Here is a 56,826-nt window from a genome sequence, read left to right as displayed (position 1 = left end):
TTCTGCCCCCTGCGTTGTTTTTCTCTTCTTTTCTCTGCTCTGTTGCGGCGTCATTCCACACAATTAGCAGAAGAGCCGATCATTTTTCAGAGTTACGTCATAGATAACTTCTCGACATGTTGCGTGCCGACCGATAATATTCAGGAACCGATTGAACACACCGGGCATGGTAGGAGATTTCTCCTCCATGCTCCATGTTTTTCTGCCCTCTGCGTTGTTTTTCTCTTCTTCTCTCTGCTCTGTTGCGGCGCCATTTCACGCAATGAGCAGAAGAGCCCCGAAAGAGCCGTCAAGTCCCCTGCATGCGAATCATAAAAAGCACCTCACCCCGCGAGGGATGAGGTGCTTGAAATCGATGAATGAGCCTTAGAAGCAAAAACTCAGCGAGGAGTTTAGGCCTTGCGGCGCCTGCGGGAGCAGAGAGCGGCAAGTGCCAGCAGACTCAGAGTAGCTGTTGTCGGCTCGGGGACGGTCAAGACGTTGTAGTTAACACCAATCGTCCGTACGCCGTCTTCCGTGACATCATAAATGGACAATTCAACCGAGCTGTCTCCCGTGGCGTCGAAGCCGGTAAAATCAATCCTAGGTGTAGAATGGAAAGTCGTGAAGGCTAACAGTTTGATGATTCCGCTCCCAGTAAGGTCGGTGGTATCAAGCGATCCGGTCAAATAAACCGTGTGCTCATTTCCCCACCACTGGCGTACTTCGGTAGCATCAAAATAAGCGTGATCCGCTGCCGTGACCTTGTTGTAATTCACCGTCAAATCATTCTGAAGACCAAAATCGCCATTGGTCGAGGTCGAGGAAAACTGCAACGCAGATCCGCTCTCAAGCGTTATGAATGGCACGCTAAAATTCGCATGACCCCCATCCGTTGCATTGCAAATCAGGGTGCTACCTGAACCAAGCGCAATACTCTTGGTGGCACCCCAGTAATCACAGGCTTCCCACCTGATTGTACCTGCGTCGGCACCTATGATGGCATTATCAGAACCACTCTGCGGATAATAGGCGTTGGGTCTTCCGCCAACATTCCAGTTGTTGGGCTTTGACCACGTTTGACCATCAGCATTTCCCGACCAAACATAGTCCGTATCCGCCTGAGCCGTCATGCACAAAGACAGGCTCGCGAGAGTGAGCAAGAGAGTTTTTTTCATAGATGTCCGTTAACTTTTAAATTTCCGATGGGCACATGCCATCGGTGACATGCTAGCGCATACCCCTCCTCGTGTCAAGTCGAATAGTACTCGTCTTTTATCAGAGCGGGAACTTTTCTTTTCGACGAAGGCGGATCGCTGCGGAGTCGATATCACCGCGCTCCGGCCCATCGTGGGCTACACGAATTCCGGCGGTATTCTGACCGGCGGCTTCTTCCGCGATGAAGAGTTGAAGGCCTGCAAGCATGGGGATGCCTATTACCAAGCCGATTGGAATCTCTACAAGTGCCGATTCACTCGCCGGAAAGCGGAGCAGCTGATTCCCCTCTCTCCGGAGCAGAGAGAGAAAAGGGCTATGAGCTGACTCTTTTGTACGGCGAAGTCCTCTCCACGGCGATTCTGTCGTGCGGTGCGCCGCTCTGTTCAGGAGAGGAACGAGATGAACGACCCTTTTTTACAAGGGAGTGAGGTCAAAGCAGTCGAGGTCGGGGGTCCATGTATAACTGCTGCCGATGCGGATTTTGTTGAAGCCGGGCATGAGGGTGACAGTGAGGTCGACCGTGGTGATGTCCTTAGCCGGTGCTGAGGCGAGGTTTCGGAGTACGTCGACGCACTTGCCGTTGACGTATACCTCGTAGCAGCGGTCGTTGATCTGGTGCTGCAATTTGGGAGTGGGAACGTAACGGATGGTCATCCTGTACTTGCCGCCCTTCTTGCTGTAGACGTTATCCCACTGGGCGTAGTTATCCTCGTGACCGCCGAGGTTGGTGACAACCATGTTGCAGGAGGCGCCGTCGCGGCGGGTGTAGGCGACGGCACGAGGGCGCTTCTTGAGGTTGTCGAAGCGATGGAGGTAGGCGTGCTCAGCCTCGTAGCGTGTTTGCTCGATGCGCTTGGTACCGTCCAGTCTCAGAATCATGGAGCCGTGCGGGGGCACCTCATGTTCCACCTTATCGGTGACAGTGCCGAGGTCCTTCCGGGCGATGAGGTCGCGCACTTTGGTCTTGCCTTCAAAGCCGAGGAGGTTGAGGTCGACGCTGAAGCGAACCTTCTTGTCGGAGGGGTTGTAGAAAGCGACGGCACGGCTGTTGCCCTGCCTTTGCAGGATGTCTTTGACAAGGGTGAAGCCGCCGTCTTTCTCCTGCACAACGTAGGCTTGCAGGCCGAGGGGGTCTTGGTTGAGGGCGATGAGTTCTTTGTTGGTGAGCAGTTTGAGGGTGCGCTCCGGAATCTTGGTGAGATCGCAGCCGATGAGCAGAGGGGAGCTCATGATGCACCACATGCCAAAATGGGTGTTCTCTTCATCCGGGGAGAGACCGCGGCCCATCTCCAGCATGTCCATGTCGTTGTAGTGACCGTCACCGGCGTAGGCGGAGAGGTAGAGGTTGTGATCGAGGCAGCTGCGGACGCCGCCCCAGTCGGGGGTGATATCCGGGCTGATGCGCCAAGAGTGGGCAAGACCTTTCACCCACGTGCCCGGGTAGGCCCAGCGGCAGATGGAGACGGAGATGTGACGCTTGGGTGAGGCTGTGCGGATGGCTCCGACGATGGTCGTGTAGCGCTCTTCCTCATCCAGATCCAGCATCTGACCGGCGCCGCAGTAGTCGATTTTGATAAAGTCGAAACCGAGTTCGTTGAAGAAAAAGTCGGCATCCTGATGTTCGAACCCGTAAAGGCCGACGCCGACGCCGTTTTTGTCGTTATCCCAAATAGAGCCGCAGGTGTTGCGACCGGCGTCAGAGTAGATGCCGGCGTTCAGACCTCTGCTATGGATGTAGTCAACGATGCCTTTCAGGCCGTTGGGGAAGCGCTCCGGGTGGGTGTGCAGACGCCCCTTCTCGTCTCGCCACCCGAAGAAGCCGTCGTCGATATTGATGAAGTTGTAGCCGGCATCCTTGAGCCCGGTGGAGACCATGGCGTCGGCCTGTATTTTGATGAGCTCTTCATTGATATTGACACGGTAGGTGTTCCAAGAGCTCCAGCCCATGATGGGGGGATCGATCTTCTCCTGCTGCGTCGAGGCAGCTGAGCTGAACATGCCCGAAAGACATGCAGCCAAGCAAGTGATGAGTACGCTTATCTTCATGTTCGCGAAAATGGTATTGAGACGGCTTTGCGGGGCTGCGGCAAGCTCGACTTATTGTCAACTTAGCAGATCGGCTGCACTCCTTCAAGGATTTTGTACGGCTCTTGACATCTCAACAGGCAGGATTTTATACAATCCCGATGTTTCCGTATATTCGCATCCGAATATACGGATTGCGGACGGCGACGACAGGCGCATCGGAAGCTTCTCGCTGCTGAGGGATAAGGTGTTTTGCATTGATAAAATGACGCTTTGGTTAGCAGACCCCCATTTGCGGATTTACGATTTGGAAAAGCACTTCACGGAAGAAGAAAAACGAATCATTCTTCAACACGCCGAAGACAAGAGATGATATGCCGCGGCCCGCGGGTGGACGGCGTCCGCGCTGTTTTTCCGGGCGGCGGCGGGGTCTGCCGAGGCTCTTCTCTCAGCCGTTCTCAGCGCAGGCTTTCCCGCGTCTGAGGGAAGCGCGCTGACGCCTTCGCTTTTTCAGCCGAAAGGGGCTTGCAAGCCGCTGCTCTGCATGCTATAAGATATGCGAACACCCGGGCGTGCTCCGCGGGCGCGGTGCGCTGCTCTGCGGGGCGAGCAAGGGTGCCGATCGCTACGCATGGGGAGACGGGCACGGTGCCGTGTTCACGCTTTTCCGTCCGCCTCGGCAAGGCTACTTCAGTCAACGTTCTCAGGCTTATGAAATCTTCGTTCTCTTTCTCGGGGCTCATCGCAGCGGCGCTGCTTGTTCAGTCGGGGGCGGCGGCAGAGGGCTCGCTTCTCGAGTCTTCCGATGCGGCACCTGCGGCTCAGGCGGGTGTTTCTGCCTGCGCGGCGCAGGGGCCGGGCAGCGGTAAGGCTGCGGCACCCAATCCCCGCCCCGATCCCCGCCCCGATCCCCGCGCCTCGGTCGGCGTGCGGCGCTTGAGTGCGGGGCACATCCTGGGCTGCTGCGGCACCGGCGATATCACGGATCGCGCGGCGGCGGAGTCAGGTTCTTCCGGCGCTGCCGAACTCGCGGCGAGCGATGTCTTTGCGACGCCGCTGCACGAGGCCGCCTTTCGCGGCCGTGTCGATGAGGTTCGGCGCTTGCTGGAGGCCGGAGCCGACCCCCATGCCCGGAGCTTCACGGGTGAGACGCCGCTTCATCTGGCGGCGCTGGCCGGACGAACCGATATCGTGCGCCTGCTGCTCGACAGGGGGGCGGATCCCCGGGCCGACAGCAGCCGCGGCACGCCGCTGCACCGAGCTGCGGAGGGGGGAGCGGCGGAGGTCGTCGAGCTGCTGCCGGAGGCCGGGGCAAGCGTGCAGGCTCTCGCGATAGGGGATGAGACACCGCTGCACACGGCGGCTCGCATGGGGCAGGCGGAAGCGGCCCGCCTGCTGCTGGAACACGGGGCGGATCCGAATGCCGGCAATGCCGGAGGCAACACCCCGCTGCACCTCGCCGCCGAGTTCCGCTCCCCGGCCACGGCCGCCGTGCTGCTCGAGCACGGCGCTGCGGTGAACGCCCGCAATCGCGCCGGGGAGACGCCGCTGCTTCGGGTGCGGGATGAGGAGACCGCCCGCCTGCTGCTGGCGTACGGTGCCGATCCTACGCTGTGCTCCGCCCAAGGCGACACGCCGCTGCACCAAGCTGCCCGCGCCGGGCTCCTCGAGCCGGCACGCGTGCTCATCGAGCGCGGCGCGAAGGTGAATCAGAAGGATGACTACGGGCAGACGCCTCTTCACTGTGCCGCGGAGAATGCCTGCGGAGCCGAAAGCTGTCGGCTTGCGGCCTTGCTGCTGGAGCATGGCGCGGATGTGAACGCCCGCGCGACGTATCGGGACCCGGGCCGCACCGCTCTGGAATGCGCCGTGCTCGGCGGCCAAACCGAGCTGGTGCGCCTGCTGCTGGAGCACGGGGCGGATGCGGCTGAAAGCGAGCCGAAGCGGGATTCTCTGTTGCTGATGGCGGTGCTGGGCGAAGCGGGAGATCCGGCTCCGGGAAGCCCCGAGCTGGTGCGCCTGCTGTTGGAGCACGGCGCCCGCGTCAACCCGGCGGAATCCGGCATACTGCTCTGTTGGAGCCGCTCGTCGGAGACCATGCGCCTGCTCATCGAACACGGAGCCGAGGTCGGCGGGCGCGGTGAGTTCGGCGGCGGGACGCTGCACGATGCCGTCGACCGCCATCGCCCGGATCGCGTTCGCCTGCTGCTGGAGCACGGGGCGGATCCGAACGTGCGAGACTGTTGCCGCAATACACCCCTGCACGCAGCCGCCGCTTACAAGGACAGCGAGCTTGCCGAGATGCTGCTCGCCGCGGGGGCTGACGCGAACGCCCGCAACGAGGAAGGCGATACCCCGCTGAGTCTCGCCGAGAGAGCCGGCGCCGCAGATACCGCGGCTCTGCTGCGGGCTCGCGGTGCCAAGGAGACGGCCGCAGCACCGCGGCGAACGCCGAACGAAGCGGAGGACGATGGCGCGAACGAAGCGGAGGTCGGCTGCGGCTTCGCTCGGGGCGAGGCCGACGCGACCGCAGAGGGAGAGGAGCCCGAGGAAGACGTGGGCGAGGTGATCGAAGCGTATCCGGGGGCTAGGGAGTTGTATGGCACGGACAGCCATGCGCACCTGAAACAGGCGGTGAGCGTGAGAGTCTGCTGGCAACTGAGTCGCGAGGACACTTGGACTCCGCTGCCGTCTGCCTGCGTCTGCCTGGAGGGCAGCGAAGCCCGATTCTTCATCGACTCGCTCCTGCGCCATGCTGTGTATCACGCTGAGTCCTACTGCCGCATTATCCCGGTGGATGAGGCTGATGACTATTACTGCGATGATGCTTGTTCCGACCAATTCCCGACCCTGATCTTCTACGACGCGGCGGGGCGCCCGGTCTGCCGGCTGGACTGGAAAGACTTTTACCCGCCGCTCGAGGGGAAATACCCGAATCTCTTTGCCCTGCCGCCGAGCGTTTTCTCTGCGCTGGATGCCCTCATCGTCCGCCGCCTACCGACCGCCGCCCGACCGAGCGCCGCAGCATCCGGCACCAGCATACCCCATGAAGAAGCCCTTCCGTAAGGCCTTCTCCGTCAGGTGAAGTTTTCATCGTTATTTTGGGAATCGAGCTCTGTAGGGGATGCCAGCCGGAGGAGGGGGCGGGCCGGGGGTCGGGAAAGCTCTTGACGGGTTCGGAGCCATATGTTATGTTTCCTCGGGTACGAGAAGGTGATGGCTCAACGCAGAAAGGTTTTCGGCTCGGCTGCCGCGAAGGTGCTGTTTCGCCATTTTGATCGCGAGACGCTGCGCCTTGCCGCGGATTTCTGGCGCACGATCGAGCAACGGCGCCGCCTCTATGTGCCCGAAGAGGAGGAGGAGCAGACGCCCTTTGTCCGGGAGTTGGAAGAGAGGATCCATGAAGCCTTTGCCGGTGTCACCTGCCATCGCGAGGTGCGCGTGCTGATCGGGGGCGAGGCCGAGGATGAGTATTTGCCGGCGAATGCTCAGGCTCTTCTGGCTCCGCTGGAGGAGCGCGACGATTGGCGGAATATTCCCGATGATCTGCTCGCTGCCTGTTCCTGCTCCCTGAGTTATGCCGGGCCGCACGCGTACCGTTTTCTGCTGCCGCGCTTTATGATCGGCGCACTCCACGGCGTTGTGCCTTTTTACCCCGGTCATGAGCCGGACAGCGATCTCATCCTGCATATGCGCTCGCAGTGCACGTACCTCGATGAGGCTCAGCAGGCCTGTCTGAGTGATTACCTGAATTGGGAAGTGGGGGATACGGAGGTCTCCGAGCGCGATCGTTTTCTGCCCTGGGAGCTGGATGAGTACGCCGCGACCTATGCGTCCTCTCTCTCCTATGCCGAATACGGGCAGCTGCTCCTCCGCCGCTTCCGTGAGCGGACGGGCGGCCGTGCGTCATGAGGCCACGGGGATGCGCGGCGCGAGAAGCGCTGCGGGGGTTTGCCGGTCGGCGGGTGCGAGGCGAGCGAGTGCGAGGCGGGCGTCGGCTTTTCTCTTGACTCTTGCCTGTGAGAGGATATCATAGGCTCGAGCCCGAGGCCCCATGAAACGCGTCTGTTTTTTTCTTCTCTTCGTGTTCGCGAGTCTTGCGACGTCCTGTCAGTCTCATTCCGGCCTTGCGGATGAGGAGGCGGGGGCGGAGCTCTACAAGCGCGCCGCCTTCCGCACTTGGTTGTTGTTTGACTCCATCGACTCTCGCTACACGCCCTACCGCTTGAGCCCGGCGACGAATGTGAGAACGCACGGGCGCCCGACGGGGAAGAAGCTCAGCGCCCGTCCGGGGGAGTGGCCTATTTTCGATGAAACGATGTACACGCCGCTGACGCCCTGCGACTACGCGCCGGATATCAACCCCTTTCTGGAGCGCTTGGATTTGAGGCGGATAGCCGCGCTCTGCTGCCGAGGGATGAAGGGCCACATCTACTTCATCCCCGGGAAAAGGGAGACGCCTGCCTTCCCTTCCATGGTGGGCGGGTTCGTCTCGGGCTTTGCGCCCTATTTGCCCGCCTCCTTCCTGTCGGACGGTGAGATCCGGCTGGCGCCGTTGATGGATAATCTGTGGTTGTTATACCAGCTTGAGCAGCAGGGCTGGGTTGAGGCGGGCGGCGCTCCCGAGGCTCCGTGGCGGTGGACGGAGAAGGCGCGGGCGCTGCCTCCGCCTGCGCGAGGGGTTCGCAGCCTGCAAGGGATGCCCGAGGAGTTGAGGGGCTATTTTGCGGTTCTGACGCTGATCGAGGGAGGCGACGCACGGGGCAAGCTGCCGCCCATCGCCTACAGTCTGGTCGAGACGGAGGAGGAGGTTTCGGAGCAAGTGACGGAGCTTCGCGACGGGGAAGGCTATGTGCCGGGCGTTGGTCGGTATACGGTGAGCTGTGATGAGGAGGGGCTTACCACGCCCCATCGGGATGAGAAGCGGGTTTGGAAACAGTACATCAGGTCTTTCCCCGGCTATGCGACGCTGAAGGCTCGGGAGCGGGGGCTGCGGATCATGATCACCCCGCCCGACCGAGATCGGCCGCCCGCGTACGCGAAACGGGTTCGGGAGGCGGGAGGCGCCCCCTATCTCTTTGATTTTTATGCCGCGCCGGACGAGCTGGAAGAGCTCAAACTCTCGGGCAAGGCGCGGCGACGCCCCGTTTTGATTTTTTCAGGGGACTGATTTGAGGCCAAGGGAGCTGCCGTCTTCGCTTTTCGGGCGCTTCGTTCGCCCGCGGTTTCGCGTCGCGTGGCCGGAGCGGGCGGGGGAAGGCGCTTGTGCTGACGACGGGCAGCGGCGCACCCTTCTGAGCGATGCTGCTCACCGGGCAAGGGGCGGCGCGGCGGCGCTGCCGGATCGACAGCGCTGCCGGATCGATGCACGGGTTTACAGGCCGGTGAGTTTTTCCTGTTCTTCGGGATAACGGGCTCCGACGATGGGGATGGCTTCCAGCCGAGCACGCATTTCGCGCAGCTCCTCGGGCGTGAACGTGAGATCGGCTGCAGCGGCGTTTTCTCGGATGCGCTCGATGCGCTTGGAGCCCGGGATGGGGACGATCCAAGCTTTTTGCGCCAGCAGCCAGGCCAAGGCTATTTGCGCCGGAGTCGCCCGTTTGCGCTCCGCCCATTGCTGTACGCATTCGACCAAGGCGACGTTGTGCTGCATGTTCTGCCGGGAGAATCGCGGGATGGTGCTGCGAAAGTCGTCGTTGCTGAAGGTGGTGCTGCGGTTGAAGCGCCCGGTGAGCATGGCCTTGCCCAAGGGGCTGAAGGGGACGAAGCCGATGCCGAGCTCTTCGAGCGTCGGCAGCAGGTCTTGTTCCGGCTTGCGGTACCAGAGCGAATATTCACTCTGGACGGCGGTGACCGGGCAGACGGCGTGAGCTCGCCGCACGGTGGCGGCGGAGGCTTCGGAGAGTCCCCAGTGGAGGACTTTGCCTTCGCGAATGAGTTCGGCAAGGGCGGCAGCCACTTCTTCGATGGGGGTGTGGGGATCGACCCGATGCTGGTAATAGAGGTCGATGTGATCCGTGCGCAGTCTCTTGAGGGAGCCTTCGACGGCGCGGCGGATGACGGCAGGCTTGCCGGAGAGTTCGACGGGACGCTCGCTGCCTTCAAAGTTCACGCGGCTCATGTCGTAGCCGAACTTGGTGGCGATGACGACTTCGTCGCGCAGGGGTTCCAGTGCTTCGCCGACGAGTTCTTCGTTGCGAAACATGCTGTAGACTTCGGCGGTGTCAAAGAAGGTAATGCCGGCTTCTACAGCCCGGCGGATGGTGGCGATGGCGTCGCGTTTCTCCGGATAGGGCGGGTAGCTCTGGGTGAAGCCCATGCAGCCCAAGCCGAGGGCGGAGACGCGAAGGCCGCTTCGGCCAAGGAGGCGTTGTTTCATGTTATCGGGTGCGGGGTTTGATGGTTAAGTCGGGGATGAGGGCGGTGGAGTCGATGAGTTCGAGTTTTTGCACCATGTTGAGGGTGCCTTGTTTGTATTTGCGGAAGTGCGGGGTTTGGAGGTGGGAGCGGTAGGCGGCGGTGTCTGCGTAGATTTCGAGGATGGTGACTCGGTGCGGGTGCTCTTTTTCCGCGGTGGCGTAGAGGGTCAGCACGCCGGGTTCGAGCCGCATTGAGGCTTCGATTTCCTCGCGCAGCAGGGCATTGTAGGCGTCGAGTTGCTGAGGGTCGACTTCGATGCGCGAGAGGCGTACGAGGGGGGTGGCCGCGGCGGCGTTCTGCGGCGCGGCGCTGCTCGGGGGCGGCTCTTCGGTGTTTTCGATGACTTTGAGGGCCTTCATGACGGGCGGGAAACCGACGTAGGGCAGGCATTGGAGGGCGACGTCTGCGAGGGTTTCACGGCTGATGCCCAGTTTCATGCAGGCTCGTGTGTGCGGCGGCAGTTGCGCGTCGGCATTCATGGCGATCAGGAGGCTGTAGAGCAGCAGCTCGCGCTGCCGAAGCGTCAGCCCGCCCCGCGTGTAAAAGTCCCCGAAGCAGTACTCGGTGAGAAAGCGGGCGACCTGCTGCCCTGCACCGCCGGGTACGCCTGCGAGATTCCGGGCGATTTCGTTCCCGTAGAGGGGTGTCTGGATGGCGAGGCCGCGCTCATAGCGATTCTCTCTTGTCGTGGTGCCCTGTGATTCGAGAGGCAGCTCGATGCCGCGGGAGCGGAAGACCTCATTGAGGGCCTCGACGGCGGGCAGGACGCGCGGGTAGCCGAGGAAGGGGGTGCACTGGTAGAGGGCTTCCCGAAGCTGTATGGGGGAGGCTCCGGCGCGCAGGGCGGCTTCGGCGTGTTGGCGGAGCTGCGGTGTCTGCTGAAGGTAGAGGAGTTGGATGCAGGCGATGAGTTCGCGGGTGGCCGTGTCAAGCTTTCCGGCGGCGGCGATGTCGCCGTCGGTGAAGCTCCGGATGATGGTCATGAGCTCGGGGTCGGTGAGGCTGAGCGACGAGGGCAGATTCCCGAAGAGCTCTCGGCTAGGCCGCGGGCTTTGCTCACCGAGGGAGAGGGCGTCCGCCTCGGCGGCCTCTGCGGACACGGCGGACACGGCGGACACGGCGGCCTCCTGTTGTGACAGCGACGGCTGAGGCGCTGCTGCCGAAAGGGCTAGGGCGAGGAGGAGGGAGGGGATTTTCACGGAGGAAGGGGTGGGGTTCATGGTGGGGTGCTGTGTCTTGTTTGTTGAGAGGGAGAGTCCGGGGGCGCTTCGGCGCTTGAACAGGCCGAAACGCGTCAGCGGCGGCAGGGGAAGTAGCGCCCGTAGGTGAGGATGCGCCAGATCCACTCGAGGGGGCCGTAGCGGAAGGCGCTCAACCAGAGGCTGCTGAGGATGATTTGAGCGATGAAGATGAGGAGGGCGATGAGTTCGACGCCGACCAGCGGCAGGGAGGCGCCGAGGCCGAGGCCGATGCCGTAGTAGAGCAGGACGCCGATGAGGGATTGCATGAGGTAGTTGGTGAGGGCCATGCGCCCGGGAGCGGCGAGCAGGCGGAAGGGGGCGGCGCTGCCGTGGCGCAGGTAGGCGAGGCAGATGAGGCCCACGTAGGCGAAGGCGAGGGGGTAGACGCTGAGGGTGTAGATGAGGCTGTGCGCGGCGATGCCCCAAGGCCGGCCGTTCATGGAGCTCCAGGCGAAGAGCGGGGAGAGGAGGAGGCCGACGCTGCCGCCGATGAGGGTGAGGCGGCGCAGGGCTCGGCGGTGCTCGCCGAGGCGGGCGTAGAGGCGGTGGCGGCCGATGAGGAAGCCGAGCAGGAAGAGGCCGAGGACTTTGAAGTAGCGGTTGCCGTCGATGAATTCTTGGGCGCGCACGGCGGCGCCTTGGATGAGGAAGTCGAAGATGCCCGCATAGCTGTCGGCGTCGCGCAGCCAGGTGGCGAAGTTGTCGGGGGTGATGCCGCTGTGGGCGCAGGCTTGCTGCTGCAGCTGCACGAAGAAGGCGGCGGGATGCAGCCCCGCGTATTCGCAGGCGGCGTCGATGCCGACGGGCAGCAGGAGGAGGGCTAGGGCGCTGCCGAGTAGGACGCGGTCCGGGAGTTTGCGGAAGAAGGGCAGCAGCATGCCCATGAGGGCGTAGAGCAGCAGGATGTCGCCGCTCCAGATGAAGGTGAGGTGCAGCAGGCCCATGAGGGCCAGCAGAAGCATGCGCCGCATGAAGAGGGGCAGGACGCGCCCGCCTTTGCGGGTGGTGTTTTGCAGGATGATGGAGAAGCCGATGCCGAAGAGCAGCGAGAAGATGGTGTAGAATTTGCCGTCGATGAGGCTGTGGACGATGAAGTTGAGGGCGTGGTCCCAGCCGCTGACGGGCAGTGCGGCGGCGGCCTCCTCGGGCAGGAAGCGGTAGAGGGAGAGCTCGGGATAGTTGGCCAGGGCGATGCCGAGGATGGCGAAGCCGCGCAGGCTGTCCAGAATCACGTAGCGCTCGCCGGCTTGGGTGGGCAGGAGGGGCGCGGTTCGGGCGGGGCTTGCCGACGGCGGCTCGGGTGCCGCAGGGGGGTCGGGGACGACGGGGGAGGGGTCGGCCTCGGCTTTGCTCAGCGGGGTGAGGTGGGTGTTTGGCGGGGTGTCTGCCGGGGAGGAGCGGTGGGAGCGGGTCATGTTCGGGAGCGGGGATGGTGGAGTTCAACGAGGAGGACGCCGATCAGGATGACGATCAGCCCGAGGATTTGGAGGAGGCTGACGTCTTCGTGGCCGAGGGTGACGCCCAGCAGGATGGCGACAACGGGGTTGACGTAGGCGTGGGTGGCGACTTCGGCGGCGGGGCGCACGCTGAGCAGCCAGATGTAGGCGGTGTAGGCCAGCAGGGAGCCGGCGAAGATGAGGTAGAGCAGGCTGAGGTGGGCGGTGGGGCTGAGGGCGGCCGGGCAGAGGCTTTCTCCGCCGGCGGCAGCGCCGAGCCAGAACATGCCGGCGGCGAAGATCATTTGCCAGCCGGCTCCGGCGAAGCTGTTGCGGGTTTCGGTGCCGGGGCTGCTGTATTTGGCGTAGAGTGTACCGAGAGCCCACGAGATGCAGCCGGCGATGAGCAGCAGGATGCCGCGGCTGCCCTGCCCTGCGGCGAGGCTGTCGGCAAGGAGTTGTTCGGCGTAGAGGGCGGCGACGCCGATGAAGCCGATGAGGATGCCGGCGACGGCTCGGGGGCGGTAGCCGCTGCGGCGGCGCTCGGGCAGATCGAGCAGCATGATCCAGATGGCGGTGGAGGAGGCGAGGATGGCGACGAGGCTGCTGGTGATGTAGCGCTGGGCGAGCATGATGACGGCCATGTCGACGAAGAGGAGGACGACGCCGCTGACGGCGGAGCAGCGCAGCAGCTGCGGGGCGAAGATGCGCTCGCCGCGCAGCGCACAGATGAGCAGCAGCACGGCCCCGGCGATGCTGAAGCGCCAAGCTCCGAGCAGGAAGGGGGGAATTTCACGCAGCGCGACGCCGATGACGTAGTAGGTCGACCCCCAGACGACGTAGATCAGGAAGTAGGCCAACAGGATGGCAGCCAGGCGTGCGGGGGCGGAGGGCATGGGCAAGACGGAGGGCGAGCACGGGAAGCGGAACGGACGAGGCGGCAGCGGCAGCGGCGCAGGACGGCAACAGCGCAGGACGGCAGCGGCGGGGTGAAAGCGGCGGGGGCGGCGTCAGAGGGAGGCGACGAAGCGGCGGAAGCGCTCCAGCGCGTCGCGGAGGAGGCGGCGCGGGCAGGCGATGTTCCAGCGCAAGTAGCCGTAGCCCTCCGCGCCGTAAAGCTCTCCGCCGTTGAGGCGAAGTCCGGTGGCGTTAAACAGGCGATCGGCGAGGGAGGGCTCGGCGTCGGCTCTGCCGGGGTCACCCGCGGGGCCGGGCAGCAGGCTGCGGCAATCGACCCAGACGAGGTAGCTGCCTTCGAGGCGGGTGACGGGGAGGCCGGGCAGGTGGCGGCTGAAGAAGTCGCAGAGCTCGCGATAGTTTCCCTGAAGGTAGATCATCAGGCGTTTGAGCCACTCTTCTCCGTGCGTGTAGGCGGCGGTGGAGGCGGCGACGCCGAAGGGGTTGACGTCGCAGACTTCATGGATGTTGATGGCTTTGTCGATGCGCCGACGGGTTTCGGGCTCGGGGCAGACGATGAAGGCGAGCTGTAGCCCGGCGATGTTGAAGGCTTTGCCGGCCGACAGGAGGGTGATGCAGCTGCCTTGGTTGCCGGGCAGAGAGGCGCAGGGGGTGTAGCGGTAGCCCGGCAGGACGAGATCGCCGTGGATTTCGTCGGAGACGAGGGCGAGGCGGTGGCGGCGGCAGATGTCGCTGAGGCGCTCGAGTTCATCGGGTGTCCAGACGCGGCCGACGGGGTTGTGGGGGTTGCAGAGCAGCATGACGGTCGTGCGGGGATCGGCGGCGCGTTGCTCCAGATCCTCGAAGTCCATGACGTAGTGATCTCCCTCGGGGCGCAGGGGGCTTGTGATGGCGCGGCAGCCCATGTTGCGGATGGAGGAGAAGAAGCAGTTGTAGACGGGGGTCTGCACCAGAACGCCGTCGCCGGGGCGCGTGAGGGCGCGCAGCACGGCGGAAATCGCGGGGACGACGCCGCTTGTGTGCAGGATGTGCTCGGCGGGGAAGCTCCAGTTGTGCCGCCGCGCACACCAGTTGATGAGGGCCTGATCGCAGGCGGCGGGGACGCTCACGTAGCCGAAGATGCCGTGCTGCACGCGCTGCCGGAGCGCGTCGATGATGGGCGGGGCGGTGCGGAAGTCCATGTCGGCTACCCAGAGGGGAAGGATGTCGTCTCGGGAGTCGCTGTTCCATTTGGCGGAGTCGGTGCCGCGCCGCATGACGGGCTCATCGAAGAGGGGGTCGGGAGAGGCCGGCAGCGGGCCGTCGGTTTGAGGAGTGGGGTTCATGCTGTACATGGGGGGGACGGGAGGAAAGGAAGGGAGGATGGGGCGGCGGCTCGCAGGGGGGAGCGCGGCGCGGCCCTCAGCGCTCGGTTGCGATGCGGCAGGCACCCGGGTTCTTGGCGTGCTCATCGAGGATGATCTCGCCGATGCTCTCGGCGTGAATGCTGCCGCCGGCGGGATTCTTGACGCTGGTCACGTGCCCGCGGATGTCGGCCTGCAGCTTGCTGTACTCGAAGGCGAGGTCGCAATCCTCGGCCAGGCTGCAGTTCTCCAGAACGAGATTTTCAGCGTAGCAGAGGGGCTGGGTTCCGGCGATGCGGCAGTTGACGAGGCGCAGGTTGCGGGAGTGCCAGCCGAGGTATTCGCCGTCGAGCAGGGAGTCGTAGACCGTGACGTTTTCCGAGTTCCAGAAGGCGTCTTTGGAGTGAATCTCGGCGTTGCGGATTTCCACGTCCCGGCAGTATTGGAAGGAGTAGTTGCCCAGCTGGCGGTAGCGGTCGATGCGAATGCGGCTGCTGTGCAGGAAGATGTAGTCGCCCTTGCAGACGTCGACGTCGCGCAGCTCCGCACCTCGGCAGAACCAGAGCGTTTCAGCGGCGTTGGGAAGGCGCACGCGCTCCAGATACAAATCGTCCATCTCGCGAAACATCTTGGGCGCTTCGACCAAGGTGTCTGTCATGCGCAGCTGACGCGAGTACCAGAGGGCGGCGCGGGCGCCTTCGGTAAACAGGCAGTTGTCGATCGTAAAATTGTGCACGTGCCAGAAGGGGTACTTGCCCTCAAAGCGGCAGTGTTCGGCGATGATGTCGCTGCATTCTTTGAGAGCCGATTCTCCGGCGTGAATGGTGACGTCTTGCAGGTGCAGGTTGTGCGAGGCGAAGAGGGGGCGCTCACCCCCGAACTCGGTATGTTGCAGAAAGGTCATGCTCTTGTTCATGGTGTTATTCATCGTGTTATCAGTGTGCGGGTGTTTCGGGTTGAAGGCTGATCGGGCAGCGGCGGCCCTCCGATGCTCGTATTGTACGCCAAAGCAGCAGGGAATCAAATACTTGCTCAGCATACTTCACCATGCCTTCCGAGCATGACGGGCGGCAAAAGCTCTCTCGGATAGGCGACTCACACGCTTTCTTGAGGTTGTTTTCAGCCAAGAAGGGGGAGGCCCGCAAGTCCGGAAGCGTCAGGCCGAGGCGGAGGGGGAGCGCGGCGCCGATTCGTGACGAACGGACGCCGGACGTCCGGCGGGTGCCGGAGCGAGAGGCCCTCAATAGCCGTGTCTCCGAAGCAACGCTCCTGCAAACGGCGCGAGAGCTCAAAAGTGGTTCCGAAATCGGGTGTGCACTTGCCCATTCTGTCCGCATGTGATATAAGAGGCAGGCGGGTTCGCGTGATTTTCGGGCACGGAGCTCCGGCAAAGAAGAGCAGAGGAAGCGAAGACGAAAGCGCAAAAGACACATGCAAGCCATTATCTTAGCAGCGGGAATGGGGAAGCGCCTGGGTGAGCTCACGGCGGAGAATACGAAATGCATGGTGAAGGTCAATGGCGTGCCCCTCATTGATCGTTTGCTTTCTCAGCTGGACGCCATCGAGTCCCCCGAGCGCCTGAACCGCATCGTCATCGTGATCGGCTACAAGGGAGAGAACCTGCGCCGCCACATTGCGACACGAAACGTGCGAACGCCCATTGAGTACATCGAAAATAGCGTTTACGCGAGCACCAACAACATCTACTCCCTCTATCTGGCGCGTCAGCAACTCATGCAGGATGATACGCTGCTGCTTGAATCGGATTTGATTGTCGAGGATAGCGTCATTCGGAGACTTTTGGATCATCCGTACCCCAGTCTGGCGCTCGTCTCCAAGTTTGAGAGCTGGATGGACGGGACGGTCGTCACCCTCGACGAAGATTACAACATCAAGAGATTCATCCCCGGGAGCAAGTTCTCGTACGAAGAGTCGGAGGCCTATTACAAAACCGTCAACATCTACAAGTTCAGCCGAGAGTTCTCCCGCACGCATTATGTTCCCTTCCTGGAGGCCTACAGCAAGGCGCTGGGAAACAACGAATACTACGAACAGGTTCTTCGCGTCATCGCCCTGCTCGACAAGCCCGAAATACGTGCCCTGCCGCTCGAGCATGAGGCATGGTATGAAATTGACGACATTCAGGATCTCGACATCGCCGAATCCATGTTCTGCGAGGCATCCGAGAAACGCCTGCGCATGGAGAGTCGCTACGGCGGCTACTGGCGCTACCCCCGCATCTTGGACTTCTGCTACCTCGTCAACCCGTTTTTCCCGAATCACCGCCTCATGTCGGAGCTAAAGGCCAACTTCGAGGTGCTGGTGCGCAACTACCCGTCGGGAATGCGAGTGAACAGCCTGCTGGCCGCCAAATACTTCGGCCTGCGCACGGACTACATCTGCGTGGGCAACGGCGCGGCCGAGCTGATCAAAGCGCTCATGGAGCAACTCAGCGGCAGCTTGGGTGTCGTGCTCCCCACCTTTGAGGAGTACCCCAACCGTCTCTCCCCCGAGCGACTCGTCTGCTATGAAAGCGTCGATCGCGATTTTGCGTACGGCGCCCGAGAACTCATGGACTTTTTCGACGATAAGGGCATCTCCACCCTCCTGCTCGTCAATCCCGACAATCCCGGCGGCAACTTCATCCCGCTGCCCGAGCTGGAGACCCTCTGCCGCTGGGCTCAGCGAAAGGGGATTCGGCTCATCATTGATGAGTCCTTCGTCGACTTCGCCGAGGGGACGCCCCACAACACCCTGTTGACGAATCGCCTTCTGGAGGAGAATCCTCATCTCCTTGTCGTCAAGAGCATCTCGAAGTCATACGGCGTGCCCGGGTTGCGCCTCGGAGTTCTGGCCGGTTCGGATCGCGAGCTGATAGCCCGGCTGAAGAAAGACGTCGCCATCTGGAACATCAACTCACTGGCGGAGTTCTACATGCAGATTTTCGGAAAGTACGAGACTTCCTACCGGCAAGCCTGCCGTCTCTTCAGGGAAGAGCGGGATCGCTTCATGGCGAGCCTGCGGCAGATTCCCTTCCTCCGCGTGCTGCCCAGCCAGGCCAATTTCTTCATGTGTGAGGTGCTGCCGCCCTACGGTTCTCTTGAGCTGACGGAACGCCTGCTCAGCGAGTATGACATCCTCATCAAGGATTGCAGCCGCAAGAAAGCCATGAAGGGCCGACAGTTCATCAGGCTGGCTGTCCGCTCACGCGAGGACAATGAGCGCTTGGTACAGGCATTGAATGAATTGCAAAAACAGAGATGAGTGAACGGTGCGACATCGGGGTCTGCGGCGGCGGCCGCTGCAATCAAATAGCTTGAAACCTTTATCGCCAGCTCGGTGCTCAACGCATTCGTGCACCGGACACGGCAGCTGCTCAGGCTCTAAGCTCCCGAAACCCTCTGACGACGAAAGGGAGGTCTGATGACCTCCCCCCACTCAAGAGTTTGTTCAGTCAAAGAATCTGACCGTGTATTGGTGGGTTTGTATTTTGTCTTCGGGCGGAATGGCTCTCCAGTCGCCGTACAGGCGCGTGAGATAGGCGTCGGTGTTTCCGGGAACGCTGAGCATGCAGTCCTCGAACTTCATTCGCGTCAGCGGCCAAACGTCTTCTTTGTATCGTCGAGACGTAAATTCACATCCGAACACCATTCGGTAATATCTCTTGGGGGGCAAGAGTCTTGAAAGCCCCCTGAAAGTCGGTGCAAGCAAGCGAGTGAAGACGCCATTGAAGATCGGCACCAGCGGCGCGAGCAGGCGCCATACGGGTCTGCCGCTCAGCGGTGCCTTGACCAAAGCTTTATAGTATGCTGAACTCACGAGATGAAAAAGTCCGGTGAAGCGATCGCTCACGGGAAAGATATCCACATTGAGTCCCTTGTATTTGTAAAGGTTATGCATTTGGCGATCGGGATGAATCCCCTCGGACTTCAGGTCTCGCAGAATGACCCAGTTGTTGTAGATGTGAGGATCGGTCTCCGGGCATTGAAGAACGAACTCGTCACTGAGCTTCTGCGTGAGCATGATGCGCTTGAACTTCAGCATGTCTTCGTAGGGCATGCAGATGTCGGTATCGTCATCCCAAGGGATGAAGCCTTCGTGGCGGGCAGCTCCCAGCAGGGTGCCGGAGTCCAGCCAGTAGTTGATGCCGTTTTCGGTGCACACCCGATCGATGAACTTGAGCATCTCGAGCATCCTGAGCTGCATGCGTCGCAGCTCCGAGCCTTCAGGGTTCCAACGCTGTTTCATTTGTTCTTGATTGTCGGGCATGTGGCGGAACTGATCCGGGATTATTGTCGGCCGAGTGTTTCGTACAAGTGGTGAGCAAAAACGATATCATGAAGGGCAATGCCGATATTGTAGCTCAGGATACGCTCCTCTTCGCTTTCTCGTCCGGGAATCTTGCCCAACAAAACAGCAGGGAGCTCACCGAAATGTTTAAATTGGGAGAAATGCTGAAATCCTCGGACATGAGCCGTATCATCCGCAAACACCTTATCAAAGAAGAGATCGCAGTTCTGAAAGCCTCGCGTGTGGACAGGAACAACCAAGCACCCCTGTCTGAAATCATCATCCTCGGCTATCAGAGAATCCGTATACGTTATACATGAAATAATAACGTCAGAGGAACGCACCAAGCTCCTGTAATTGTCTTCGATAACGACATGCCATTTCGGGCAACGCTCTCGATATTCATTCTGAATCTCCTCTGCTTGCATTTTGTGCCGAAGCACATGCAAGCAGAGAGGTTGGTGAGAGAAGAGTTCGGCCAAGCAGGCAAGAGTCGCCCGGCCCGTTTGCCCCAACCCCATGATGGCTATATCTTTGAAGTCCGGCCGAGAAAGCTGTTGTACGGCCAGAGCCGCTACAGCGCCGGTGCGTATGGCCGTCAGTGCGGTGGCATCCATCAAGGCGAGAAGCTCACCTGTGTCCTCTCTGTAGAGCAAAAGATCCCCCGCAATGGAGGGTGTGCGCCCGGGGTATCTCGTGACAACCTTGACGCCAAAAACATTCAGCGACGGAATCATGCACGGCATGGTATTCATAAAATACCCGCCGTCATACGTTATGCTGATTTTGTGGGGGAGTCGGGCATTGTACTTCAATGAAAAGGCCTCTCTAACCCACCGCAGGGCATTGGATGGCGTGAGGAGCCCGGAATCAAGGATTTGTTGTTTTGAAAGAATGATCATGTTGAACAATGACGCGTGCGCCCGCAAAAAACACGTGTGTTTATATCATATGCCACATGTTCGTCAAGCCTCAATTTTCCTCAAAGAGTGTTTTGGAATCTGTTCCCATTTTCCCGGAGCCAAAAAGATCGGCGGATGACAAAGGAGGAGACTCGCCCGATGCATGGCGGAAGAGGGGAGCAAGCCCGGCGCAGCGGCCGACGAGCGCGGTGCATCGGCAGATCTCACCGCCTCGGTAGGCTCCTTCCCCGTCAGGCGGGGATTGACGGCGCGGCGGCTTTGCTGTAAGATCAGCTTCGGCACCCGGCTACCTCCGGGCTGATGCAGACGATGACCGACAAAGCGAAGCGTGAGTTCACCGCAAGGTCGATAGGGATAGGGCTGTGTGAGCTGAGATTTGAACACGCGGACACGCACTGTTGCTTCGCCGTGACCAAGAGCCCCGTGCTGTTGAATATCACGGGGCTCGTGTTCTACCCCTTCCTGTATTGAAGGCTGGGGCGGACGTCGGGCGGCATGGCTGTTTCTGCTCCTTATATCGGCTCGGGCGATCAGGGGCGGATTCAAGCTCTTGCCGATCGCCTCGAACGCGAGGTGTTGAGGATCTGCAAGGGGCTGGCGTTGCGTTACAGTCTTGTCGTGGGGAGAAAGAGATCGCGCCTGATCCTGCCCTGCTTGGCGGACCTGAAGGAGATGGGTTGCGGCGATGATGTCTCTTCCGATCTGATGGCCGCGCTGCGAGCCTGCCTGCGGGATGAGCGGCATGTTTCTTCCGACTGATCGATCGCTTTGTCCGTGGCGTCTCCCGGCACGCTCTATGTCTGCAACTTTCTGAAAATAAATATTTGACCTTCGTCGGCCCGCATGCTAAAAAAATACTCGCGGTGCTCGCGCATGCCCGGCCGGGGCAACAGCGCGGCGCGGGTAGCTGCGGCAAGGCGCGGCTCCGTTCCGCACCGGATGAACCGACAGACACAACTTCTCGCACAATGAAAAAAGCCATTCTCTGCGCCCTAGTGCTGGCCCTGGCCGCCTGTGATCAGAGCGAGTCGACCGAAATTCAAATCCCGCCGACTCTTTCATCCGCCCCCTGCGCGGCGGATGTGATGACGGTGGACATGCTTGAAAAACTCCTCACGGATGCCTTCGCCAAGGTGGATTGGGGCGGCGTGGAAGCGTTCAAGGGAAAAGGCTTCGTGGAAGGCGGCTATAATATCTATCCTCTGAGCCTGCTTCTGACCAACTTGGATGTCCCCGCAGACGGCATCGCTGAGGCGGCGACGGTGTTGTGGCTCAGCGAACACGAGGATACGCTCGAGCTCTGCTGGTGGAAAAGCGATTGTTCGCTGTCTCGTATGATGATTCTTGCCTTGGTTCTGGGCAGTCGATACGGGGAACAATTACATACGACGGCCTGCCCGGAGTTCCCGACCGCCCCCTTCAATGAAGAGTATCGACAAGTGCGGCAACGAGAAATCGACTGGGTCATGAGTCATCATAAGGAGATTCACACATTGCTCAAGAGCTTGACCGAGTCTAAATAAGCGATTCGCCGGGCGGACAACTCCCTCGCGCCTGCAACGGCGGCTCGTCCGCTGCGGTGCCTGTGGGTGCGTCGGGAGATTTTGGCTGCGCTTGCAAAAAAATCAGACAGAGGGGCTTGCCGGACGTTATCAATGTCAGTGAGGGGCGCCGCATAAGGCGCTCTTGAGTCCATGTTTGCGAATTTTGATGCGATGATGAAAGGGGGAAGTGCTCCACGGATGATGAGGGCTTGCTGCCTGCTGCCGGCAGCGATGGCGTTTCTCTTGTGTGAGTCGTCCTGTGCGTCGGCGGACCGCGTGGGTTCCGCGGGCGCGGGTTCGGATGGGATTGAGGCTTCGGCTATTGCTCTCTATGAGAAGTACGGGGCTCGCTACGGGGCGGATTCGCACCTTGTCGATGTTCGTTTGGTGCGGGGGAAGGAGCTCCCGCAGCGTTTCCGGCAGCGGCTGGAGCAGAAGGCGAAGTTCGCGGAGGAGCGGCGGTATTGGCTCGTCAGCATCAGCTATCGCTACAATCCCGAGAGGCCGGTTCTCGGCGGGGGAATGGACGCCGTTTATGATGCCGAGACGCAGGACTTGCTGATTTGCGAAAGGTGGAGATGAGTTTCCCGCCGGCGCCCCGTCGGCATCTCACCGACGCAGGCGGGGGGCGGCGGCGAAGCGGGTTGTTTACGGGGGGCATTGGGAGCGCCCGGGCGGCGTGCGGACGGTGCGGGGGCGGGGAGACAGGCGCGGGCGAGGAGCAAGGCCCGGGCGAGGGGCTGTGCGGGGACGGGGGGCGCAGCGACGGAAGCCTCCCGCCACGGATACGTTTTTCACTGCCTCATCGCATGCGGGTGGCGCAGCTGCCGCCGGCACGAGGACGGTGTGGGTGCGCGGCGCGCGCTTCCGGGTGTCCGCAGCTGCCTCCGAGGTCTGTTGCGGGGCGGCCGATGTTCCGAGTTCCGTTGCATGGAGCAGTCTTTCGATTGGTTCTTGCGGGGTCATAATTGAGCGGTGATCACGTCTCCGAGCCTTCGGCGCGGGAGACGGCGCCTTCTATGTTGCAAAACGCATGCCAATTTTTCGACAAAAGAGCGAGAAGAAACGATGAATAGCGCAAGAGCCCGATATTCAAGCTTTTATTCAGACGGCGCAGACGTCGGCGGCTCACAGCCAAGGAGGACGGCCGGATAAAAATAATACTCTGCGGATAAAAATGTTCTCGACATGGGGTCAAAACGCTGCTATTTCTCTTGGGCAGAGCTCCCTCCGATGAACGAAAACAAAAGTTTGGTCATTGCCGGTCACGGGTATATTGATTGCCTGATGGCGGCCGTCCTGACGGCGCTTCGCGAATGTCTGAATCGCCGAGAAGTCGAGATGCTGATGTGCGCTCAGGCTTCGCTCGCCGACTTGCTCCGAGAGACGGCGACGGGCGATGCTGTTCCCGGCCGGGTGTTCATCGTGGGGGTCGGGCTTTCCGCCAACCGCGGGGCGCTGGTGGATTCTTTGCAGGCCCTGCGCCATGCCGGTTGCACCTGCACTTGGCTCAGCAATCAGGAGGCGGCTCAACCGCAGCAGTTGGACGGATTGCTGGAGCCTGTCCTTGCCTTGGACGCTGCTCTGACGGATTTGGCCGCGGAGCGCTTTGCTCCTTGGGGTGTGTATGAGGCGAGCGTGAGGGCGCTGCGCGACTGCGGTGATTCGGAGGCTCTGACTCTCTTTTACCGCACGGCGGGCTTTGTGAACCGAGTCATGCCCCGCGAGCACGGGGCGGAGGTGCTCCGGCTCTTTCTCGACGGGCTGCGTGCCCGCAAGCTGCCGGATTTCTCCCCGGCGTTGAAACAGTACATCCGGGCTTACGAGCTGATGGGGCACCGAGAACTCAAGGGCAATGAGCCTCCCGTCTACCGCCTCAAGCAGCTCATTCGCCGCGTTGCTCCGGCGGACGATCTGCGCATCATGATTCTGGGGGAGACGGGCACCGGCAAGGAGAGTGTGGCGAACCTCATTCACCTGAATTCCGAGCGCTGGACGCAGCGCTTTCTGGCCTACAACTGCGCGAGCTCGAACAGCGAGTTGCAGGAATCCGCCTTCCGGGGGTACTGCAAGGGTGCGTTCACCGGGGCCTCGGCCTACCATGCCGGCTTGTTTGAGCAGGCCAACGGCGGCACGCTGTTCCTCGATGAGGTGGGGGATTTGTCGCCCGAGTCGCAGGGGGTGCTGCTGCGTATTCTTGAGGAAAAGAAGGTCATGCCCATGGGCGGAGACAAGGAAGTTCCCGTGGATGTCCGCCTCATCACGGCCACCAACAAGGATCTTTGGCAGATGGCGGACGAAGGGACGTTCCGCGAAGACTTGCTCTACCGCCTGCAGGAGTTTACGCTCCGCACGCCTGCTTTGCGCGAGATTCCCGGCGACATTCCCGCTATTGCCGATTCCATGTGGCGGCAGTTGAATCAAGGCGAGGCACTGCCGGAGGCCGCGCAAGGCCCTCTTCGCTCTCATGACTGGCCGGGCAATTCGCGCGAGCTGCTCAACTTTCTCAAGTTCGCCCGCACGATGGGAGCCGGGAAGGAGGAAGGCTGGTCCGCGCTCTTGGAGCAACACTGTGCCCATCGGCGCCGTTTGCACAGGGGGGAGGAGAAGACGCCCGTGCGGCTCGACGAGCTCATCGCTCTTCACTGCAGGCGCATTGTGGCGCAGTGCGGCGGCAACATCACCCGCGCGGCGGAGATGCTCGGCATCCAGCGTCCGACACTCCGCCGCCATCTGGCGCGAGAGCTGACGAAGCAGCCTCAGCATCCCTGAGTGCAGCGCGCCCGACGCTCGGCCTCGGGGGAGGTTGCGGCCTCGGGGGAGGCGCGCCGCCGGGAGGGGGATGGCGGGGCGGGTTCGGTCTTGACATTTCAAGCGGCCGGCTGATATGATGTCGCCGTGCTTGTCAATTCATTTTCAACCAAGGTGTGCGGGTGGCTCTTCGCCGCGGCGGCCTGCGTTTGGCTTTGCGTGGCCGCCTGATTTTGGTACGCTCGCGCCGAGCGTCAGTCTTCATGGGAGAAGGCGACGGCTACGGTGACGGCGATCTGCGAGGAGAAGGGCCAAAACGGCGTCATCAAGTATTCGAGCCTGACTTTCGTCGATCCGGGTACCGGGAAAAGCGTGACGGTGCGGAGTCAGGTGGGCGCCTCGGAAAAGCCCGTCTATCCCGTGGGGGATGAGGTGGAGGTCATTTTCCCCAGCGGGCAGCCGGAGGAGGCCTGCGAAAATACCTTCGTCGTCCATTATCTGTTGCCTGCTATGTTGACCTTTGGCGCACTGATGTTCGGCGTCGTGTCTTTCGCGACGATGCGCTACAGCAAGAAGCTTGAGAAAAAAGAGCAGCTCCATGCCTGAGGGGCGCCTCGAGGGCGCGGAGCTTTGCTGAGCAGGGAGCCCTGCGCCCGGAGAGCCGAGCGCGGGGCGCGGAAAAGCCGCAAAAAAGCCGCAAAAAAGCCGTAAAAGAACCGCGCGAGAGCCGCAGGCTGGTGGTCGCGCGCGCTGACGTGCTCGGACTTGGTGAAGAACGAGGCGGCCCGGAAGAGCAACATGGCTCCGGCGACTCGCAGTTCAGTGACGACGAAGGGGGTGACGAGGCTGCCCGCCATGACCATTTTGGAGATGGGCGACATGAGCCCCCACATGGTATTGGCTCCGAGCATAGAAGCGTGACCGTTCCAACAGATTCTTTCCATGTCTCCGATTTTGTGCGGGGAGCCAAAGTAGCACGTTTTGCGAAGCTGTCAAGGCTTTTTCCGCCTCGCGCGGGGGAACCGCCGCAGGGGAACCGCCGCAGGGGAACCGCCGCAGGGGAACCGCCGCAGGGGAACCGCCGCAGGGGAACCGCCGCAGGGGAACCGCCGCGGGGGAACCGCCGCAGGGGAACCGCCGCAGGGGAACCGCCGCGGGGGGCTGTCCGCGGGCGTCCCTCCCGCTCCCGTGCCGAGAGCATGGCTGCGGGCACGGGGCCAGCGGCTCGGCAGCTCTCGCCCCGATTGCAGCAAAGGGGCTCCGAGGGGCGGCGGAGCGGCCTGATGCATCTTGCAGTTGCACCGAAACGCAAGACGGGTATTCGTTAGGATGAGGACTTGCCTTTGCTGTCGCAAAAAACGTTTTCCGCCCGCTTGACATGCCCCGCGCTATCGCCTAAAATACGAGCGGTTCCGCAGCGAAGCGACTCTGTTGCCTTGCTTGGGCCGAAACACGTCCACCGAGCTCTACGCCCCTTTTCACCACACACAGTTGCATCACATGAAAAGTCAAGATTTTCGATTCCGCGCGGGACTTCGTTCTCTGCCCGGGCTTTCCCGGCGGGTTCTTCCGGCCTTGTCTCTCTTGCTCTGTTCGCTTTGGGGCGGTGTGTCTCTCGCCTCCGCAGCGGAGCAAGAAGAGGCGGCGGCGGAGCAAGGGGCTTTGCCGGGGGTGCCCGTCATTGTGATAGGTGCGCCCGATGCGTCCTTGCCGCCCTTGGATGTCTCGCGCCCGATCGCTTCCGCCGCTCTCGCGCCGGGTACGGAGCTGCGCCTGCTGAGGCTGGAATGCCGAGCTGATGAGGTCTATGGCCGCTGGAAGGGGCTCGATGATGTCTATGACATCACGGCTCGTCTGGCTCTGGTGAATGGCTCCGAGCGGCCGATTGAGGTCGCTTACGAGGAGACGGTGCTGGGTTCCGGCTCGCCGGCACCGGTGGTGAGGCGCGCCGAGAGCGGGGAGCCGCTGCCCGAGGAGCCTTCGCCTACGGGAGGGCAGTGCCGCCCGATGGAGCTGAGGCTTGCTCCGGGTGCGGCGTTCACTAAGCTGTGGATGCGCACGATGGTGCTGCGCTTGCCCGATCTGAGCGAGCCCTGCGTTATCGAGCTGAGCGGGTCGGTGCGCCTTGACGGCAAGGTTTATGGCTACGCTTTCCGGCACGAGTTTGTGCCGGAGGAGATTTTGGTTGAGCCCGCGCCTCCGCTGCTGTCGCCGCAGGAGGAGGCGCTGCACAGGGCGGCCGAAGAGGGCGATGCGGCTGAGCTCAGGCGCTTGCTGGAGGCCGGAACCGCGATGAAGGCGGACGGGTCGGGCGAGACGCCGCTGGCTGCGGCGGCGCGACGGGGGCAGGCTGAGTGTGTGCGGCTGCTGCTTGCGGCAGGCGCGAAGGACGAGGCTGCGCCCGAGGCTCTGTCTGCCGGGCACGCGGCGGCGATGAACGGCCACCGGGAGGTGCTGCGCCTGCTGCTCGAGGCGGGTGTTGCCCGGCCGGATTTGTTCTCGGCAGTATACGATGAGGGCAGCGAGACGATGCGCCGTCTTCTGGCAGAGGGGGCTGATGTGAATGTGAGGGAGGGGCTCCGGGGGTGGACGCCGCTGCACTTGGCGGCGCGGCAGGGGCGGGCTGATTTGGTTGAGTTGCTCGCCGAGGCCGGGGCCGATGTCCATGCGGAGGATCCGGCCGGGCAGACGCCGCTGCTGCCGGCCTGCGGATGCGGGCAGCGCGAGGCTGCCGCCGCGCTGATTCACCGAGGGGCCGAGGTGAATACGGCGGATGAGCAGGGGGCGAGTCCGCTCCTGCTCGCCGTCTGCAACGGCGATGCGGCTTTGGCGGCTTTGCTGATTGAGGCGGGGGCTGATGTGAATTTCCGCCCGGAGGAGGAGGCTTTTGACGTGATCTCTCCGCTGCATGTCGCGGCCGCGCTGGGTTCTCCCGAGCTGGTGGAGCTGCTGCTCCGGGCCGGGGCGGATGTCCGTGCGACTTACCTCGCCGATACGCCGCTGCATCTGGCGGTGGTCTGCGGCTGCGAGGCTGAGGCTGAGGCTGTGCTCGAGAGTATCGCGGCTCTAATGCCGGACTTGCCGCCGGGGGAGGATGTCCGCGTGCGCTTCCCGCGGCCGGATGCGGCGAGCCGCCTCAGGGTGGTGCGGGCTCTGCTGAACGCCGGGGCGGATCCGAATGCGCTCGGCGGCATCGACGGGGATGAGACGCCTCTTGACTGGGCAAAGGCGGCCGAGGCGGCCGGGCAATCGGGCATGGGGGATGTCCTTCGTCTCCTCCGCCGAGCAGGGGGCAAGGACTGAGCTCTTTCTCCCCTCCCCCGCTCGGGCTGTCCGGGCGGGCTCTGCGGACGGGCTGTCCGGGCGGGCTTTGCGGTTGCGCTTGGGCGGGGCAAGGGGCGGCGCGGCTTTTCGCGCGGCGTTTTCCCTTGCTTCATGCTTTCGCCTTGACAGGGCTCACCCGGCCGGGTTAGACTGCTGAATCTTCGGTGTGATGCCGAGCTTAAACGATTAACTGATACAGACGATGAAGAAGGGTCTTTTCACCATGCTGATGGCTGCCTGCTGCGCTCTGACGCTCAGTTCCTGCAGCCCGACTTTCGATAAGGATAAGCCGCAGGAGAGTGTGCAGGAGATGCTCAAGGATCTCCCCGCTGACAAGCAGCACGAGTTCCATAAGGCGATGTTTAAGATCGGCTTCAGTGTCGGCTTAACCAACGCGGCTCTGGGGGCTTCGTTCGATTCAATATCCGCCGAGGTGCTCGAGGTGCTCGACGGCAAGACGGTCGACGAGATTATTGAGTACGCTCAGGGGCTCTGAGGCGCATCAGTACTTGCAATGTTCAGGAGCCGGGGACGCGCGCGGGCGTTCCCGGCGCGTTGTGTTGCGCGAGGGGAAGGGGCGAGAGGGCGGCTCCGGCAGCGCGGCTCGGAGGCGGTTCAGCGTGTGCGCTTCCAAGGGCCGTCGCCGACGGAGAGGACTTCGACGCGGACGCGGTCGAGGCCTTTGCGGTGGAAGTCGAGGCGATGCGCGACTTCGCTGCTGACGTCGATGAGGCGGTTGTTGATGAAGGGGCCGCGGTCGGCGACGCGGGCTTTGCAGCTGCGGCCGTTGCTCAGGTTGGTGATGCGAACGACGCAGGGCAGCGGCAGGGTGCGGTGGGCGGCGTAGAGGCAGCCTTCGTAGAGTTTCTGCCCGATGGCGCCGCGGCGCCCGTCGGCTTCGTAGTGCGAGGCGATGCCTTCGGCGCGGTAGTGCAGGGCTTGGTCGACGCTCATGGGGACGTAGTGCACGCCTTTGACGGTGTAGGGGGCCATTTTGTAGCCGGGGTAGTCGGCGGCGAGTTGCTGCTGCTGGCAGGAGCTGAGCAGTTGGCTGCAGGCGGCGAGGCCGAGGGCGAGGGCGAGGATGGCGGGGCGGCGGAGGTGGCTGTGTTTCATGGTGCGGTGGGGAGGGGGAAATCGGAAAATCGGGAAAACGGGAGGTGCGGGGAGAGTGGGGGAATGAGGGAGACGGGGTTGCGTCAGTGGTGGCAGCTGCTGCATTCGGTGGAGGCGTTTTCGCGCCGATGGCAGTCGAGGCAGCTGCGCATGCTGTGGTCTTGCGCGGCGCCGGGGCGGGTATGGCATTCTTCGCAGCTGATGCCGGCACGGGCGTGTGCGCCGTGGTGGAAGTGGACGTAGCCCGGCAGGGACTGCACGCGCACCCAGCGCAGGGCTTCGCCGTGGTAGACGGGCGATTCGGGGTTGGCGGCGGCATGCAGGGGCAGCAGGCGGGGGTCGTCGGGGAGGATGTGGCGGTGGCAGTCCATGCAGCTTTCGGCGCTCGGCATGCCGGCTCCGGCGTCGCGCTCGGCGCCGCGATGGCAGGCGAGGCAGGGGATGTTGGCTTTGTCGGGGTCGCTGTGGGTGGCGTGGTCAAAGGGCATGGGCTGCGCGGGTTCGTAGCTCGGTGCGCGGAAGGCGTAGTAGTAGACGGCGATGAGGGCCGCGACGGGAACGACGAGCAGGGGCAGCCAGGCGAGCAGGGCTCGGCGTGGTGAGGGGGGCGGGGCGTCGGTTTGCGGCGCGGCGGCTCCCTGCCCTGAGGCCTCCTGCTCTGCGGCTCTCGCTGCGGCGGCTCGCTGCTCGGCGGCCTCCTGCTCGGCTGCGGGGGCTGCGGGCGGCGGCTCGGGGGCGCGGCGGCGTGTTTCTGGCTCGGGCGAGGTCATGCGTCGGGGTCTTCGGCGATGTCTTCACCCATGTCTTCGGGGTCGACGGCTTCGTCTTCGTCGGAGGCGCTTTCAGGGTCTTCGGCTTGGTCTTCGTCGACGATGACGGCGGCCCCGGTGTTGATGATGCGCGTGCCGCCGGGCACGGGGTCGGTGTGCTCGCGGTGCATGGTGCAGAGGCTTCGCGGCTGGTTGATGTCGACCAAGTTATCGGTGTAGGCGGTGCCCTCGTACTCGCAGCCCGAGTGAGCGAGCATGCCCGAGACGCGGCAGAGGCGCAGCCCCATGCTGCGCGGCGCAGCCGGGGTGCCGCGGATTTCTCCCATGGCGTAGCCGCGCTCTTGCGCTTGTTTCATGATGCCGACCCAGAGGGGGAGGGCGACGGTGCCGCCGTAGGCGCGATCGGCAATGGTGCGCGGTTTGTCGAAGCCGACCCAGACGGCGGTGGTGAGTTCGGAGGTGAAGCCGCAGAACCAGGCGTTGCGGTAGCTGTTGGTCGTGCCGGTCTTGCCGCCCGCCGGTGCCGTGAAGCCGAGCTGCTGCATGCGCCCGGCGGTGCCGCCGGGTTTGGTGATTTTCTGCAGGATGGCCGTGGTGATGGCGGTGGTGCGCGGCGAGAAGACGCGCCGCGCCGAGGGTTGGTTGTGCCAGATGACGTGGCCGTCAGCGTCGGTGATGGATTCGATGATGTAGGGGGTGGGGCGCACGCCGCCGTTGGCGAAGAGGGTGTAGGCGGAGGCTACTTCGAGGGGCGAGGCCTCCCACGTACCCAGATAGATGGTGGGGCCGGGTTGGCGCGGCGGCGCGGGGAAGCCGGCCATGAGGGCGTAGTTGACGACGTTTTGCAGGCCGGCGCGCACGCCGGCTCTCACGGACATGGTGTTGCGGCTCTTGAGCAGACCCCAGCCGGCCGGGTGCATGCCGGTGTAGCGACCGTCGGCGTTGCCGGGGTTCCAGCGGCGCGCGCCGGGTACTTCGCCGGGGCGCAGGCGGTCGTCGGAGAGTTGCGAGTTCGGGGCGTAGCCGCGCTCAAAGTAGGTGGAGTAGACGAAGGGCTTGAAGAGGGAGCCGACCTGGCGCCGACTTTGGACGGCGCGGTTGAGGGGCGATTCGGAGCTGTCTCGCCCGCCGACGACGGCCAGCAGGGCGCCGGTGGCGTTGTCGATGATGACGCAGGCGGCTTGCAGATATTGGGGGCGCAGGCGCGCGGCGGCTTCGGGGTCGCGCGCGCGCAGGGCTTGGTATTCGGCTTGGTAGCGGGCGCGGGTCTGGTACTTGTAGCGGGGGTTTTTCTCAAACATGTCGACGAGGCGCGCGTCCATGTCGTGCATGGCGGCGTCCTGCAGGTCGAGGTCGAGGGTGGTGCGGATGACGAGGCCGCCCGAGTACATGATCTGCTCTTTGATGTGCTGCTCGTCGGCTTCGAGCATGTTGAGGATGTGGTCGACTTCGCTGCGGATGAGGTCGAGCGCGTAGTTGTCCGTCCCGCTCCATTCGGGCAGGCGGGTGACGATGGGCTCGGCCATGGCGCTCTCGTATTCGTTGCGGGTGATGTAGCCGTGCTCGACCATCAGTTTGAGGACTTTGTCGCGCTGGATTTTCGCCGCCGAGGGGCTGCGGTAGGGCGAGAATTCGTTGGGGCTGCAGACGATGCCCGCCAGCAGGGCGGATTCGCTGATGGTCAGGTCGCGCGGCTGTTTGCTGAAGTAGCCGTACGCCGCCTGCTTGAGGCCGAGGAAGGTGTGCCCCCAGAAGACGCGGTTGATGTAGCAGGTGAGGATGGTTTCTTTGTCGTAGGTGGCTTCGATGCGCCAGGCGAGGACGACTTCGGTGAGCTTGGCGTCGAGGTTGCGCTCGCGGTGGTTGTAGGTGTTTTTCGCGAGCTGCATGGTGATGGTGGATGCACCTTGGGTGGCGTGGCGGTGTTTGAAGACTTGGCCGACGGCGCGCATCACGCCGCGCGGGTCGACGCCGCCGTGCTCCCAGAAGGAGCGGTCTTCCTGCACGATGAGCGCGTCGATGAAGTACTGCGGTACTTCTTCGCGCAGGTTGGTGATGGTGCGGCGATTTTCGCCGTGCAGGGTGCCGATTTCGCCGCCTTTGCGGTCGAGGACGATGGAGCGCTCGGGCATGCGCAGGACTTGGGTGATGTCGTAGCGCCCGGCTTTGATGCCGTAGATGATGCCGATGATGAACAGGAAGATGAAGCCGACGAAGCAGAGACTCAGGATGAGGCGCAGCGGCAGCAGGATGATGCGGGGCGCGTGCCGCGTCAGATACCAGATGAGCCGGAAGGGGAAGAAGAGGATAAGCATCAGGGCGCGCAGCGCGCTCATGCCCTTGGCGGGGGGCTTGCGGAAGGTTTCCCAAGGGGCGGGCTCGCCGCCGCGGGCGGTGCTGCCGGAGTCGGAGCCGTAGTCGCTCGAGCCGAGCAGGCCGAAGGCGCGGTCGTCGTCGGCGAGCGGCGGGGGAGATACGGCGGTGCGGCGGCGGGGGGCGTCTCGCCGCGCGGCGGGCGGCGCTTCGTCGCTTCTGAGGTGGTAGGCGCCGCGCTCGGGCTCCGCCTCGCGGGGGAGGTGCCCGCGGGGCGATTCGCCGCGAAGGGAAGCGTCGTTCAAGGCTTCGTCGGGCAGGGATGGGGCGCGCAGCGGTTCGCCGAGTGCCTCGTCGCCGCCGTCCGGCTCGCTGTCGTCCGGCTCGCTGTAGTCGACGCTCTCGCGCTGCACGGGGCGGCGCGGCTGCGGTGCGGCCTGTGCGCGCGGGCGCGCGGCGCGGGGACGCGGGCGCGGTGCGTCGGTATCGTCGTCATCCGATGCTTTGTAGCGAGGGCACATGAGCAGCTGATTGAGTATGCCTGATTCGTTGCGTCTGCGCAAGTAAAATTACCGCCCCGCCCCGCGGCCGCCGCGACTCACAACGCCCTCGGCCTGCGGGTGCGGGCTGAGCTTGTCAAACCATCAAATATGAAGTGTAAATTTTCCGTTCATTTACAGTTCATTTACAGATGCGGGCAGCGGGCGAGTCGGTGCGAGAGGAGGGGTGGCGGCGGCTTGCGGATTGACAGCGGGGCTTTCTTAGGGTAGCATGGGGTCGTTAACTTCACTCGTTTTTTATGGAGACTCTTGTTTCGCGCGGTATTATTGAATCGTATTTTGCTAAACTGAACTCTTGTCTCGAGCTGGATGCCGCTATTGTGGGCGGCGGTCCGTCGGGTATTGTGGCGGCGTATTATCTGGCGAAGGCCGGCCGCAAGGTGGCGTTGCTGGATCGCAAGCTGTCGCCCGGCGGCGGTATGTGGGGCGGGGCGATGATGTTCAATGATATTGTGGTGCAGCAGGAGGCTCTGCCCATTGTCGAGGAGCTTGAGCTGAGCTATCGCGCGTATCGCGACGGAGCTTACATTATTGATTCGGTGCACGCGACGGCGGGTCTGCTGTATCAGGCGACGAAGGCGGGGGCGACGATTTTCAACTGCTATTCGGTCGAGGATGTGGTCTACAAGCAGGGTCGCGTGGGCGGCGTGGTGGTGAATTGGACGCCGGTGCTGCGCGAGGGGCTTCACGTCGATCCGCTGACGCTGATCTCCAAGACGGTGCTCGATGCAACGGGGCATGATTGCGAGATTGCCAAGACGGTGGCCCGCAAGAACGGGGTGCGCCTCAATACGCCGACGGGCGGTGTGATCGGTGAGATGAGTATGGATGCGGCCGAGGGCGAGCGCACGACGGTCGATAACACGAAGGAGATTTATCCCGGGCTCTTTGTTTCGGGTATGGCGGCCAATGGGGTGAGCGGCAGCTTCCGCATGGGGCCGATTTTCGGCGGTATGCTGATGAGCGGCAAGAAGGTGGCCGAGCTGATGGATGCGTCGATTCGGGCTCAGGGCTGAGGCGCGCGACGGCCTGCCCTGAGGCTTTGATCTTTCACGACCCGCTGCGGCTGTGCCGCAGCGGGTTTTTCGCGCCTGCTTGCGCGGCGTTCCGCGCTGATTGTCATGTGTGCGGCACTTGCGCGACACTTGCGCAACACTTGCGCAACACTTGCGCGAGGCTTGCGCGAGGCTTACGCGAGGCTTGTGCGAGGCTTACGCGACACTTGCGCGACAAGGAAGCGGCGGCACCCGGTGGGGTGCCGCCGCTCGCGTGAGGGGTGCCGAGGCTCGGCTGGGTTCCGTATCAGTATTTGTAGTTGATGTAGAACTGAACCTGACCGCCGTCGTCGATGGCGTTGCCGGTGCGCACGGGGATGGCGTAGTCGATGGCTACGGGGCCCATGGGCAGGTTGAGGCGCAGGCCGATACCGGCGTCGGCGGAGATGATGTCGCTGTTCATGTCGCGCAGGCTGTCGTTGACGAAACCGACGTCGAAGAACATGGCGAAGCGCATCGTTTCCGCGATGGGTGTGGGAACGGTCACTTCAAACTGGGCGTAGGCGCTGTTGCGACCGCCCATGGTCTCGTCACCGGCCAAGGCGCTGTTGACCATGCCGACGTCGCGATAGCGGAAGCCGCGCAGGTTGTTCGGGCCGCCGAGGTAGCAGCGCTCGAAGATCGGGACGACGTCGTTGTCATCGACGGCGCGCACGGTCTCGAAGCCGTAGTTGACGCTGAAGATGCTGTCGAGCGCGGCGTTGTAGTAGTAGGAGCCGCCGAAGCCTGCCGTCCATGTCTCCACCGTGCTGCCGGGGCCGCTGTAGCCGAGGTAGGCTTCAAAGCTGCCGCCCTTGCGGGGGGTGATTTCCGCGTCGCGGGAGTCGTATTTGTAGCTCAGGCGCAGGTGGCTGCGGTCGTAGTCTCCGCCGTTGTCACGGAAGAATTGCGGCGCATAGGGCTCGGGGTCAATCTTGTAGTGCTCGAGGCGGTACTCGAGTTTGACGGAGCTGAACTCGTTGAGCGCTTTCTGCAGCGAGATGGCGTAACCGAAGTTGGTCTGCTCGTAGAAGTCGCTCATGTAGGTCGAGTCGGCGTAGTAGAGCTCGTTGCCCAGAGCGAGTTTGCGGTCGAGGAACCAGGGTTCCAGCAGGTAGATCGAGGCGCTCTTGTACTCGGTGCCGACGTTGGCCGAGACGGTCAGGCGCTGGCCGCCGCCGGTGAAGACGCCGTTGGTGAAGCCCATGATGTCGAAGTTGGTCTGCACGACGGTGGCGTACAGGTAGACGTTCTGGACGGAGGAGAAGGCCACGCCGAGGGTGAGCTGCCCGGTCTTGCCCTCCTGCACGTCGATGTTGATGTCTCGATAGCCGGGGATGTTGGAGGCGGACTGGGTGACGCTGACGGATTCGGGCACGAAGTAGCCGAGGTTGGTGAGTCGCTTGGCGGCGATGTCGAGGTCCACCGAGCTCATGTTGTCGCCGGGCTGAAGGGGAAGTTCGCGCAGGATGACTTTGGTCTTGGTGGTGGTGTTGCCGCGCACCTGAATGCGGCCGACTTTGCTGCGGGTGCCTTCGTTGATGTCGTAGCGAATATCGACGAGGTGCACGCCGTTCTCGTCGACGCCGACTTCGTCAATGACGGGCTGGACGATGGCATCGGCGTAGCCGCGCGCGCCGTAATACTTGCGGATCATTTCGACGTCATCGGTCACCTTCTGCAGCGAGTAGATGTCTCCGCCGATCATGCTGAGGCCCGGTTCGAGCTCGGCCGGGGTGTAGACGCGCGTGTTGCTGAAGCCGACTTTGCGAACGCGGTAGCGCGGGCCTTCGTAGATGTTGATCTCCATGCGGAGCTTCTGGCGCCCCTGACCGATCTTGCGGCTGATGTCGTAGTAGTTGACTTTGGTGATGCGGGCGCGCAGGTAGCCGTAGTTGCGGTAGAGCTTCTCGATTTCGCGCAGGTCTTCTTCGACGCGTTCGCGGTCGATGCGGCCCGACTTGGTGAACCATGTGAAGAGGCCGCGCTCTTTGGTGTGCATGACTTCGTGGAGCTGGGCGCGGTCAAAGACGGTGTTGCCGCGGAAGACGATGGAGTTCATGCTCATCTCGCGGCCTTCGACGATGTCGAAAATCACGTCGTTGTACTCGGGGCGAGAGGTCGGGACGATGCGCCAGGTGACGCGCGTGTCGGGGTAGCCGGCCTCTTGGTAAGCTTTGATGATGGCGGCGCGGGTTTCGGCGAGGCCCTTGTCGGTGATGGCGCGGTTGCTGGTCATTTTTTCGATTTCATCGCGCAGTTCATCATCGTCGAAGCGGTGGTTGCCCGTGAAGCCGATGCCGCCGAGCACTTTGGCGCCGCGCACTTCGAAGGTCACGGCCACGCCGCCGTCGCGCCGTTCAAGCAGCACGCGGGCATCGCCGGACACCATGCCGTTTTCGATGAGGCGCTCGAGGTCGGCGTTGACGCGCATCGCCGAATACTTCGAACCGCGGCGCGTTTGCAGCAGGTCGTAGAGGCGGGAGTCGGGGATGCTGCGCGATCCGGCGTAGCGAATGGACACGGAGACGACTTTCTTGCCCTCCAGACTCACGTCGTTGAAGAAGAGACCGGTCTGCGGGCCGAGCTCTCGATCGGCCTCTTCCATGCCCGGGAGGCTGAATCCGGTCTGCTTCGCGGCGGTGTTCGGCCGCTGCTCGGCGGCAGCGGGATTCTGCCGAGGTTGCGTTTTGTTCTCGGCTTCTTCGGCCAAGACGGCGTCAAGGAAGGGGTCGCCCGTGCTCTGTTGCGCCGCTGACGGCAACGCTGCGGTGAGGGCCAGCGTACTGAGAACGGCTTTCCAATGCGAATTCGAGAGCTTCATGTGCTCGAAGCTAACACACAGCTTGACGCAAGTCAAGCTTTTACACTGCCTGTTTGCTCAATGATTCGCGCGCTCATTCGCGCACGCGCGAGTGTTCGGGCTCTCGCCGGCGCGCGGAGGCGGCCGGAAGGCCGCGCCGGAGTGCAAAACGAGAGCCGCGAAACGGCTTTCGCGGCTCTCGTGTATGTTTTGATCGTCAGCGCGCTGCGCTCTGTTGATCAGGGTTTTGCCGGGGCTTGCTCGGCGGCGGGTTTGAGGCCCTGAAGCTCGAGCAGGGCGTCGGGGTTCGGGTCGCGACCCATGAAGTCGCGGTAGAGTTCGCCGGCCGGCTTCGCGTCACCCTTCGAGAGGATGCATGCGCGGTAGTCGGCTCCCGTCTTTTCGTTCATCAAGCCCTCGTGCTTGAAGCGCGAGAAGGCGTCGGCCGCGAGCACTTCAGCCCATTTGTAGCTGTAGTAGCCGGCTGCGTAGCCGCCGGTGATGCAGTGCGTGAGGGTGCGCATGATGGAGGGCGAGTCGACGGTGAAGGGGATGCGCCAGGGGTCGAGCAGCTCGTTGGTCGCGCTGTCGAGGTCTTTGCCCTTGAACTTCTCGTCGTAGTTGGTGTGCATCTCCAGGTCGAGCTTCGCGATGCAGAGCTGGCCCATGTTGTCGGTGGCGGGCATGAAGTAGCGCAGGTGCTGCATCTTGTCGATGAGCTCTTTGGGCATGGGCTCGCCCGTCTTGTAGTGGAAGGCGTAGGTGGCGACGCCTTCGGGCTCCCACGTCCAGTTCTCATTGAGCTGGCTGGGCAGCTCAACGAAGTCCCATGCGACGGCGGTGCCCATGTGGCAGCGCAGTTCGGTGTCTCCGAGCATCACGTGCATCATGTGGCCGAACTCGTGGAAGAGCGTCTCGACGTCGAGGTGCGAGAAGAGCGTCACGCCTTCTTCATTGGGGGGCGTGAGGTTGGCGCAGACGGTGGCCAGATGGGGAGCGTGGGGCTTGCCGTCGGCGGCCGGATCGCCGCTGACCAGACCGTTCACCCACGCGCCGTCGCGCTTGGATGCGCGCGGGTAGAGGTCCATGTAGAAGGAGCCCAGATGCGCCTTGGTCTTGTTGTCGTACACCTCAAAGAGGCGGACGCCCGGGTACCAGACCTCCTGCATGCCGACGGGGCAGGTCTCGCCGGGCTTGAGGCAGACGGTCGGCACTTCCTTGAAGGTGATGTCGTAGAGGTGCTGGAGGATGGAGAACATGCCCTTGATGACGTTGTTGCTCTCCTGATAGGGGCGCAGCTGCTCCTTGTCGAAGTCGTAGAGCTCGTGCGCCATCTTGTCCATGTAGTAGCGGCGATCCCAAGGGGCGATCTTGTCCGCCTTCTTCCCGGTCTTTTCGGAGACGAAGGCCAGCAGCTGCTCGCACTCGCGGTCAAAGGCGGGTTTGACGGCGGCCATCATGCCGTCGACGAAGCTCATGGCTCGGTCGCCCGATTCCACCATGCGGTGCGCCGTTGTCATGTCGGCATAGGTCTTGAAGCCCAGCAGCTCGGCGAGCTCGCGCCGCAGTTCCATGACGCGGGCGACGATGGGTGCGGTATCCCACTGCCCGGTGCCGATGGCGGACGCCCCCTCCCAGCAGGCTTTGCGCGTGGCTTCGACGTCGCAGCTCTGCATGACGAGGCCGTAGCTGGCGAAGTCGAGCGTGATGAGCCACTGCGGGTTCTGCTCATCGCCGTAGCCCTTGGCGGCGGCGGCTTGCTGCGCGCTCTTCATCCAGTGTTCGGGCATGCCGGCCAGCTGAGAGCGATCGGTGATGACGAGCTGCCACGCGTTGCGGGAGTCGACGACGTTTTTGCCGTATTGGTTGGTGAGTTCCGACAGTTCGCGGAGAATCTCAGCCTTGCGGGCTTTCTGTTCCGCCGAGAGGTCGGCGCCGTTGTCGCGGAACATGTCCACCACCTGCTGCACGTAGCGCTGCTTTTCGGGCGAGAGGGTTTTGACCCAAGGCTGCTCCGAGGCGCTCTTGATGACGGCCCAGAGGCGGTCGTTGGTGGTGATGGAGGAGGCGTACTCGGTGTAGGCGGGCAGCACTTTGTCTTTGGCCGCGCGGAAGTCGGGCGAGTCCATCACGGAGGCGAGGTGCATGAAGTAGCTCATGGCGCGATCCAGTTCGCGATCCACGTTCTCGAAGGCGCCGAAGACGTTTTCGTAGGTCGCCTGCTCGGGCTTGACCGAGCAGATGACATCGAGGCGCGCCCGCGCCATGTCTATGCCCAGCAGCACATCGCGAATGCCCTGCTCGGCACTGAGCTTCACCCACTCGGGGTAGTGGCGACTCTCCAGGAAGGGATGATTCTTCACTTCGGCGGCCGTCAGGGCAGCGCCGACTTCTCCTGCCGCCTGCGCGGGAAGCATCCCGCCGAGGCAGCAAGCCATGGCTATCATAAGTTCTCGTTTCGTCATAACATAATCAGAGGCTCACCCGAGCCGTCTCATAGGGGTACGTCGTCAGTTTGTCCATCCTTACAAAAAAAATGCTTTCGGGGCCAAAAAAGGCTGTCATCTTGCGTCAAACGGGGCTTTTTGCGCGGTTTTGAGGAGACTCCGCGCTTGACAAGCGGGCGGCGAATCGTACAATTTCAAGCCGACATGGCGAGGTTTCCGCAACGTCACCCCCTGCTTGCTTGGCTGCTGTTGCTGGCTTTGATGCCGGCCATCATCGGCGGCTCGCTGACGCACGCCTGCGGCTGTGAGGGCTTGATTTATGTGGGCGGCTGCCGCTGCTACGGGGATGCCGACCACAGCGCCGCCGCGGAGACCGCCGTCGATGACTCTGCCTGCGCCGGCTCCGTGGGCGATGGCGCCCGGCAGGCAGCAGAGGGCTCGTGCCGCAGCGGCTGCTGCGGGGCTGCTGCTCCGTCGCCGCAGCCCGATACCCCGCCCGATGCTCCGGCGCAGCCGCTCGATGCGGCGAGCAGCGTGCCGACGACAATCGGCCTGCCGACGCACCATTGCGACCACCTCGGTTATGAGATGGACAGTGCGATGCCGCGCTTCGTGCTGCCGGCTCAGCCCGTCGCTCTGTTGCCTGCGGCGATGGCTCCCGACCTGCGCCCGCACCATCTCGCCCCCAACACTGCCCTCGACCCGCTCGAGCCGCAGGAGCCGCCCCTCATCCCCCTCCGCTGCGAGGCGCATTTGCTCCCCCTGCGCCTTTGATACCCCCTGCGCCCGCCGAGGCGCTTTGCCGCAGGGAAGCGCTGCCTCCGCAGCACCCGCTTCAGGTGCTCGCCTTCCCTGCCCTTGGGCCGCGTCTGCCCGCCGAGGCTTCGTCGGCGCGGCGGCCTGCTTCGCCCCGATGGCGCGGGATGCCCCGCACGGGCTTTTCCCGTCCCCCGATGACAAAAAAACGTCTTTTTTGCACAGAGGGCTTGCCAAGTGGGGCAATGAGGTGTATTAAACATTCAAGCAATCGTTCAAATATGCCTCATTCCTTGACTCCCGAGACAGCCGAACAGCTTCTGCCCGTTGAAGACAGCCGCGACCCTGCGGATTGCTTCAGGGGCTCCGGCGACGGCTCTCGCGTTTTCACCCTCTGCACGCTGCCCTTCGCAGCCTCCCTTTTCTCCACTCCAACCATCATCTCATCGTTATGATCAAACACCTTATCTGCGCCGCGGCCCTGCTCGGGCTGGCGGCGTCGTGCAGCACGTATGAGGCGCGTCCGGTCGATCTGCGGCGCGACAGCGATGCCTGGCTGAGTCTCTCGCAGCAGCTCTGCGACAAGAATCGACGCCTGAGCGCCGCCGACCTGCACCGCATCGGTCTTCTGCTCAACCCCGAGCTGAACAGATCGCGCCTGAATTACGCGAAGAGCACCCGCGTCTCGGAGATGGCGGGGCTCTGGGAGGATCCGTCGCTCTCCGCCGATCTGGTGCGCGTCCTGCGCGAAAACATCACCAACGGCGGCATCAGCCCCGGCCTCACCCTCCCCGTCACGGGGCTGCCGCACATTGCCAAGCGCATCGCCGAGCAGTACAAAGAGGCCGACTACTGGAATGTCAAAACCGACGAGCGCGACTTTCTCGCCAAGCTCGACGCGCTGCGCTACCGCATCATCGTCACGCACGAGAAGCTCGATATCATGAACCAACGCCTCAGCCAGCTCGAGGACGAGCAGGAGCGCATCGGGCATCTGCATGAAATCGGCGAGGTGGAGTTCGCCGACTACCAAGTCATCAATCAGCGGCTTTTCGATACGATCAAAGAGAAACAGGAGCTCGAAAACGAGCACCTGCAGCAGCATCGGCAACTCATCGCCCTGCTCGGTTTGCACCCGAATGTGGGCGAGGTGGAGCTCTCCGGCGGTCTGCCGCAGGGCGTGCCGACGGCCGTGGCCGTTCCCGATGGCGAGCGTCTGCTGCGCTCGCCGGAGATCCGCGCGCTCTCGGCGAACTACGCCGCCGGGGAAGAGGAGCTGCGCCGCGAGATTCGACGGCAGTACCCCGAGCTGGGGCTGGGCGGCAGCTACGAACGCGAGGAACACAATAACAAGATCGGCGTCGGCCTCGAACTGAGCCTGCCGATCTGGAACCGCAACCGCGAGGCGATCGCCGCCGCCGAAGGCGAGCGCGACATCCGCGCCTGCGATCTCGTCAGCCGCTGGCGGGGCATTTTGCAGAACGCCTCATCGCTCGGCGAGCAGCAGAAGCTCGTGCGCAGCCACTGCGTCTCGGAGCTCGAACGCCTGACGCGCCTGCGCCGCAACGGCGAGCGACAGGAAGAGCTCTACAAGCTCGGCGAAACCGGGCTGCCCGCCCTGGCCGAAGCCCGGCACGAGATTTACCAACGCCGCCTCAGCTATCTGGACTGCCTCGCGCAGCTTCTCGACATTCAAGTTCAACTCTATTACCTCAACCCCGATTTCAACGCATGAACACCCATCTTCTCATCGGCCTCGCGGCCGCCCTCATCACCTGGCCTCAGAGCTCTGCGGCCGCCGCTCAGGACAGCGGAGCAGCCTCCGCTCACCCTGTTTCTCATCCCACCGCCGACGAAGCGGCCGGGAACCACCACCCCGAAAGCTGCGAGCACGCTGACCACAACCACGAACACGGCGCCGCCTGCACGCCGGACAACAACCACGAACACGCCGATGCGAGCCACGCCGAAGAGGCGCCTGAACACGGCGCCGCCTGCACGGAGGACCACGACCACGGGCAAGGCGGCCAGGGCGATGCCGTCATCGTGTCGGTCGATGCCCGCTCGCGCCACATCCTCAACATGCAGGTGGAGCAAGTGCCCGCGGGCAACCGCACGCTGGTGCACAGCCTCTACGGCTACCTGACCACGCCCGATCACGCCGTCTCCGCCTACGCGATGCCCTGCGCGGGGCGCATCAGTCTGCAAGTCAAATCCGCCCAGCAGGTTCGCAAGGGCGACCTGCTCTTCACGGTGGATTCGCCGGCTCTCTACGAACAAATCGCCGCCGTGGAGAGCGTCCGCGCCGGGCTCGACCGCTGTGCGGAAGAGCTGGCCGCCCTGCAGGAACGCCTTGACGGCCTGCGCGGCGCCGGGGTGCGCAACAGCAGCCTCGAAGAGCAGCAGCGCTTCAAGAAAGCCGAGCAGCGCCAGCTCGAAAGCGACCTCCGCACCGCCGAGGCACGCCTCAAAGCCCAGCTGGGCGGCGGTGAGCTGCAGCGCAGCGACGACGGCAGCGCTCTGTTGCTGGTGCGCGCGCAGCACGACGGCACCGTCCGCAACGTCGGCGTCTCGCAGGGCAGCTGGGGCGAGCAGGGCGCACCCGTCATCACCATGAGCAACACCGCCGCCATGGAAATCATCGGCTCGCTCTACGCCGGCAACATGCCGCACTTCACCGCCGTGCGCGCTCTTGTTCCCGTCGGCCGCGAGAACCGCCACCTCACCGGAACGTGGCGCCTCGCCGAGCAGGTCGATCCTCAGAAGCTCACCCGCACCCTCTACTTCACGCCCGATGAACTGCCCGCGGGCGTGCCGGCCGGCCAGCTCTGCCGCCTCGACCTCTACGACGAGCAGGCGGAGAACGACGGCAGCATCGCCGTTCCCGACTCCGCCCTCGTCAAAGTCGGCGTCGATGACGTCGTCTTCGTCGAAATCAGCGAAGGGCAATACGCCATGCTCAAGGTGCATGCCGGCACGAGCCGACGCGGCATGACCCCCGTCAAGGGGCTGATGCCCGGGCAGCGCATCGTCGTCAAGGGCGGCTATGAGCTCAAGTACATCCTGCCCGGTGAAGGGCAGAAGAAGAAGGCCGGGCACTTCCATGCCGACGGCAAATTCCACGAAGGCGAAGACAACTAATGCCGCTATGAACGCCCTACTGAGTTTCTGCCTGCGCAACCGCATCACCGTGCTCATCATCACGGCGGCGCTCAGCGTGCTGAGCTTCTTTGTCGTCGCGCAGCTCCCCGTCGACGTTTTCCCCGAGCTCAAAGTCCCCCGCGTCACCATCCAGACCGAAGCGGGCGGCCTGAGCGCTGAGGAAGTCGAACAATACGTCACCATACCCCTCGTCTCGGCCATGCGCGGCTCGGCCGGCGTCGAGCGCGTCAGCTCCTCGTCCGGCGCCGGGCTCTCCTTCGTCTGGGTCGACTTTGACTGGGATACGGACATTTATCTCGCGCGTCAAATCGTCTCCGAGCGCCTAGCCGCCGTGCGATCTTCGCTGCCGCAGGAAGCGGAATGCGAGCTGGCGCCCATCGTCTCGGTCACCGGAGAAATCATGCTCATCGCCATCACCGGCGATGAGAGCGCCGACCTGCTCGACATGCGCCGCATCGCCGAGTTCAACCTCCGCAACCGCCTGCTCTCCATCCCCGGCGTCGGCCAAGTCACCGTGCTGGGCGGCCGCATGCCCGAGTATCAGGTGCTCTACGACCCGGAAAAGATGCGGCAGGCCGGCATCACCCTCACCGACCTCAAAGCCACCATCGAAGCCTCGCAAAGCAGCATCCCGGCGGGCTATCTGGAGGACGTCGCCGGACAGGAACTGCCCGTGCAACAGGCCTCTCGCACCGCCACCCCCGAGCAGCTCATGCGCACCCTCGTGCCCGGCCACCCCAGCGGCGTGCTGCGCCTTGAAGACGTCGCCGAGGTGAAAATCGACGGAGCTCCGCGCCGCGGCAACGCCGGCTTCCAAGGTCGCCCCGCCGTCATCCTCTCGGTGCAAAAAGTTCCCGGCGCCAACACCAAGGAGCTCACCGAGCTCGTCGACGCCGCCGTGAAAGAGTTTGAGCAGAGCCAGCTGCCGGCCAACATGAAGCTGCACACCGACGCCTACCGACAGGCCGACTTCATCGACCTGTCGCTTGAAAACGGCAAAGAGACACTCTGCATCGCCGGCATCGTCGTGATGATCGTCATCCTGCTCACCCTGCTCAACCTGCGCACGGCCATCATCACGCTCATCACCATGCCGCTCTCCGTGCTGCTGGGCATGGCCTGCTTCCCGCTCTGCGGGCTGGCCGTCAACATCATGACGCTCGGCGGTCTGGCCGTGGCCGTCGGCGACGTCGTGGACAACGCCATCATCTTCGTCGAGAACGCCTGGCGCAGCCTGAGCCGCAACGCGGCCCTGCCGCCGGAAAAACGCCGCTCGCGCTTCCGCGTCCTCATGGATGCGCGCGGCGAAATCGTCAGCTCCATCAGCTTCTCCTCGCTCATCATCCTGCTGGTCTTTGCGCCGCTGCTCTTCCTGAGCGGGCTGGAGGGGCAGTTTTACCGCCCGCTGGGCATCTCCTACATGCTCGCTCTGGCCGCCTCTCTGCTCGTCGCCATCACCCTCGTCCCCGTCCTCTGCATGATGTGGTTCAAGCCCGCCAAGCGGGGCGACACCTCGGGCGACTCGGCCTCGGCGCGACTCATCAAGCGTCTCTACACCCCCGTGCTCAACTTCTGCCTGCGCTTCCCCAAGAGCGTCTTCGGCAGTCTGCTGGCCATCACGGCGGGCGCCGTCTGGCTCGGCTCAACCTTCGGCACGAGCTTCCTGCCGCCCTTCAATGAAGACTGCTACACCGTCTTTGTCAACACCGTACCCGGCACCTCGCTGGCTGAAACCGAGCGCATCTCGCAGCAGGTGATGAAGGAAATCGGCAAGATCGACGGCGTCAAGAGCGTTGCCCAGCGCACGGGACGCGCCGAAAACGACGAGCACGCCGAACCCGTCAGCGCCTCCGAGCTGCTGGTGCGCGTCGACCTGAGCAAAAACCAGCGCCGCATCCGCGAGCAAATCAGCGCCATCCTGCACGGCATTCCCGGCACCAGCGGCATGATCGGCTTCCCGCTCGCGCACCGCATCAGCAACGCCCTCTCGGGCTCGAACTCCGAAATCGCCATCAACATCTACGGCCAAGAGCTGCCCCAGATCCGCGCCGCCGCCAAAAAAGCCGCCGAGATTCTCAGCAGCATGCCCGAAGTCGCCGACGCGCGCGCCAACCGCGAAGTGATGGTCGACACCGTCTGCATCGACTACAACCGCGAAGCGCTCGCCGCCTGCGGCCTCACCGTCGCCGAAGCCGCCGAGCAGGTCTCCGCCGCCCTCAACGGCCTCAAAATGGGCGAAGTCATCCGCAACCTCGACCACTGGAACATCATGCTGCGCCTCGACCCCGAGCTGCGCACCGGCATCGACGACGTCCGCAACCTGCAACTCGTCGCTCCCGGCGGGCGCACCATGCGCCTCGACGACGTTGCCCAAATCTACCGCACCGAAGTCACCAACCTCATTCTGCGCGACAACTCGATGCTCAAGGCCATGATTTCCTGCAACCCCTCGCTGGACTCCAACCTCGGCGACCTCGCCGACGCCTGCCGCGAGAAGCTCGACCCCGTCATGAACGAAATGGGCTGCACCGTCGACTACGCCGGCACCATCAAGAGCCGCGAACAGGCCGGCAACCGCCTCTACGCACTCGGGGCGGTTGTCTGCGTGCTCATCGTGCTGCTGCTGGCCACCTCGCTGGGCAGCGTGCGCCGCGCTCTCATCACGCTCATCAACATCCCGCTCTGCCTCGTGGGCGGCATCGCCGCCATCTTCCTCACCTCGGGCGACACGCTGCGCTCGATAGCCGAGGGCGGCTACGTGCCTCCCATCCTCTCGGTGAGTTCTCTGGTGGGATTCGTGACGGTCATCGGCTTTGCCATTCGCTCCGGGCTCATCCTGCTCAACCGCTACCGCAGCCTTGAGGCCCGCGGCCTGAGCCCCGAAGAGGCGATTCGCGCGGGCTCGACCGAGCGCGTCATCCCCATCATCATGACCTCGCTGACGACCATCCTCGGCCTGCTGCCCCTCGTCTGGGCTCGCGACCAACCGGGCGGCGAACTGCTGGCTCCGCTGGCCATCGTCCAGTTCGGCGGTCTGTTGAGCGCCACGGTGCTCAACCTGCTGGTCATGCCCGCCACGGCCAAAATCTTTGCACGCTGGATCAGCCCGGCCGAACGCCGCGACAGCTGAACAAAGGCTGACCTAAGGATGAGCAAAGGCTGAACGACGGAGGGCCTCGCACCCCCGCGCAGGCTCCGCCGCACAAAGCCCCGCCGCACCCCGCCACCCGACCGCTGCAACGGCAGCGGTCGGGTTTTGACTTGCCCGAGCCGCGCTCATCCGCTATGCTCACCCGCATGAAACGCCCCCCTCGCGACAACGAAGACGAACTCATCGGCGCCTACTACAACCGCGCCTGCATCGGCATCTTCAGCGCCGGAGCCGTCGCCCTCCTCGTCAGTTGGCGCCTCGAGGTCGCCGAGATGGCGGGCAGCCTCATCTTCGTGCTGCTCGTCCTCTACCGCATCATCAAACCGCCGCTGATGCGGCGCTTCTTCCCGCGCACCCACGAAGAGAAAGTCTCGTTCTGGATGCTGCTCATCTGCCTGATCATCCTCTACACCGTACTCATCCTCTGCGCCCGGCAGCGGCACGACGAGCTGGAGAAAAGAGAACTACAGCAGCATACCCGGCAGCAACAGACCCCCTACCCCTCCCCGCACATCGCCCCCCTCGTCACCCCCCACGCAGCCCCGGCAGCGCCGCCCCGAATACCCCGCCCCCACTGAACAGAACCCCGGCCGGCAGAGCCTCGGCCGACAGAGTGAGAACAACAGCCGACCGCGAGAGAACAACAACAGCCGACCGCGCGAGGACAACAACAGTCGCCCCCGCACGAGCGGCAGCGTGCCGCGCGCAGCCTAAGCCCCCTCGCCCGCCGGCAGGCGCACCAGCTCCAGCAGCTCCGCCGGGCTGAGATGCAGCAGCAACTTCTCGAGGCCGCCCGCCAGCAGCGCATCCGCCATCGCCGACTTGCGCGCCAGCATGCGGTGAATATTCGCCTCAATCGTCCCCAGACAAATCAGCGGATGAATCGTCACCGGCTGCGTCTGCCCGATGCGATACGCGCGGTCGCTGGCCTGATTCTCCACCGCCGGATTCCACCAGCGATCGAAATGAATCACGTGGCTCGCCCGCGTCAGCGTCAGCCCCGTGCCGGCCGCCTTGAGCGAGAGCACGAAAAAGCGGGGCCCGCCCGGATGCTGGAAGCGCTCCACCAGCTGCTGACGCTCCGCGATCGGCGTACCGCCGTGCAGGCAGAGCCCCGGCGCCCCGAAAACGCCCGCCAAAAAATCGTGCAAGGGCTCCATCATCGTGCGATACTGCGTAAACACCAAACAGCAGGCCCCCGAAGCCGCCACCTGCTCCGCCAGCTGCCCGAGCCGCTGCATCTTGCCGCTGCGCGCCGGGTCGTAAAAAGGCTCGCCCAAATACTGAGCGGGGTGATTGCAAATCTGCTTGAGCCGCCCGAGCACCGGCAACACCAAGCTCAAACGCGTCGCCGCATCGGGCTCCTGAATCAACACCTGCAAACGCTCCACCTCTCGCGCGTAGAGAGCCGTCTGCTCGGGGCTCAGGAAGCAATAGGCCGGCTGCTCCGTCTTGGGCGGCAGCTCCGGCAGCAGCGCCGGATCACTCTTCAGACGCCGCAGCATAAAAGGCCGCACCAAGCGGCGCAGCGCCGTATAATCCGTCCCCATCGAGCGCAGCATCGCGAGAAACTCGCGCTCGCTGCCCAGCAACCCGGGATTGAGAAACTCGAAGAGACTGCGCAACTCACTCAGATTATTCTCGACCGGCGTCCCCGTCAGCGCCACGCGGCGCGGCGAGCGCAGGCGCAGCACGGCGCGCGTGCGCGCCGAATCCGCATTCTTGATCGCCTGCGCCTCATCGAGCACCAGCGCCGGCAACTCAGCCGCCGCCGGCAACTCATGGCGCGACACCATCCCGTAAGTCGTCAGCGCCACCTCACAGCGGCGCAGCAAACTCATCGGCGACGCACGCAGCAAATCTCCGTCGGCGCGGCTGAGCGCGTAGGAATGCAACGTCAGCACCCGGAGATCCGGCGCGAAACGCGCCAACTCATCCTGCCAATTGCGCAGCAAACTCGCCGGCGTCACCACCAGCGCCGCCCCGCGCCGCAGATGCCCCGCCGCCTGCAAATGCAGCAGCCAGGCAATCACCTGAAGCGTCTTGCCCAGCCCCATATCATCCGCCAGACAAGCCCCGAAGCCGGGCTCCGTCACATTGAGCAAAAAGCGCACCCCTTCGAGCTGATACGGGCGCAGCATCGCTCGGAGCGGCTCGGGCAGCATCGGCTCCTCGCGGCCGAATTGCAACTGAGAAAGCGCCAGCGCCAGACGCGCCCCCGCCGCCGCGCGCGCCCCGTCCTCAAGCGGCGGCAGATTCGGCAAAGCCTCGCGCCGCTTGCCCAGCAAATAGCGCAGCCCCGCCAGCAGAGGAATACCGCCCGCCGCCATGCGCTCCGCCGAGCGCCAATTCTCCAGCAAAGCCCTCAGGCGCTCGCGATCAAGCCGCACCCACTCGCCGCGAAAGCGCACCAAACCGTCGCCGAGCGCCAGCAGCTCTCGCAGCTCCTCCTCCGTCAAATAGCGATCCCCCAGCGCCACCTGCGGCACAAAACGCAGCAGCGCGTGCACATTGAGAGACGGCGAGCCGTCCGGCTTGCCCGCACCGCCCGGCCCCGCCTTCGCCCCCTCCTCAGCCTCCGGCGGCAGATCAAACTGCACCACCAGCTGAGCCTTAGGCGGCCGCGACTTCCAGAGATTCACCATCCGCACCTCAATGCCCGCCTCCTCCGCCAGCGGCACCGCATCCAGAAACGCGCATGCCTGCCGAGCCGTCCAAGCGCAGGGGCGATACACCGCCTGCGAATCAATCAGCTCGCGCATAAACGCATGGCTCTCGGCCAGTCGGCGCAGCGGGCGCAGCAGCGCCAGCAGCGCCTCGCGATCACCCGCGCAAAGCTGCGCCGCCAAGCCCAGAGGCGCGTGGCGCGGCTTGCCGTCCGCCCCGACCTTGTGAATAAACGTCGCCAAAAACGCAAAAGGCAGCTCCGGCGCATCATCCCCCGTCTTCTCCGCCAAATGAAAACACAGCATCCCCAACTGCTGCCAACCCTCGCCGAGGCGCCCCAGCCACTGCTCGGGAGTGCAACACTCGCGGCGGCAAAGCTCGTGCAGCGCCGGCACCAGCGAAGCAAACCAAGCCCGCAGCCCCTCCGCCCCCAGCGTCGCGCCGTAGAGCGGCGGCATCGCCTCGAGCAAACGCACCGCCTCCGTCGGCGACGGCACCGTCAGCCCCGCCGCGGCCTCCTCCGACGCCCCGCGCCGCAGCGCCGCCAAATAACGCATCATCGCCTCGCGCGTCCGCTCATACAGCCACGCCAAACCCGGCGAAGCCCCCGCCGGCAAACCGAAGCGCAGCAAATCGAGCATCCCCGCCCCCGGCGACAGCGCAAACGCCCGCTCCAGACGCGGCAAAGCCCTCGCCGGCACCAGCTGCGGGCGACCCTCCTGCGTAAGACTGAGCGAAAGCTGCACCACCCCATTCTAGCCCCGCAACCACCGTCTAGCAAGCTCAAAGCCGCGCCGCAACACCCGAGCCGCACCGCCGAGCAGCGCCGCCCATAACGCACCGCCCATGATGCCCGCCTGAGCCGCGTCGCCGCCCGCAACGCACCGCCCATGATGCCCGCCCGAGGCAGACACCCGCGACGCAACCACCATAACGCCCGCCCGAGCTGCGTCGCACCGCCCGCGACACCCCGCGCCGGAGCCCTCAATCCGAACGCACGTAGCGCGTGCGCGGACGCGTCTCTGCCACATCAAAAAAGCGCAGCGAACGCTCCACCGGCTCGCGCACCAAATCGAGCAGGCGAATGGCACCTGCGGGGCAAACCTGCTGGCAAGCCGTCTGCGGCATCTCCCCCTCGAGCTGAGCCGCATTGATGCGCTGCACACAGTAACTGCACTTCTCCATCACCCCGCGCGGGCGCACCGAAACCTCAGGATTATCGGGGCGATTCTGTAGGCGGCGCGACGCGCGGGCGTAATCATGAAAATTGAAACGCCGCGCCTCGTAAGGGCAGGCCGCCGAGCAATAGCGCGTCCCCCAGCAGCGCGGGTACACCATCGCACTGAGCCCCGACTCCGTATGCACCGTCGCATTGACCGGGCAGACCGACTCGCAGGGTGCCTGCTCACACTGGCGGCAAGCCAGCGGCACAAACATCGCCCGCCTCCCTTGGGCATCCAGATACGCATCCACGCGCAACCACTGCAAATCGCGGCCGCGGCGCAACTCCTCCGCCCCCACCGTCGGCACATTATTCTCCGCGCGACAGGCCAGCGTGCAAGCCTGACAGCCGATGCATGCCGACACATCAATGCACATTCCCCACTGCGGCGACGCACCCCGCACCGGAGGATTCGCCTCCATCACCAGCTCTCCCGCCTCAGGCATCGGGTGCAGCGCACGGCGCGGCAACACATCCGCCTCATCACCCTCCAGCAACTCACCCTCTGCCCACGCACCCAGCCCCGGCAAGAGCGGCAGCAGCGCAACCTCGAGCCCCGGATGCGTGCAAACCGGCAGCACGCAGTCCCCCGAGCGCCACGCGCGCGGACGGCTCGCCTCCTCCGCCGCCAGCCCCGCCGAATGCGCCGCGCACGGCAGCCAGACCACCGGCTCCCCCCTCACCCCGCTAAGCGCATCCTCCGCCTCGCGCAACCACACATTATGCCTGAAGCGCCCATCCGCAAAAAAGGGATGCAGATACGGAGAACCCGCCGGAGCCGGCGCCAGACGCACAGGCAGCGGCGCTGCCCCGGGCAACACCCCCCGGCGCAGCCCCTCATCGAAGCCCGGCACCAACTCTGCCAGCCGCGCATGCACGGGCGACACCCCCTCGCGCCCCTCATCGGGCAGCTCACCGTCGCGCAGCAGCGCCTCCAACACCTCGGCCTCCGAGAAAGCCGGACGCAGCGGCAGCGTCACCGGCTGGCGCAAGCAGAGATGCCCCCGCGCATCCGCATCCGCCCCCCACTCCTCCAGAAAATGCGTCTGCGGCACCACATAGCCGCACAAGCGCGCACTCTCATCCGGCAACAAACACAAACGCAGCGTCTCCGCCGAGCACTGCCCGAGCGCACGCGCAAAAGACGGCGAAAAAGCCGCCGGATCCCCCGGCGTCAAAATCATGAGCAAATCCAGCGCATCATCCCGCAGCAAAGCCGTCAGCTCCGCGAGAGCCTCCTCCCCCTGCGGGCGCCCCACATCCCAGCGACAAGCCGGCCCGAAAGCCGCCTCCGTCAGGCGCTCCAGCTCCGGAAAAGACACCGCGCGCGCTGCCCCCGCCGGATCCCAACTGAAAAAATAGCGTCTTGCCGCCGCCGCACAGGGCAGAGCCCGCAGCGCCGCCACCTGCGCCTCGCGCAACGGCGACCAGCCCTGCGGCAACAGAAAAGCCACCCGCGCCTCCTCGCGCAGCGCCGCCGCCCAACCGCGCATCGCCCCGCGCAACCCGCGCATCGGAAAAGGCTTGCCGTTAAAACTCGGCTGCGCCGTACGCCCCCCGTCATACAAATCCAGCAACGACGCCTGAGCCCAAGCCGGCAACCCGCGCATCCCCGGCGCCTGCGGCAGCGCCTGAAGCGCCGTAGGGCGCCCCTCGTGGCAAACCGCCAGCAGCGGCAGAGCCCCCGTCGCCCATGGAATCGACGAGGCGAAACAAGACGCCTCCCCCGCCCGCATCCACTCCGGGCAACTCTCCGGCGCCACGGCAAACTCCTGTGCCCGGCGGCAAGCCGGCAGTGCCAGCGCAGCCAGCGCCCCCAAACCCTTGAGAAAATCGCGGCGAGTAAGGTGAAGCGACATCGTGGCCTCATTGTACCCGAACAAAGCGCTCGGCGCAAGCCTCCCGCGTGCCAGCCTCCCTCCATCAACCTTCCCCCGCATCACCTCCTCGCGATGCAAACCCTCCCCACCCATCCCCACCACGCCGGCAGCGCCGCCACCCGGCACAGCGAGCGGCACAGCGAGCGGCACAGCGAGCGACACAAAGCGGCGGGGGAAACTCCCCCGCCGCCCGGACAAACTCTGAGCTCAGGCCGAGACGCCGCCTCAGAAGCTGTAACGCACATAAGCATTCAAGCCCTGAGCCGTCTGCCCCGAGCGAGCCTCGAGGTGATACGCCGCACCGGTGCTCCAATGCTCGTCCAGAATGAAGGTCGCGCCCGCCTGCAACATCAGCGCACTGCGGCCGGGATTGCTGCCGTGCACCCGAGCCTTCGCGCCCGCCACATCCACCGTTGCATGCGGATTGCTGCGGCTGATATCACCGACGTACGCCACCGACAACTCCGGGATAACGACGGCATTATTCCACAGAGCCATCGTCGTCGAGAAGCGCACACCCACCGGCACGCGCCAGACCTGCATCGCCCCGCGACTGTAACGGCGGTTCAGCCCGTCGCCGAAATCCTCCGTCAGTGAGCCATGGGAACCATACACGTAATCCAAACCCGTGAAAGGCGTCACCATGAAATAATCCGACACCTTGTAATTCAACTCAGCCTGCAAACCGAAACTCCAGACATCGTCATCCCAGTCCGCAGCACCGGGCGAGCCATCAATGAAACGCGTGCGCGCTTCATTGTCCACGCGTCCGTAGGCCACATACCCCCCGATGTAGAGCCACATATCATCGCTCAGCCGGCAATCAGCACCGCCGTAGAGCGCAAACATCAGCGCATCCTGGTCAACCGTCGAGCCGGCATCGGACTTGAAGGTGCCGAAGCCCTGCCCGAAGGCCAATCCCGCGCGCACATTCCGATCCGAATCTCGCAACAACTCCGCATCACAGCCCACGGCATAACCTCCGCTGTTGAAATCGAAGCCCTGGGCACCGCCCATGTTCGAGAAATAGCCCAGACCGGATCCCCAGAGGCTGACGCCCTTCCCCCTCCCGTGGTAATCGCGCAATTGCTCCTGCGGGAAGCACAGGCGAGACGAAGCCTGCGTCATCACCGCCTTGCGGGCGAAATCCTGCACCATTCCCGTGCTCGCCCAAAGCGTATTGAGAAGATCAGACGCTCCGTGCACCGTAGCGGCAGCCACCGCATCCGGCGCTAGAACGAGGCGCAGGGTACCGTTCTCATCCACCGAGAACAACTCCGCATGCTCGCCGCTGACCTGATAGGTCATATTCAGCTCGAGCGTGCAATCCGTCGCTGCGGCATCGGCCGCCTCTGCCTGTTCGGTGACAAGCTGAAGCGGTATCGCCTTATCCGCGCGAGCCATCGCTCGCTTGAACGCGCCGGACCCCAGCACCAGATCAGCGCTGATGATGCCCTCACCCGCCGTCAAACCGCCGTTATCAACGACGATATTCGAGTAGGTGCCGGCACCGGCGTTCTGTTCCGTCGCCGCGACATCGCCGTCGACATAAAACACCAACGTGGTGTCCGAGCCCAGCGTCAATTCGTCAAAATGAGGCGACCCGGCCGAGGGCTGAATCCCCACAACAACCGTCCTCTCATCATCATACAGCGCGGTACCGCCTGCGTAAACGGTACTGCCGGCCACCGTCTGCACACTTCCCATTCGTCCGCTGCCGGCCAAGGTTCCGGCCACCGAGCAAACAGAACCGGTGCTCATCTGCCCGTCATTGACCAGATAGGCACCGGCCGCGATTGTATGCGGCTGTGCGAAAGTAGGCGCAGCCTCGCCCAAAATGAGGCTTGCGCCTTCTGCGTTAACGAAAGCGCCGGTTGCATCCACACAAAAATATTGAGCGATGTCGGTCTTGCCTCTGTTCTCGAACAGCGCATCCGCATAGATTGCAAGAACGTCGCCATCGTACGTACTGAGGCTATCCGCCACGCGCACCACCGTCGTTCTTTCCCCCGTACCAAGCCTTCCCATAAACATTTGCGCCACATTGGCCGCCCCTCCTTCCTCCACGGTAATCAGAGACTCCGAACGGTGGGCCGCATCTTCTGCCGAACAGTTATAAGCATACGAATCCCATTGCAAAACCGATCCCTCCCCGGAAACGAGAATTTCCGTTGATCCTCCGTTAAAGTAACTGAGCGTCACCAGATCCTGAAGCCAGAATTTGCCGCCGTTGCGGATATTCACCACAGTCTTGGGCTGATACTTGCCGGAATCCGAACCGTGGGACTCACCCAGATTATTGTCCATAGCAGCACTGACGGCATAATGGGCATCTCGGAGCAGACTGCCTTCGCCCTCGATGTTGAACTCGGCATTCTGCGTTTGAATAAAAGTACCCGCGGCCAGCGTCGACCCATCCAGCACATTGATCACCGCCTTGCTCATGTAAAAGGCACTGGGATCACCGCCCGAATACGTATAATCCGCGGAAAAGAAACTCTTATCGCGATACAGGCCGTCATTTTTATCACCGGTCTTATATGTGCCGGCCACGTGCGCATTGGTCGGGCTGGAATCCGATAAAACGTCAAAGGAGGGATATCCGGCCAAGATAGCCTGGCAGTTCCACATCTCGGATCCATTGCGCAAGGTCAGCGTACCGTCTCCGTCACGGCCGCCGACAATAATGGCGGAAACGACACCGGACGGTTTCGTGTAGATAGCGCCATCCAGAACCAGATGTGCCTGATTGCCGCCCACCGTCAGGTTCGGACTTTCCAGCCCCGTCTCGTTTGTCATCGTGACACCCTGCATCACCATGGTGCCTTCGCGAACCACGAGGCTGTGATTAAACGAAATTTCCTTATCATCTGCTGATGCGGGCTTGACATAGAGCGTGCCGAGCCCATCTTTCACAATGGCCGTGCGATCGCTCGTGCTTGCACCGGCATTTTGCTCAACAGTCAAAATGCCCTCCTTGCCCTCGTAGGTCACGGTGGCGCCCTGCGCCACATACTCGATGCCATTCTCGGCCGGTAGGAGGGCATCGTATCTAGGATCTGCCGCCAAAGTCACTTGCGTTCCGGCAACGGCGCCGAGAGCCAACGCCGCCAATATCGTCATTGTTTTTTTCATATTGCAGTTCGTTTCATTTGGTTTGTTTCTAAGCATCGAGCCACGGTATGCGACGCTCTTCCTATTATTTAGCTTGTCGCACGCTTAACGTCAAGACTAAAATATTTTTTAAATTTCAGCGTCAGTGATCCTCGGCAAGGGAAAGCCCTGCGCCTTGTATCATAACCGCCACATAGCCTGTGGCGCACTGTTCACCGTCAAAAACTTGCACAGCGTCATCTTTTAGGCTTTACTGAATGCGTCAGCCGGGCCGGGAGCAACGCTCCGCCCGACGGACTTCATCAACCAAACAACACCATGACGAAAAGCACACTCGTGACCGTGGCCCTGATGGTCGGGGCCGCCTCCCTCAGCCAAGCCGCTCCGAAAGCCGCCAACGCCGACAGCGCCGCCGTGCCGCAGCAAGCCGCTGCCGCCGACGCCGCCGATGCCGGATTCAGCCTCGGCAGCTGGGCCGCCAACGCGCTCACTCTCTTCGACGCCGAGCGCGACAAGGCCGAGAACCCCTACATCCAAGAGTTCAAACTCAAGTTCCGCGCCCAGTGGCAAGTCTCCGCCCTCGATCCCGCCGGCGGCACGGATCGCCTGCAGGGTGCAGCCTACGGGCGCGATCGCGCTTGGAACAACGAATGGCGCCGCTTCCGCATCGGCGCGGAAGCCAAGGTATTCAACCGCTTCACCCTCTTTGCCAACTTTAACATCGGCGGGCTCGACGGCCGCGAGACCTTCGACGCCACCACCGGCGACTGGAGCAGCAGCCGCACCGAGGGCGTGCTCGATGAGCTCTTCATACAGGGCAAGTTCGATCCCGTCACCGTCACCCTCGGCAAACACAAGCCCGCCTTCATCGGCGAATACCGCACCTCGAGCTCGAAAATCATCACCATCGAGCGCTCCGCCCTCGTCAACCAGCTCACCGCTGAAAAAACTTGGGGTCTCTCCGTGAAAAACGCGGACTCCAAAGCGCGCCTCGGCTGGGAAGCCGGCCTCTGGCTCAACGGCTACCACGACGGCACTTGGGCCGAACCCGCCTTCACGGCAGCAGACAACGCCATGCTCGGCCTCTCGCTCAACTACGCGCTCAACGACAACAACCGCCTCTACCTCGACTACATGCACAGCTTCGTGCGCGAGGGGCGTGAGACCATTGGCTACGCAGGCCCGGGAGCACGCGACGTACTCGCACTCACCTGGGAGGCGAAGCAGGGCGATCTGCGCCTGATGACTGAAGCCATGGCAGGCTTTAACGTTCTCGGCGCAGACGGTCGCAACGCCGGTGCTGAAAACGTTTACGGCCTCACCGTCATGCCGAGCTACCGCCTCAGCGACCACTTTGAGGCCGTTGTGCGCTACCAGCTCGCCGCCGGCAGCAACGGCATCGAGAGCGACAAACGCTACTACGCGACCAATTCGGCTTTCTCGCAGACCTGCGACCTGCTGCACGGCTTCTACCTCGGCGTCAACTACTACGTCTGCCCGAGCAACCCGCACGCCATGAAAGTCATGTGCGGTGCTGAATACCTCAACTCGCACGGCACCGACGCGCGCGGCGACAAGGGCTTCACCGGCTGGAGCTTCACCACCGCCTTCCGCGTGAACTTCTGATCATCGGCCCGGCGGCCCGTGCACACAGGCCGCCGAGCACCGACCAACACAAACTCCGTGTATTTCAAACACATTCCCATCCCAACAACCATGATTAAAAAACTCATCATTGCCCTGCTGGCCGCAGGCTCACTCACTCAGGCCGACACCGCCATCAACGGCGCCGGAGCTTCCTTCCCCGCCCCGGTGTACCAGAAATGGACCTTCAATTACAGCCGCAACCACCCCGGCACCAGCGTCAACTACCAGAGCCTCGGCTCGGGCGCCGGGCTCAACCAAATCAAAGCAGGCACCATCGACTACGCCGGCTCGGACAACCCGCTCACCCTCGATGAGCAGAAGCGCGACGGGCTGACGCAGTACCCGATGCTCACGGGCGGCGTCGTCGTCATCGTCAACCTGCCGGGCATCGCCGACGGCCAACTCAAACTGAGCCGCGAGGTGCTCTCCCGCATCTTCCTGGGCGATATCAGCTACTGGAACGACGAGGCCATCGTCGCCCTCAACCCCGGTCTGCGCCTGCCCAAGCAGAAAATCACCGTCGTGCATCGCGCGGACTCCAGCGGCACCTCCTTCATCTTCACCAACTACCTGAGCAAAATCTCAGCGGACTGGAAGCAGAAGGTGGGGCAGGGCTCGGCGGTGAACTGGCCGACCGGCATCGGCGGGCAGAAAAACCCCGGCGTCTGCAACAACGTCGCCCGCATCCGAGGCGCTATCGGCTACACCGAATACACCTACGCCGTTGAGGCGAAGCTCACCTGTGCCAGCCTTGAAAACGCCGAAGGCGAAT

Annotated in this window: 41 protein-coding genes (1 of these 41 cut by a window edge); 22 read left to right on the top strand and 19 right to left on the bottom strand. The window is 63.5% G+C overall.

Annotated elements, in window-relative coordinates; genetic code table 11:
- Nucleotides 1–392 precede the first annotated feature (392 nt).
- On the bottom strand, nt 393–1,157 hold the full coding sequence (locus tag AC6UAL_RS00620; protein ID WP_500681412.1) for a PEP-CTERM sorting domain-containing protein: 765 nt from the start codon (nt 1,155–1,157) through the stop codon (nt 393–395).
- Nucleotides 1,158–1,329: 172 nt separating this feature from the next.
- On the opposite strand from AC6UAL_RS00620, the gene AC6UAL_RS00615 reads away from it, so the two are divergent.
- Complete coding sequence (locus tag AC6UAL_RS00615) at nt 1,330–1,521, top strand: hypothetical protein (RefSeq protein WP_500681411.1); 192 nt, start codon at nt 1,330–1,332, stop codon at nt 1,519–1,521.
- Nucleotides 1,522–1,611: 90 nt separating this feature from the next.
- Here the strand turns inward: AC6UAL_RS00615 and AC6UAL_RS00610 are convergent, their stop codons facing one another.
- On the bottom strand, nt 1,612–3,243 hold the full coding sequence (locus AC6UAL_RS00610) for an alpha-galactosidase D (RefSeq protein ID WP_500681410.1): 1,632 nt from the start codon (nt 3,241–3,243) through the stop codon (nt 1,612–1,614).
- On the opposite strand from AC6UAL_RS00610, the gene AC6UAL_RS00605 reads away from it, so the two are divergent.
- The 4 genes from AC6UAL_RS00605 (at nt 3,242) to AC6UAL_RS00590 (ending at nt 8,392) form a co-directional block, all read left to right on the top strand.
- A complete protein-coding gene (locus AC6UAL_RS00605) occupies nt 3,242–3,595 on the top strand; it encodes a hypothetical protein (RefSeq protein ID WP_500681409.1) in 354 nt (117 codons plus the stop codon). The two genes, AC6UAL_RS00610 and AC6UAL_RS00605, sit on opposite strands and share 2 nt — an antisense overlap.
- A gap of 338 nt (nt 3,596–3,933) precedes the next feature.
- Nucleotides 3,934–6,288, top strand: a complete 2,355-nt coding sequence (locus tag AC6UAL_RS00600) for an ankyrin repeat domain-containing protein (protein WP_500681408.1) — start codon at nt 3,934–3,936, stop codon at nt 6,286–6,288.
- 150 nt (nt 6,289–6,438) lie between these two features.
- On the top strand, nt 6,439–7,134 hold the full coding sequence (locus AC6UAL_RS00595; RefSeq protein ID WP_500681407.1) for a DUF6714 family protein: 696 nt from the start codon (nt 6,439–6,441) through the stop codon (nt 7,132–7,134).
- A gap of 172 nt (nt 7,135–7,306) precedes the next feature.
- Nucleotides 7,307–8,392, top strand: a complete 1,086-nt coding sequence (locus tag AC6UAL_RS00590) for a hypothetical protein (RefSeq protein WP_500681406.1) — start codon at nt 7,307–7,309, stop codon at nt 8,390–8,392.
- 204 nt (nt 8,393–8,596) lie between these two features.
- Here AC6UAL_RS00590 and AC6UAL_RS00585 read toward each other — a convergent pair whose 3' ends face one another.
- From AC6UAL_RS00585 to AC6UAL_RS00560, 6 genes are all read right to left on the bottom strand, one after another.
- On the bottom strand, nt 8,597–9,601 hold the full coding sequence (locus tag AC6UAL_RS00585) for an aldo/keto reductase (protein ID WP_500681405.1): 1,005 nt from the start codon (nt 9,599–9,601) through the stop codon (nt 8,597–8,599).
- A gap of 1 nt (nt 9,602) precedes the next feature.
- Nucleotides 9,603–10,862: a carboxymuconolactone decarboxylase family protein gene (locus AC6UAL_RS00580; RefSeq protein ID WP_500681404.1), complete on the bottom strand. Its 1,260-nt coding sequence runs from the start codon at nt 10,860–10,862 to the stop codon at nt 9,603–9,605.
- Between the two features lie 74 nt (nt 10,863–10,936).
- A complete protein-coding gene (locus tag AC6UAL_RS00575) occupies nt 10,937–12,298 on the bottom strand; it encodes a DUF418 domain-containing protein (protein ID WP_500681403.1) in 1,362 nt (453 codons plus the stop codon).
- Entirely contained in the window at nt 12,295–13,215 is a 921-nt protein-coding gene (locus tag AC6UAL_RS00570) for an EamA family transporter (protein WP_500681402.1), read from the bottom strand. The genes AC6UAL_RS00575 and AC6UAL_RS00570 overlap by 4 nt, the downstream gene beginning before the upstream one ends.
- A gap of 114 nt (nt 13,216–13,329) precedes the next feature.
- Nucleotides 13,330–14,562, bottom strand: a complete 1,233-nt coding sequence (locus tag AC6UAL_RS00565) for a MalY/PatB family protein (RefSeq protein ID WP_500681401.1) — start codon at nt 14,560–14,562, stop codon at nt 13,330–13,332.
- 76 nt (nt 14,563–14,638) lie between these two features.
- Nucleotides 14,639–15,484 (bottom strand): DUF3737 family protein, encoded by an 846-nt coding sequence (locus AC6UAL_RS00560; protein ID WP_500681415.1) that lies wholly within the window; start codon nt 15,482–15,484, stop codon nt 14,639–14,641.
- A 527-nt stretch (nt 15,485–16,011) separates the two neighbouring features.
- Here AC6UAL_RS00560 and AC6UAL_RS00555 point away from each other — a divergent pair.
- The gene (locus AC6UAL_RS00555) at nt 16,012–17,844 is read left to right on the top strand and encodes an aminotransferase class I/II-fold pyridoxal phosphate-dependent enzyme (protein WP_500681400.1); all 1,833 of its coding nucleotides are present in this window, start codon (nt 16,012–16,014) and stop codon (nt 17,842–17,844) included.
- Between the two features lie 186 nt (nt 17,845–18,030).
- On the opposite strand, the gene AC6UAL_RS00550 is transcribed toward AC6UAL_RS00555, so the two are convergent.
- Nucleotides 18,031–18,849 (bottom strand): LicD family protein, encoded by an 819-nt coding sequence (locus AC6UAL_RS00550; protein ID WP_500681399.1) that lies wholly within the window; start codon nt 18,847–18,849, stop codon nt 18,031–18,033.
- A gap of 20 nt (nt 18,850–18,869) precedes the next feature.
- Nucleotides 18,870–19,772, bottom strand: coding sequence for an ornithine cyclodeaminase (locus AC6UAL_RS00545; protein ID WP_500681398.1), 903 nt, complete (start codon nt 19,770–19,772; stop codon nt 18,870–18,872).
- 516 nt (nt 19,773–20,288) lie between these two features.
- Here AC6UAL_RS00545 and AC6UAL_RS00540 point away from each other — a divergent pair.
- From AC6UAL_RS00540 to AC6UAL_RS00520, 5 genes are all read left to right on the top strand, one after another.
- A complete protein-coding gene (locus tag AC6UAL_RS00540) occupies nt 20,289–20,552 on the top strand; it encodes a hypothetical protein (RefSeq protein WP_500681397.1) in 264 nt (87 codons plus the stop codon).
- A 209-nt stretch (nt 20,553–20,761) separates the two neighbouring features.
- On the top strand, nt 20,762–21,316 hold the full coding sequence (locus tag AC6UAL_RS00535; protein WP_500681396.1) for a hypothetical protein: 555 nt from the start codon (nt 20,762–20,764) through the stop codon (nt 21,314–21,316).
- A 252-nt stretch (nt 21,317–21,568) separates the two neighbouring features.
- The gene (locus AC6UAL_RS00530; RefSeq protein WP_500681395.1) at nt 21,569–21,919 is read left to right on the top strand and encodes a hypothetical protein; all 351 of its coding nucleotides are present in this window, start codon (nt 21,569–21,571) and stop codon (nt 21,917–21,919) included.
- Between the two features lie 651 nt (nt 21,920–22,570).
- Nucleotides 22,571–24,109, top strand: a complete 1,539-nt coding sequence (locus tag AC6UAL_RS00525) for a sigma 54-interacting transcriptional regulator (protein WP_500681394.1) — start codon at nt 22,571–22,573, stop codon at nt 24,107–24,109.
- A 264-nt stretch (nt 24,110–24,373) separates the two neighbouring features.
- Nucleotides 24,374–24,694 carry a hypothetical protein gene (locus tag AC6UAL_RS00520; protein WP_500681393.1) on the top strand — a complete coding sequence of 107 codons (321 nt, stop codon included), beginning with the start codon at nt 24,374–24,376 and terminating at the stop codon, nt 24,692–24,694.
- Here the strand turns inward: AC6UAL_RS00520 and AC6UAL_RS00515 are convergent.
- The gene (locus AC6UAL_RS00515; RefSeq protein ID WP_500681392.1) at nt 24,652–25,032 is read right to left on the bottom strand and encodes a hypothetical protein; all 381 of its coding nucleotides are present in this window, start codon (nt 25,030–25,032) and stop codon (nt 24,652–24,654) included. The genes AC6UAL_RS00520 and AC6UAL_RS00515 overlap by 43 nt on opposite strands.
- A gap of 664 nt (nt 25,033–25,696) precedes the next feature.
- Here AC6UAL_RS00515 and AC6UAL_RS00510 point away from each other — a divergent pair.
- Nucleotides 25,697–27,391 carry an ankyrin repeat domain-containing protein gene (locus tag AC6UAL_RS00510; protein ID WP_500681391.1) on the top strand — a complete coding sequence of 565 codons (1,695 nt, stop codon included), beginning with the start codon at nt 25,697–25,699 and terminating at the stop codon, nt 27,389–27,391.
- 223 nt (nt 27,392–27,614) lie between these two features.
- The gene (locus AC6UAL_RS00505; protein ID WP_500681390.1) at nt 27,615–27,908 is read left to right on the top strand and encodes a DUF6694 family lipoprotein; all 294 of its coding nucleotides are present in this window, start codon (nt 27,615–27,617) and stop codon (nt 27,906–27,908) included.
- Between the two features lie 119 nt (nt 27,909–28,027).
- Here AC6UAL_RS00505 and AC6UAL_RS00500 read toward each other — a convergent pair whose 3' ends face one another.
- The 3 genes from AC6UAL_RS00500 to AC6UAL_RS00490 form a co-directional block, all read right to left on the bottom strand.
- On the bottom strand, nt 28,028–28,528 hold the full coding sequence (locus tag AC6UAL_RS00500; RefSeq protein WP_500681389.1) for a septal ring lytic transglycosylase RlpA family protein: 501 nt from the start codon (nt 28,526–28,528) through the stop codon (nt 28,028–28,030).
- 83 nt (nt 28,529–28,611) lie between these two features.
- Nucleotides 28,612–29,298: a cytochrome c3 family protein gene (locus AC6UAL_RS00495; protein ID WP_500681388.1), complete on the bottom strand. Its 687-nt coding sequence runs from the start codon at nt 29,296–29,298 to the stop codon at nt 28,612–28,614.
- Nucleotides 29,295–32,132: a transglycosylase domain-containing protein gene (locus AC6UAL_RS00490; protein ID WP_500681387.1), complete on the bottom strand. Its 2,838-nt coding sequence runs from the start codon at nt 32,130–32,132 to the stop codon at nt 29,295–29,297. The genes AC6UAL_RS00495 and AC6UAL_RS00490 overlap by 4 nt, the downstream gene beginning before the upstream one ends.
- A 278-nt stretch (nt 32,133–32,410) precedes the next feature.
- On the opposite strand from AC6UAL_RS00490, the gene AC6UAL_RS00485 reads away from it, so the two are divergent.
- Nucleotides 32,411–33,187 (top strand): sulfide-dependent adenosine diphosphate thiazole synthase, encoded by a 777-nt coding sequence (locus AC6UAL_RS00485; RefSeq protein ID WP_500681386.1) that lies wholly within the window; start codon nt 32,411–32,413, stop codon nt 33,185–33,187.
- 286 nt (nt 33,188–33,473) lie between these two features.
- On the opposite strand, the gene bamA is transcribed toward AC6UAL_RS00485, so the two are convergent.
- Together bamA and AC6UAL_RS00475 are read right to left on the bottom strand one after the other, a co-directional pair.
- The gene (gene bamA / locus AC6UAL_RS00480) at nt 33,474–36,029 is read right to left on the bottom strand and encodes an outer membrane protein assembly factor BamA (protein WP_500681385.1); all 2,556 of its coding nucleotides are present in this window, start codon (nt 36,027–36,029) and stop codon (nt 33,474–33,476) included.
- Between the two features lie 218 nt (nt 36,030–36,247).
- The gene (locus tag AC6UAL_RS00475; RefSeq protein ID WP_500681384.1) at nt 36,248–38,473 is read right to left on the bottom strand and encodes a M3 family metallopeptidase; all 2,226 of its coding nucleotides are present in this window, start codon (nt 38,471–38,473) and stop codon (nt 36,248–36,250) included.
- 186 nt (nt 38,474–38,659) lie between these two features.
- Here AC6UAL_RS00475 and AC6UAL_RS00470 point away from each other — a divergent pair, with 186 nt between their 5' ends.
- From AC6UAL_RS00470 to AC6UAL_RS00445, 6 genes are all read left to right on the top strand, one after another.
- Nucleotides 38,660–39,229 (top strand): hypothetical protein, encoded by a 570-nt coding sequence (locus AC6UAL_RS00470; RefSeq protein ID WP_500681383.1) that lies wholly within the window; start codon nt 38,660–38,662, stop codon nt 39,227–39,229.
- A gap of 263 nt (nt 39,230–39,492) precedes the next feature.
- Nucleotides 39,493–39,666: a hypothetical protein gene (locus AC6UAL_RS00465; protein WP_500681382.1), complete on the top strand. Its 174-nt coding sequence runs from the start codon at nt 39,493–39,495 to the stop codon at nt 39,664–39,666.
- Nucleotides 39,663–40,946, top strand: coding sequence for a TolC family protein (locus tag AC6UAL_RS00460; RefSeq protein ID WP_500681381.1), 1,284 nt, complete (start codon nt 39,663–39,665; stop codon nt 40,944–40,946). The genes AC6UAL_RS00465 and AC6UAL_RS00460 overlap by 4 nt, the downstream gene beginning before the upstream one ends.
- Entirely contained in the window at nt 40,943–42,352 is a 1,410-nt protein-coding gene (locus AC6UAL_RS00455; protein WP_500681380.1) for an efflux RND transporter periplasmic adaptor subunit, read from the top strand. The genes AC6UAL_RS00460 and AC6UAL_RS00455 overlap by 4 nt, the downstream gene beginning before the upstream one ends.
- Before the next feature lie 7 nt (nt 42,353–42,359).
- Nucleotides 42,360–45,503, top strand: coding sequence for an efflux RND transporter permease subunit (locus tag AC6UAL_RS00450; protein WP_500681379.1), 3,144 nt, complete (start codon nt 42,360–42,362; stop codon nt 45,501–45,503).
- A gap of 167 nt (nt 45,504–45,670) precedes the next feature.
- Nucleotides 45,671–46,102, top strand: a complete 432-nt coding sequence (locus AC6UAL_RS00445; protein ID WP_500681378.1) for a hypothetical protein — start codon at nt 45,671–45,673, stop codon at nt 46,100–46,102.
- 132 nt (nt 46,103–46,234) lie between these two features.
- On the opposite strand, the gene AC6UAL_RS00440 is transcribed toward AC6UAL_RS00445, so the two are convergent.
- The 3 genes from AC6UAL_RS00440 to AC6UAL_RS00430 all read right to left on the bottom strand — a co-directional run bounded on the left by AC6UAL_RS00440 (nt 46,235) and on the right by AC6UAL_RS00430 (nt 54,428).
- Nucleotides 46,235–48,937, bottom strand: a complete 2,703-nt coding sequence (locus tag AC6UAL_RS00440) for a DEAD/DEAH box helicase (protein ID WP_500681377.1) — start codon at nt 48,935–48,937, stop codon at nt 46,235–46,237.
- A gap of 238 nt (nt 48,938–49,175) precedes the next feature.
- Nucleotides 49,176–51,272, bottom strand: coding sequence for a 4Fe-4S dicluster domain-containing protein (locus AC6UAL_RS00435; RefSeq protein WP_500681376.1), 2,097 nt, complete (start codon nt 51,270–51,272; stop codon nt 49,176–49,178).
- A gap of 246 nt (nt 51,273–51,518) precedes the next feature.
- Entirely contained in the window at nt 51,519–54,428 is a 2,910-nt protein-coding gene (locus AC6UAL_RS00430; protein WP_500681375.1) for an autotransporter domain-containing protein, read from the bottom strand.
- Between the two features lie 297 nt (nt 54,429–54,725).
- Here AC6UAL_RS00430 and AC6UAL_RS00425 point away from each other — a divergent pair, with 297 nt between their 5' ends.
- Together AC6UAL_RS00425 and pstS are read left to right on the top strand one after the other, a co-directional pair.
- Entirely contained in the window at nt 54,726–56,033 is a 1,308-nt protein-coding gene (locus tag AC6UAL_RS00425) for a porin (protein ID WP_500681374.1), read from the top strand.
- Between the two features lie 90 nt (nt 56,034–56,123).
- A protein-coding gene (pstS, locus tag AC6UAL_RS00420) for a phosphate ABC transporter substrate-binding protein PstS (protein WP_500681373.1) crosses the window boundary here: on the top strand, nt 56,124–56,826 show its 5' portion. Its footprint extends 284 nt past the window's final position; the window shows 703 of its 987 coding nt (coding positions 1–703); it begins with the start codon at nt 56,124–56,126; the stop codon falls past the right edge of the window.

This window comes from Candidatus Parakkermansia intestinigallinarum (assembly GCF_944389695.1).
GTDB classification, from domain to species: domain Bacteria; phylum Verrucomicrobiota; class Verrucomicrobiia; order Verrucomicrobiales; family Akkermansiaceae; genus Akkermansia; species Akkermansia intestinigallinarum.
This window is presented reverse-complemented; position numbering and strand designations above follow the sequence as displayed.

Coding starts and splice junctions, on each gene's coding strand:
- AC6UAL_RS00565 (WP_500681401.1), bottom strand. CDS start 14,562: ATGAACCCCACTCCTCAAACCGACGGCCCGCTGCCGGCCTCTCCCGAC.
- AC6UAL_RS00620 (WP_500681412.1), bottom strand. CDS start 1,157: ATGAAAAAAACTCTCTTGCTCACTCTCGCGAGCCTGTCTTTGTGCATG.
- AC6UAL_RS00490 (WP_500681387.1), bottom strand. CDS start 32,132: ATGTGCCCTCGCTACAAAGCATCGGATGACGACGATACCGACGCACCG.
- AC6UAL_RS00610 (WP_500681410.1), bottom strand. CDS start 3,243: ATGAAGATAAGCGTACTCATCACTTGCTTGGCTGCATGTCTTTCGGGC.
- AC6UAL_RS00560 (WP_500681415.1), bottom strand. CDS start 15,484: ATGACCTTTCTGCAACATACCGAGTTCGGGGGTGAGCGCCCCCTCTTC.
- AC6UAL_RS00540 (WP_500681397.1), top strand. CDS start 20,289: ATGGCTGTTTCTGCTCCTTATATCGGCTCGGGCGATCAGGGGCGGATT.
- AC6UAL_RS00430 (WP_500681375.1), bottom strand. CDS start 54,428: ATGAAAAAAACAATGACGATATTGGCGGCGTTGGCTCTCGGCGCCGTT.
- AC6UAL_RS00495 (WP_500681388.1), bottom strand. CDS start 29,298: ATGACCTCGCCCGAGCCAGAAACACGCCGCCGCGCCCCCGAGCCGCCG.
- AC6UAL_RS00485 (WP_500681386.1), top strand. CDS start 32,411: ATGGAGACTCTTGTTTCGCGCGGTATTATTGAATCGTATTTTGCTAAA.
- AC6UAL_RS00575 (WP_500681403.1), bottom strand. CDS start 12,298: ATGACCCGCTCCCACCGCTCCTCCCCGGCAGACACCCCGCCAAACACC.
- AC6UAL_RS00550 (WP_500681399.1), bottom strand. CDS start 18,849: ATGCCCGACAATCAAGAACAAATGAAACAGCGTTGGAACCCTGAAGGC.
- AC6UAL_RS00470 (WP_500681383.1), top strand. CDS start 38,660: ATGGCGAGGTTTCCGCAACGTCACCCCCTGCTTGCTTGGCTGCTGTTG.
- AC6UAL_RS00515 (WP_500681392.1), bottom strand. CDS start 25,032: ATGGAAAGAATCTGTTGGAACGGTCACGCTTCTATGCTCGGAGCCAAT.
- AC6UAL_RS00455 (WP_500681380.1), top strand. CDS start 40,943: ATGAACACCCATCTTCTCATCGGCCTCGCGGCCGCCCTCATCACCTGG.
- AC6UAL_RS00475 (WP_500681384.1), bottom strand. CDS start 38,473: ATGACGAAACGAGAACTTATGATAGCCATGGCTTGCTGCCTCGGCGGG.
- AC6UAL_RS00435 (WP_500681376.1), bottom strand. CDS start 51,272: ATGTCGCTTCACCTTACTCGCCGCGATTTTCTCAAGGGTTTGGGGGCG.
- AC6UAL_RS00445 (WP_500681378.1), top strand. CDS start 45,671: ATGAAACGCCCCCCTCGCGACAACGAAGACGAACTCATCGGCGCCTAC.
- AC6UAL_RS00605 (WP_500681409.1), top strand. CDS start 3,242: ATGTTCGCGAAAATGGTATTGAGACGGCTTTGCGGGGCTGCGGCAAGC.
- AC6UAL_RS00535 (WP_500681396.1), top strand. CDS start 20,762: ATGAAAAAAGCCATTCTCTGCGCCCTAGTGCTGGCCCTGGCCGCCTGT.
- AC6UAL_RS00465 (WP_500681382.1), top strand. CDS start 39,493: ATGCCTCATTCCTTGACTCCCGAGACAGCCGAACAGCTTCTGCCCGTT.
- AC6UAL_RS00600 (WP_500681408.1), top strand. CDS start 3,934: ATGAAATCTTCGTTCTCTTTCTCGGGGCTCATCGCAGCGGCGCTGCTT.
- AC6UAL_RS00530 (WP_500681395.1), top strand. CDS start 21,569: ATGGCGTTTCTCTTGTGTGAGTCGTCCTGTGCGTCGGCGGACCGCGTG.
- AC6UAL_RS00580 (WP_500681404.1), bottom strand. CDS start 10,862: ATGAACCCCACCCCTTCCTCCGTGAAAATCCCCTCCCTCCTCCTCGCC.
- AC6UAL_RS00460 (WP_500681381.1), top strand. CDS start 39,663: ATGATCAAACACCTTATCTGCGCCGCGGCCCTGCTCGGGCTGGCGGCG.
- AC6UAL_RS00545 (WP_500681398.1), bottom strand. CDS start 19,772: ATGATCATTCTTTCAAAACAACAAATCCTTGATTCCGGGCTCCTCACG.
- AC6UAL_RS00555 (WP_500681400.1), top strand. CDS start 16,012: ATGCAAGCCATTATCTTAGCAGCGGGAATGGGGAAGCGCCTGGGTGAG.
- AC6UAL_RS00585 (WP_500681405.1), bottom strand. CDS start 9,601: ATGAAACAACGCCTCCTTGGCCGAAGCGGCCTTCGCGTCTCCGCCCTC.
- AC6UAL_RS00450 (WP_500681379.1), top strand. CDS start 42,360: ATGAACGCCCTACTGAGTTTCTGCCTGCGCAACCGCATCACCGTGCTC.
- AC6UAL_RS00595 (WP_500681407.1), top strand. CDS start 6,439: ATGGCTCAACGCAGAAAGGTTTTCGGCTCGGCTGCCGCGAAGGTGCTG.
- AC6UAL_RS00525 (WP_500681394.1), top strand. CDS start 22,571: ATGAACGAAAACAAAAGTTTGGTCATTGCCGGTCACGGGTATATTGAT.
- AC6UAL_RS00505 (WP_500681390.1), top strand. CDS start 27,615: ATGAAGAAGGGTCTTTTCACCATGCTGATGGCTGCCTGCTGCGCTCTG.
- AC6UAL_RS00570 (WP_500681402.1), bottom strand. CDS start 13,215: ATGCCCTCCGCCCCCGCACGCCTGGCTGCCATCCTGTTGGCCTACTTC.
- AC6UAL_RS00500 (WP_500681389.1), bottom strand. CDS start 28,528: ATGAAACACAGCCACCTCCGCCGCCCCGCCATCCTCGCCCTCGCCCTC.
- AC6UAL_RS00425 (WP_500681374.1), top strand. CDS start 54,726: ATGACGAAAAGCACACTCGTGACCGTGGCCCTGATGGTCGGGGCCGCC.
- bamA (WP_500681385.1), bottom strand. CDS start 36,029: ATGAAGCTCTCGAATTCGCATTGGAAAGCCGTTCTCAGTACGCTGGCC.